Annotated in this window: 54 protein-coding genes and 1 pseudogene (1 of these 55 only partly in view); 21 read left to right on the forward strand and 34 right to left on the reverse strand. The window is 68.6% G+C overall.

Going from position 1 to position 50,327, the window contains the following annotated elements; translation table 11 throughout:
* The 4 genes in view from ABZZ22_RS07195 to ABZZ22_RS07210 are tightly spaced (at most 2 nt apart) and all read left to right on the forward strand, a layout consistent with a single transcriptional unit that may run on beyond the window.
* Positions 1–647, forward strand: the 3' portion of a protein-coding gene (locus ABZZ22_RS07195) for a metal ABC transporter substrate-binding protein (protein ID WP_354928519.1). The gene continues 361 nt to the left of window position 1, outside the view; 647 of the gene's 1,008 nt are visible here — the last part of the coding sequence; its start codon lies beyond the left edge, outside the window; it ends in the stop codon at positions 645–647.
* A complete protein-coding gene (locus tag ABZZ22_RS07200; RefSeq protein ID WP_354928522.1) occupies positions 644–1,453 on the forward strand; it encodes a metal ABC transporter ATP-binding protein in 810 nt (269 codons plus the stop codon). Before ABZZ22_RS07195 ends, ABZZ22_RS07200 begins: the two co-directional genes overlap by 4 nt.
* A gap of 2 nt (positions 1,454–1,455) precedes the next feature.
* Complete coding sequence (locus tag ABZZ22_RS07205) at positions 1,456–2,475, forward strand: metal ABC transporter permease (protein WP_354928525.1); 1,020 nt, start codon at positions 1,456–1,458, stop codon at positions 2,473–2,475.
* Positions 2,462–2,881 carry a Fur family transcriptional regulator gene (locus tag ABZZ22_RS07210; RefSeq protein WP_354928528.1) on the forward strand — a complete coding sequence of 140 codons (420 nt, stop codon included), beginning with the start codon at positions 2,462–2,464 and terminating at the stop codon, positions 2,879–2,881. Before ABZZ22_RS07205 ends, ABZZ22_RS07210 begins: the two co-directional genes overlap by 14 nt.
* 118 nt (positions 2,882–2,999) lie before the next feature.
* On the opposite strand, the gene ABZZ22_RS07215 is transcribed toward ABZZ22_RS07210, so the two are convergent.
* The 3 genes and pseudogenes from ABZZ22_RS07215 to recO all read right to left on the reverse strand — a co-directional run bounded on the left by ABZZ22_RS07215 (position 3,000) and on the right by recO (position 5,823).
* A complete protein-coding gene (locus ABZZ22_RS07215) occupies positions 3,000–3,791 on the reverse strand; it encodes an isoprenyl transferase (RefSeq protein ID WP_354928531.1) in 792 nt (263 codons plus the stop codon).
* A gap of 139 nt (positions 3,792–3,930) precedes the next feature.
* Positions 3,931–5,088 (reverse strand): annotated as a pseudogene (locus ABZZ22_RS07220) (YibE/F family protein); the annotation flags it as partial.
* 6 nt (positions 5,089–5,094) lie between these two features.
* Entirely contained in the window at positions 5,095–5,823 is a 729-nt protein-coding gene (recO, locus tag ABZZ22_RS07225; protein WP_354928534.1) for a DNA repair protein RecO, read from the reverse strand.
* 80 nt (positions 5,824–5,903) lie between these two features.
* On the opposite strand from recO, the gene ABZZ22_RS07230 reads away from it, so the two are divergent.
* The 4 genes from ABZZ22_RS07230 (at position 5,904) to ABZZ22_RS07245 (ending at position 9,419) form a co-directional block, all read left to right on the forward strand.
* Positions 5,904–6,521: a hypothetical protein gene (locus ABZZ22_RS07230; RefSeq protein ID WP_354928537.1), complete on the forward strand. Its 618-nt coding sequence runs from the start codon at positions 5,904–5,906 to the stop codon at positions 6,519–6,521.
* A complete protein-coding gene (locus ABZZ22_RS07235; RefSeq protein WP_354928540.1) occupies positions 6,518–6,721 on the forward strand; it encodes a hypothetical protein in 204 nt (67 codons plus the stop codon). Before ABZZ22_RS07230 ends, ABZZ22_RS07235 begins: the two co-directional genes overlap by 4 nt.
* 91 nt (positions 6,722–6,812) lie before the next feature.
* Positions 6,813–7,604, forward strand: coding sequence for an ion transporter (locus tag ABZZ22_RS07240; RefSeq protein ID WP_354928543.1), 792 nt, complete (start codon positions 6,813–6,815; stop codon positions 7,602–7,604).
* A gap of 78 nt (positions 7,605–7,682) precedes the next feature.
* The gene (locus ABZZ22_RS07245; RefSeq protein WP_354928546.1) at positions 7,683–9,419 is read left to right on the forward strand and encodes a protein kinase; all 1,737 of its coding nucleotides are present in this window, start codon (positions 7,683–7,685) and stop codon (positions 9,417–9,419) included.
* Between the two features lie 7 nt (positions 9,420–9,426).
* On the opposite strand, the gene ABZZ22_RS07250 is transcribed toward ABZZ22_RS07245, so the two are convergent.
* Positions 9,427–10,803, reverse strand: coding sequence for a PLP-dependent aminotransferase family protein (locus ABZZ22_RS07250; RefSeq protein WP_354928549.1), 1,377 nt, complete (start codon positions 10,801–10,803; stop codon positions 9,427–9,429).
* Between the two features lie 67 nt (positions 10,804–10,870).
* Between ABZZ22_RS07250 and ABZZ22_RS07255 the strand changes: the two genes are divergently transcribed.
* Positions 10,871–11,854 carry a DMT family transporter gene (locus ABZZ22_RS07255; RefSeq protein ID WP_354928552.1) on the forward strand — a complete coding sequence of 328 codons (984 nt, stop codon included), beginning with the start codon at positions 10,871–10,873 and terminating at the stop codon, positions 11,852–11,854.
* Here the strand turns inward: ABZZ22_RS07255 and leuA are convergent.
* Entirely contained in the window at positions 11,835–13,595 is a 1,761-nt protein-coding gene (leuA, locus tag ABZZ22_RS07260) for a 2-isopropylmalate synthase (protein ID WP_354928555.1), read from the reverse strand. The two genes, ABZZ22_RS07255 and leuA, sit on opposite strands and share 20 nt — an antisense overlap.
* Before the next feature lie 229 nt (positions 13,596–13,824).
* Between leuA and ABZZ22_RS07265 the strand changes: the two genes are divergently transcribed.
* The 4 genes from ABZZ22_RS07265 to ABZZ22_RS07280 are packed head-to-tail and all read left to right on the forward strand — an operon-like array spanning position 13,825 to position 16,437.
* Positions 13,825–14,220: a pyridoxamine 5'-phosphate oxidase family protein gene (locus ABZZ22_RS07265; protein ID WP_354928558.1), complete on the forward strand. Its 396-nt coding sequence runs from the start codon at positions 13,825–13,827 to the stop codon at positions 14,218–14,220.
* Entirely contained in the window at positions 14,220–14,708 is a 489-nt protein-coding gene (locus tag ABZZ22_RS07270; RefSeq protein WP_354928561.1) for a flavodoxin family protein, read from the forward strand. The genes ABZZ22_RS07265 and ABZZ22_RS07270 overlap by 1 nt, the downstream gene beginning before the upstream one ends.
* A 47-nt stretch (positions 14,709–14,755) precedes the next feature.
* Positions 14,756–15,589: a septum formation family protein gene (locus ABZZ22_RS07275; RefSeq protein WP_354928563.1), complete on the forward strand. Its 834-nt coding sequence runs from the start codon at positions 14,756–14,758 to the stop codon at positions 15,587–15,589.
* A gap of 2 nt (positions 15,590–15,591) precedes the next feature.
* Positions 15,592–16,437, forward strand: coding sequence for a septum formation family protein (locus ABZZ22_RS07280; RefSeq protein ID WP_354928567.1), 846 nt, complete (start codon positions 15,592–15,594; stop codon positions 16,435–16,437).
* A 205-nt stretch (positions 16,438–16,642) separates the two neighbouring features.
* On the opposite strand, the gene era is transcribed toward ABZZ22_RS07280, so the two are convergent.
* From era to ABZZ22_RS07295, 3 genes are read right to left on the reverse strand one after another with little or no spacing between them, the layout of a single operon-like run.
* Positions 16,643–17,590 (reverse strand): GTPase Era, encoded by a 948-nt coding sequence (gene era / locus ABZZ22_RS07285; protein ID WP_354928569.1) that lies wholly within the window; start codon positions 17,588–17,590, stop codon positions 16,643–16,645.
* Positions 17,587–18,366, reverse strand: coding sequence for a siderophore-interacting protein (locus ABZZ22_RS07290; protein ID WP_354928572.1), 780 nt, complete (start codon positions 18,364–18,366; stop codon positions 17,587–17,589). The genes era and ABZZ22_RS07290 overlap by 4 nt, the downstream gene beginning before the upstream one ends.
* 50 nt (positions 18,367–18,416) lie before the next feature.
* On the reverse strand, positions 18,417–19,217 hold the full coding sequence (locus ABZZ22_RS07295) for a helix-turn-helix transcriptional regulator (RefSeq protein ID WP_354928575.1): 801 nt from the start codon (positions 19,215–19,217) through the stop codon (positions 18,417–18,419).
* Positions 19,218–19,303: 86 nt separating this feature from the next.
* On the opposite strand from ABZZ22_RS07295, the gene ABZZ22_RS07300 reads away from it, so the two are divergent.
* Entirely contained in the window at positions 19,304–19,711 is a 408-nt protein-coding gene (locus ABZZ22_RS07300; RefSeq protein ID WP_354928578.1) for an isomerase, read from the forward strand.
* Position 19,712: 1 nt separating this feature from the next.
* The gene (locus ABZZ22_RS07305) at positions 19,713–20,339 is read left to right on the forward strand and encodes a hypothetical protein (RefSeq protein WP_354928581.1); all 627 of its coding nucleotides are present in this window, start codon (positions 19,713–19,715) and stop codon (positions 20,337–20,339) included.
* On the opposite strand, the gene ABZZ22_RS07310 is transcribed toward ABZZ22_RS07305, so the two are convergent.
* The 4 genes from ABZZ22_RS07310 to ABZZ22_RS07325 form a co-directional block, all read right to left on the reverse strand.
* Entirely contained in the window at positions 20,340–20,678 is a 339-nt protein-coding gene (locus ABZZ22_RS07310; protein WP_354928583.1) for a VOC family protein, read from the reverse strand.
* The gene (locus ABZZ22_RS07315; protein ID WP_354928586.1) at positions 20,678–21,211 is read right to left on the reverse strand and encodes a pyridoxamine 5'-phosphate oxidase family protein; all 534 of its coding nucleotides are present in this window, start codon (positions 21,209–21,211) and stop codon (positions 20,678–20,680) included. Before ABZZ22_RS07315 ends, ABZZ22_RS07310 begins: the two co-directional genes overlap by 1 nt.
* Before the next feature lie 167 nt (positions 21,212–21,378).
* On the reverse strand, positions 21,379–22,683 hold the full coding sequence (locus tag ABZZ22_RS07320; RefSeq protein ID WP_354928589.1) for a class I SAM-dependent methyltransferase: 1,305 nt from the start codon (positions 22,681–22,683) through the stop codon (positions 21,379–21,381).
* The gene (locus tag ABZZ22_RS07325; RefSeq protein ID WP_354928592.1) at positions 22,680–24,071 is read right to left on the reverse strand and encodes an FAD-binding oxidoreductase; all 1,392 of its coding nucleotides are present in this window, start codon (positions 24,069–24,071) and stop codon (positions 22,680–22,682) included. Before ABZZ22_RS07325 ends, ABZZ22_RS07320 begins: the two co-directional genes overlap by 4 nt.
* Positions 24,072–24,219: 148 nt before the next feature.
* Here ABZZ22_RS07325 and ABZZ22_RS07330 point away from each other — a divergent pair, with 148 nt between their 5' ends.
* Positions 24,220–24,492, forward strand: coding sequence for a hypothetical protein (locus ABZZ22_RS07330; RefSeq protein WP_354928594.1), 273 nt, complete (start codon positions 24,220–24,222; stop codon positions 24,490–24,492).
* An 11-nt stretch (positions 24,493–24,503) separates the two neighbouring features.
* On the opposite strand, the gene ABZZ22_RS07335 is transcribed toward ABZZ22_RS07330, so the two are convergent.
* From ABZZ22_RS07335 to ABZZ22_RS07395, 13 genes are all read right to left on the reverse strand, one after another.
* Positions 24,504–24,839, reverse strand: a complete 336-nt coding sequence (locus ABZZ22_RS07335) for a cytidine deaminase (RefSeq protein WP_354928597.1) — start codon at positions 24,837–24,839, stop codon at positions 24,504–24,506.
* On the reverse strand, positions 24,832–26,253 hold the full coding sequence (locus tag ABZZ22_RS07340) for a hemolysin family protein (protein ID WP_354928599.1): 1,422 nt from the start codon (positions 26,251–26,253) through the stop codon (positions 24,832–24,834). The genes ABZZ22_RS07335 and ABZZ22_RS07340 overlap by 8 nt, the downstream gene beginning before the upstream one ends.
* Before the next feature lie 20 nt (positions 26,254–26,273).
* Positions 26,274–26,738, reverse strand: coding sequence for an rRNA maturation RNase YbeY (gene ybeY / locus ABZZ22_RS07345; protein WP_354928601.1), 465 nt, complete (start codon positions 26,736–26,738; stop codon positions 26,274–26,276).
* Between the two features lie 93 nt (positions 26,739–26,831).
* Entirely contained in the window at positions 26,832–27,776 is a 945-nt protein-coding gene (locus ABZZ22_RS07350; protein ID WP_354928675.1) for a PhoH family protein, read from the reverse strand.
* A 190-nt stretch (positions 27,777–27,966) separates the two neighbouring features.
* On the reverse strand, positions 27,967–29,019 hold the full coding sequence (locus ABZZ22_RS07355; RefSeq protein WP_354928604.1) for a winged helix DNA-binding domain-containing protein: 1,053 nt from the start codon (positions 29,017–29,019) through the stop codon (positions 27,967–27,969).
* Positions 29,020–29,034: 15 nt separating this feature from the next.
* The gene (locus tag ABZZ22_RS07360; protein WP_354928607.1) at positions 29,035–29,514 is read right to left on the reverse strand and encodes a Gmad2 immunoglobulin-like domain-containing protein; all 480 of its coding nucleotides are present in this window, start codon (positions 29,512–29,514) and stop codon (positions 29,035–29,037) included.
* A gap of 4 nt (positions 29,515–29,518) precedes the next feature.
* Positions 29,519–30,046, reverse strand: coding sequence for a hypothetical protein (locus ABZZ22_RS07365; protein WP_354928609.1), 528 nt, complete (start codon positions 30,044–30,046; stop codon positions 29,519–29,521).
* A 198-nt stretch (positions 30,047–30,244) separates the two neighbouring features.
* Entirely contained in the window at positions 30,245–30,994 is a 750-nt protein-coding gene (locus ABZZ22_RS07370; protein WP_354928612.1) for a hypothetical protein, read from the reverse strand.
* Positions 30,982–32,262, reverse strand: coding sequence for a hypothetical protein (locus ABZZ22_RS07375; RefSeq protein WP_354928614.1), 1,281 nt, complete (start codon positions 32,260–32,262; stop codon positions 30,982–30,984). The genes ABZZ22_RS07370 and ABZZ22_RS07375 overlap by 13 nt, the downstream gene beginning before the upstream one ends.
* Positions 32,259–32,549, reverse strand: a complete 291-nt coding sequence (locus tag ABZZ22_RS07380; RefSeq protein ID WP_354928617.1) for a hypothetical protein — start codon at positions 32,547–32,549, stop codon at positions 32,259–32,261. The genes ABZZ22_RS07375 and ABZZ22_RS07380 overlap by 4 nt, the downstream gene beginning before the upstream one ends.
* The gene (locus ABZZ22_RS07385) at positions 32,546–32,854 is read right to left on the reverse strand and encodes an SAV_915 family protein (RefSeq protein ID WP_354928620.1); all 309 of its coding nucleotides are present in this window, start codon (positions 32,852–32,854) and stop codon (positions 32,546–32,548) included. The genes ABZZ22_RS07380 and ABZZ22_RS07385 overlap by 4 nt, the downstream gene beginning before the upstream one ends.
* Positions 32,855–32,899: 45 nt before the next feature.
* A complete protein-coding gene (locus ABZZ22_RS07390; RefSeq protein ID WP_354928622.1) occupies positions 32,900–33,688 on the reverse strand; it encodes a hypothetical protein in 789 nt (262 codons plus the stop codon).
* 25 nt (positions 33,689–33,713) lie between these two features.
* Positions 33,714–35,033 carry a hypothetical protein gene (locus ABZZ22_RS07395; RefSeq protein ID WP_354928625.1) on the reverse strand — a complete coding sequence of 440 codons (1,320 nt, stop codon included), beginning with the start codon at positions 35,031–35,033 and terminating at the stop codon, positions 33,714–33,716.
* A gap of 136 nt (positions 35,034–35,169) precedes the next feature.
* On the opposite strand from ABZZ22_RS07395, the gene ABZZ22_RS07400 reads away from it, so the two are divergent.
* Positions 35,170–35,781 (forward strand): hypothetical protein, encoded by a 612-nt coding sequence (locus tag ABZZ22_RS07400; RefSeq protein WP_354928627.1) that lies wholly within the window; start codon positions 35,170–35,172, stop codon positions 35,779–35,781.
* 13 nt (positions 35,782–35,794) lie between these two features.
* Here ABZZ22_RS07400 and ABZZ22_RS07405 read toward each other — a convergent pair whose 3' ends face one another.
* The 4 genes from ABZZ22_RS07405 to hrcA form a co-directional block, all read right to left on the reverse strand.
* Entirely contained in the window at positions 35,795–36,181 is a 387-nt protein-coding gene (locus ABZZ22_RS07405; protein ID WP_354928630.1) for a hypothetical protein, read from the reverse strand.
* A 167-nt stretch (positions 36,182–36,348) separates the two neighbouring features.
* Positions 36,349–37,092, reverse strand: a complete 744-nt coding sequence (locus ABZZ22_RS07410) for a 16S rRNA (uracil(1498)-N(3))-methyltransferase (protein ID WP_354928633.1) — start codon at positions 37,090–37,092, stop codon at positions 36,349–36,351.
* Positions 37,093–37,181: 89 nt separating this feature from the next.
* Entirely contained in the window at positions 37,182–38,375 is a 1,194-nt protein-coding gene (dnaJ, locus tag ABZZ22_RS07415) for a molecular chaperone DnaJ (RefSeq protein WP_354928636.1), read from the reverse strand.
* A 37-nt stretch (positions 38,376–38,412) separates the two neighbouring features.
* Positions 38,413–39,456 carry a heat-inducible transcriptional repressor HrcA gene (gene hrcA / locus ABZZ22_RS07420; RefSeq protein ID WP_354928639.1) on the reverse strand — a complete coding sequence of 348 codons (1,044 nt, stop codon included), beginning with the start codon at positions 39,454–39,456 and terminating at the stop codon, positions 38,413–38,415.
* A 201-nt stretch (positions 39,457–39,657) separates the two neighbouring features.
* Between hrcA and ABZZ22_RS07425 the strand changes: the two genes are divergently transcribed.
* Together ABZZ22_RS07425 and ABZZ22_RS07430 are read left to right on the forward strand one after the other, a co-directional pair.
* Positions 39,658–39,930 carry a hypothetical protein gene (locus tag ABZZ22_RS07425; protein ID WP_354928642.1) on the forward strand — a complete coding sequence of 91 codons (273 nt, stop codon included), beginning with the start codon at positions 39,658–39,660 and terminating at the stop codon, positions 39,928–39,930.
* A 19-nt stretch (positions 39,931–39,949) separates the two neighbouring features.
* Positions 39,950–40,798 carry a DUF3097 domain-containing protein gene (locus ABZZ22_RS07430; RefSeq protein ID WP_354928645.1) on the forward strand — a complete coding sequence of 283 codons (849 nt, stop codon included), beginning with the start codon at positions 39,950–39,952 and terminating at the stop codon, positions 40,796–40,798.
* A 13-nt stretch (positions 40,799–40,811) separates the two neighbouring features.
* On the opposite strand, the gene ABZZ22_RS07435 is transcribed toward ABZZ22_RS07430, so the two are convergent.
* Positions 40,812–41,006 (reverse strand): PspC domain-containing protein, encoded by a 195-nt coding sequence (locus tag ABZZ22_RS07435; RefSeq protein WP_354928648.1) that lies wholly within the window; start codon positions 41,004–41,006, stop codon positions 40,812–40,814.
* An 89-nt stretch (positions 41,007–41,095) separates the two neighbouring features.
* Positions 41,096–42,307, reverse strand: a complete 1,212-nt coding sequence (hemW, locus tag ABZZ22_RS07440) for a radical SAM family heme chaperone HemW (protein ID WP_354928651.1) — start codon at positions 42,305–42,307, stop codon at positions 41,096–41,098.
* Positions 42,308–42,376: 69 nt separating this feature from the next.
* Between hemW and ABZZ22_RS07445 the strand changes: the two genes are divergently transcribed.
* On the forward strand, positions 42,377–43,084 hold the full coding sequence (locus ABZZ22_RS07445; RefSeq protein WP_354928654.1) for a GNAT family N-acetyltransferase: 708 nt from the start codon (positions 42,377–42,379) through the stop codon (positions 43,082–43,084).
* A gap of 240 nt (positions 43,085–43,324) precedes the next feature.
* Here ABZZ22_RS07445 and ABZZ22_RS07450 read toward each other — a convergent pair whose 3' ends face one another.
* The 3 genes from ABZZ22_RS07450 to ABZZ22_RS07460 all read right to left on the reverse strand — a co-directional run bounded on the left by ABZZ22_RS07450 (position 43,325) and on the right by ABZZ22_RS07460 (position 49,074).
* Positions 43,325–46,759 carry an error-prone DNA polymerase gene (locus ABZZ22_RS07450; protein WP_354928657.1) on the reverse strand — a complete coding sequence of 1,145 codons (3,435 nt, stop codon included), beginning with the start codon at positions 46,757–46,759 and terminating at the stop codon, positions 43,325–43,327.
* 114 nt (positions 46,760–46,873) lie between these two features.
* Positions 46,874–48,397, reverse strand: a complete 1,524-nt coding sequence (locus tag ABZZ22_RS07455; protein ID WP_354928660.1) for a DNA polymerase Y family protein — start codon at positions 48,395–48,397, stop codon at positions 46,874–46,876.
* Positions 48,394–49,074, reverse strand: a complete 681-nt coding sequence (locus ABZZ22_RS07460; protein WP_354928663.1) for a hypothetical protein — start codon at positions 49,072–49,074, stop codon at positions 48,394–48,396. The genes ABZZ22_RS07455 and ABZZ22_RS07460 overlap by 4 nt, the downstream gene beginning before the upstream one ends.
* Here ABZZ22_RS07460 and ABZZ22_RS07465 point away from each other — a divergent pair.
* Positions 49,045–49,548: a GrpB family protein gene (locus ABZZ22_RS07465; protein ID WP_354928666.1), complete on the forward strand. Its 504-nt coding sequence runs from the start codon at positions 49,045–49,047 to the stop codon at positions 49,546–49,548. The two genes, ABZZ22_RS07460 and ABZZ22_RS07465, sit on opposite strands and share 30 nt — an antisense overlap.
* Positions 49,549–50,327: the final 779 nt, after the last annotated feature.

Raw genomic sequence — 50,327 nt, forward strand, 5'->3', positions numbered from 1 at the left:
TCGTCGAGCTCCGCAAGGCCGACGAGGGCCACGCAGACGAGCACGCCGCCGAGGACGAGGCTCACGCCGAGGAAGAGAGCCACGCCGAAGAGGAGGAGGCTCACGCCGAGGAGGAGCACGACCACGGCGAGATCGACCCCCACTTCTGGCATGACCCCGCGCTGATGGCCGAGTACGCCGAGGGCGTACGCGACGCTCTCAGCAAGGCCGACCCGGACAACGCCGAGACCTACGCCGCCAACGCCAAGTCCCTCACCGACGACCTGACCGAGGTCGACGAGGAGTTCAAGACCGGCCTGGCGCAGTGCAAGATCAAGGAGGTCGTGGTCTCCCACGACGCCTTCGCCTACCTGGACAAGTACGGCCTGGAGTTCGAGTCGATCGCCGGCCTGACCCCCGACGCCGAGCCCAACCCGGCTCAGCTCGCCGAGATCGGCGAGCACGCCAAGGAGCACGGCGTGACCACGATCTTCTCCGAGCGTCTGGTCAGCACCGCGCTCGCCGACACCCTCGCCAGCGACCTCGGGCTGAAGACCGCAGTGCTCGACCCGATCGAGGGTCTCTCGAAGGACACCGAGGGAGAGGACTACCTTTCCCTCATGCGCCAGAACCTCGACGCCCTGAAGGCGGCCAACGGTTGTCAGTGAGCAAATCCGGGAGCACCGTTCCCGCCGATGTCCCCGTGCAGCTCCTGCACGGGGACGTCGCCCTGTCCGGACGCCCTGTCCTGCGCGAGGTGGACTTGACGGTCAGACGCGGTGAGTTCGTCGCGCTCATGGGTGCCAACGGCTCCGGGAAGTCGACGCTCGTACGCACCCTGGTCGGCCTCAACCCGCTCTCGGCCGGACGCCTGGAGCTGTTCGGTCGCACGCTGTCCAGCTTCCACGACTGGTCGCGGGTCGGCTACGTACCCCAGCGAAGCACCGCCACCGGCGGTGTGCCCGCCTCGGTGTGGGAGGTGGTCGCCTCGGGGCGGCTCACCCACCGCAAGCTGCTGCGCCCGCTGCGCAGCGCCGACCGGGCCGCGATCCGAGCGGCGCTCGAGGTGGTCGGGATGGGGGCGTACGCCCACCGCGGGGTCGCCCAGCTCTCCGGCGGCCAGCACCAACGCGTGCTGATCGCGCGGGCGCTCGCCGGGCGCCCCGAGCTGCTGCTGCTCGACGAGCCCACCGCCGGCGTCGACCTGCCCAACCAGCAGGCGCTGGCCCGCGCGCTCGGGCGCCTCAAGGAAGACGGCGCCACGATCGTGCTGGTCGCCCACGAGCTCGGACCGCTGGCGTCGCTGGTCGACCGTGCCGTCGTCATGCGTGACGGACGCAAGGCGTACGACGGTGCTCCTCTCGCCGACGCCGACGTCCATGCCCAGGGCTTCGACGCCGGCCACGTCCACTGCGACGACGCTTCGACCCCGAGGCCCAACGCCGCGGTCCCGACCCCGCTGAAGGAGCTCTAGGCATGACTCTCCTCGAGCTCTTCTCGGTGCCGTTCATGCAGCGGGCCCTGATCGCGGCGTTCCTCGTCGGGATCGCGGCTCCCGCGGTCGGCACCTACATCGTGCAGCGACGGCTCGCGCTGATGGGTGACGGCATCGGTCACGTCGCGGTCACCGGCGTCGCGATCGGTCTGTGGACCCAGACCTCGCCGACCTGGGCTGCGGTCGTCGTGGCCGTCGCCGGCGCCGTGGTCATCGAGGTCGTGCGCGAGCGCGGCCACGCTGAGGGTGACGTCGCCCTGGCGATGCTCTTCTACGGCGGGCTCGCCGGCGGCGTCTTCGTGACCGGGCTCGCCGGCACCGGCGCCTCCCGGCTCCAGGAGTTCCTCTTCGGCTCGATCCTGACGATCTCGGTCGACGACCTGCTCGTGACGATGGCGCTCTCCGTCGTGCTGATCGTGATCTGCGTCGGGCTCTCGCCGCAGCTGTTCGCCGTCTCCCAGGATCCTGACTACGCCAAGGTCGCCGGGCTTCCGGTGCGGTTCTACTCGATCCTGGTCGCCGTGCTCGCCGCCCTGAGCGTGGTGATCGCGATGCGCACCGTCGGGCTGCTGCTCGTCTCCGCTCTCATGGTCGTGCCGGTCGCGATCGTGCAGCAGCTGACCCGGTCGTTCCGGATGACGCTGCTCGGCGCGATGGGCGCCGGACTGGTCGCCTCGGTGGGCGGCCTCGCGTTGGCGGCCGCGCTCTCCCGCACCGGCGCCAACGTCCAGCCCGGCCCCAGCATCGTGCTGGTCGCACTCGCCGGGTTCTTCCTGGTCTGGCCGATCGGCGCCTGGCTGCGCCGCAGGCGAGCCCTCGTGACCCCGTTCCCGGAGACCTCGCCCGAGGAGAAGCCGGTCGACGAGGCACACCCGCACCTCCACGGCGAGAAGTGCGGTCACGTCGCGGTCGAGCACGGCGACCACGTCGACTACATCCACGACGGCCACCGGCACGCGGCGCACGTCGGCGCGGAGGGAGAGCACTATGACGAGCACTGATCCATTGGCGACTGATCCTCTGGCGACTGACCCCTCCGGCCTGCGCCCCACCAAGCAGCGGCTCGCCGTGGCCGAGGCGTTGAAGACGTACGACGGGTTCCACTCGGCCCAGGAGATCCATTCGCGCCTCGACGGCGCCGTCGGCCTGGCCACGGTCTATCGCACGCTGACCGCGCTGGCCGAGGCCGGCGCGGTCGACGCGATGCGCTCCGAGGACGGCGAGACCATCTACCGGCGCTGCTCGGACACCCACCACCATCACCTGGTCTGCCGTCGCTGCGGCCGCACCGTCGAGGTCGAAGGCCCCGCCGTCGAGCGCTGGACCAGGACCATGGCGGAGGACAACGGCTTCACCGAGGTCTCCCACACCCTGGAGATCTTCGGCACATGCACCGACTGCCGCTGACCCGCCGAGTCCTCACCTTTGGCGTGCCGAATCTGTAGCTCTGGGCGACGAATCGACACTTTCGTCGCCCACAACTACAGATTCGGCACGCCACTTCTGCAGACTCGGCGTTGGAGCCTCAGGCCACGGGGTTGGGGAGGGCGCCGCCGTAGCGGCGGTCCCGGGAGGCGTACGTCTCGATGGCATGCCACAGGTGGCGGCGGTCGACGTCGGGCCACAGCACGTCGGTGAAGACGAACTCGGAGTAGGCGGCCTGCCAGAGCATGTAGTTGGAGAGCCGCTGCTCGCCGGAGGTGCGCCAGACGAGGTCGGCGTCGGGGAGCTCAGGGACGTAGAGGTAACGCTGGAAGACCTTGTCGGTGATCTTGTCGGGGTTCAGACGACCCGCTGCGACATCCTTCGCGATCCGCGACGCGGCGTCGGTGAGCTCGGCGCGGCCGCCGTAGTTGACGCACATCGTCAGCGTGCAGACGGTGTTGTCCTTCGTCATCTCCTCGGCGATCTTGAGCTCGTTGATGACGGACTTCCACAGCCGCGGCGCACGGCCGGCCCAACGCACCCGGACGCCGAGCTCGTTCATCTCGTCGCGGCGGCGGCGGATGACGTCGCGGTTGAAGCCCATCAGGAACTTCACCTCGTCGGGCGAGCGCGACCAGTTCTCGGTCGAGAACGCGTAGGCCGAGATGGCCTTCACACCGATCTCGATGGCGCCTTCAACGACGTCGAAGAGCGAGGACTCACCCTCTTCGTGGCCCTTGGTCCGGGGGAGGCCACGCTCCTTGGCCCAGCGGCCGTTGCCGTCCATGATGATCGCCACGTGGTGCGGGACGAGGTCCTTGGGGACCGGGGGCGGGGTAGCCCCGGACGGGTGGGGTGTTGGGGTACGGACCGGCTTGCTCACGAGGCCCAACCCTAGTCGGCGGGTAGCCGGCGGGCGGCTGTTGGCCCTGATGCGGCGGCCGGGGCGGGACCATCGGTCGCCGGGGCGCGTCGTACTCCATCTCCTCGGGGCGACCGGTCGGGCCGGGGACGGTCAGCGCGCCGATGATCGTGGTGATCGGCATCGCCAGCACCACCCCGATGCCCGCAGCCATCGTGGCGACGATCTCGCCGGCCATCTGCTCGGTCGTCAGCAGCGAGAAGAACGTACGGTCGTAGAGCTGGATCACCAGCAGCAGCGTCAGCGCGGCACCGACGTAGGCGAACACGATCGTGTAGATCGTCGAGGCGACGTGGTCGCGGCCGATCCGCATCGCGCCCCGGAAGACGTCCCAGCGCGAGGTGGACGGACCGACGGAGCGCAGCTCCCACACCGCGGACGCCTGGGTGATGGTGACGTCGTTGAGCGCGCCGAGGCCGGCGATGATCACCGCGGCGACCAGGAGACTCTGCAGGTCGAGATCGCCGTCGAGCGAGGAGAGCGTCTGACCGCTCTCCGAGCCCAGCCCGCTGAGCCGGCTCCCGCCGATCGCGATGGTGCCGATCAGCGCGGTCACCGCGACCCCGGCCAGCGTGCCGGCGAGCGCCACCGACGTCCGCACGGACAGTCCGTGGGTCGTGTAGAGCACCACGTAGAGGATCAGCATCGAGGAGACCAGCGCGACCCCGGCCGCGGGCTCGCCGGAGAGCAGCCCGGGCAGCAGGAACAGCCACACCACCGCACCCGCGAACCCCAGGCCGAGCACAGCCATCAGTCCACGCAGCCGGGCGACCGCGACGACACAGACCACGAAGAGGCCGACCAGCAGCGCCAGCGGCGGACCGCGCTTGACGTCGAAGAAGGCGTACCTCGCCTCCCCCTCCCGCTCGGTGCGGGAGAGCTCGACCTCGTCGCCGGCCTCCAGGCCGGAGGTGGCCATCGGTGTCGAGATCTCCACCGCCACCTCGGTCCCGGTGTCAGGACCGCTGGTGAGCCTCGCCGAGGCGGTGTTGCAGCCCTTCGCCCGCCCCTCAGCCTGTCCCTCGCCGGTGCACGGCTCGGCGACCGAGGTCACCTCGGCGGTCTCGAAGATCACGCCGTCGGCGACGAACTCCTGCGACCCCTGGAGCTTCTCGACGGCGGCACGGTCCGGCCACCAGAGCACCAAGCCGACGACGGTGACGACGGCGACGAGCACCAGCGAGACGGTCAGCACCATCCGCGGCAGCGCCTCGACCTCCACCTCGGCGTCGTGCCCGCCATGGGAGTGGCCGTGGGAGTGGGCCATCGTTCCTCAGCTCTCGACGTATTCCAGCGAGCGCAGGTTGCGGTCCAGATGCCAGGAGAGGTACGCAGCGACCAACCCGCTCGCCTGCCTGCTGGTCCGGTCCTCGGCGCCGCCGACGGTATCCCAGTCGCCGGAGAGCAGCGCACCGAGGTGGGTCAGCGTCTCGGGCGAAGGCGTCGCCGAGCCCGGCACCCGGCAGGTCGTGCACAGCGCGCCGCCCATGGACACGTTGAACCACCGGTGCGGGCCCACCAGCCCGCACCGCGCACAGGCCTCGAAGCTCGGTGCGTAGCCGGCGACGGCCAGCGAGCGGAGGAGGTAGGAGTCGAGCACGTGCCGAGGAAGCCGGTCGCCCTGCGCGAGCACCCGCAGCCCGCCGACGAGCAGCAGATACTGCTGCGGCGCCGGCTCGCCCTCCTCGTGCACCAGCCGGTCGGCGGTCTCGAGCATCGCGGTGCCGGCGGTGTAGCGGTCGTAGTCCAGCCCGATCCCGGCATGGAACAGGGTCAGCGTCTCGGCCTGGGTGATCGTGTCCAGCGTCCGCCCCTCGGCGAACTGCAGATCGACGTGGGTGAACGGCTCCAGCCGCGAACCCCATCTCGAGGTCGTACGCCGCACCCCCTTCGCCACCGCACGCACCCGTCCGTGGTCGCGGGTGAGCATGGTGATGATCCGATCGGCCTCACCAAGCTTGTGGGTGCGAAGCACGATGGCTTCGTCGCGGTAGAGGGGCACGGTCCCATTCTGCAGCACTGGCCTGGCCGTCGGGTGCCGCCCGGTCCGCGTCGGCGAGAAACCAGATGATAATGCCGCCCATGACGAGGTTCAGCCCTCGGTCCACCTTCGCCGTGGCCGACGTACGGATGCGAACGCTGACCTTTGACCAGCTCAGCCTGTTCACCATGCTCTGGGCAGGACAGGGTCTGATCCAGCTCCTCACCTATGAGTACTTTCCCCACGACGCCCTGTTCGATCTGCTTCTGGTGGCAACGCTCGCGGCGATCGTCCTTCCCAACCGCACGCTGGCGCTCGCGACGATGCTCGTGCTCAACCTGGCCTATTCCTGGGCACACCTGCCCTATCAGGTCAATCATCATCTGCTCGAGGACTGCATCAATCTGATGCTGCTCGGCGCATTGGCCATCGCGTGGATGCGGCGCAGACGCGGTCGAGCCGACGTCAGCATCCGCTCGGCGACGTACGAAGCCTTCGCGGGTCCGGCCCGCGGGGCCTTGGTGATCGTTTACCTCTGGTCGGGGATCGCGAAGGCGAACACCGGCTTCTTCGACCCGATGACGGTTGCGCAGCCACGCTGCTCGGCACCGCCCTCCATGCCGAGCAGAACAGCGCGATCAATCAGGGCGGCCTGGTCAAGATCATCGAGACCGATGACCCCGAGCTTGCCGAGTTCGCTGACGCCGAGCACTCGTTGACCCGGTTCGAGTTCGAGCGGATTCTGACCGAGAAGGACGACATCTCCGTGGAGTGCGACTGTTACGGGCAGATCCGTCGCATCGACAAGGTCGATGGCGAGCTCATCGGAGATGAACCCCACTTCTCCTACACCCCGTTCCTGGGCAAGGTGATGTCGTTTCGCACGGTCCCGGACGGCAAGGTCACCTGCGACCAGTGACCACGCTGCCGACCTCTCGTCGCAGCCACATGATGGCAACGACGCGTGTGGGTGATCGCCCCTGCCGTACGCGTCTCCTAAAGTGCCCGGCATGAGCACAACCGACACCCGTAGGCCCGGTCGCCCGTCCGCACCGCCGGTGACGATCGTCGACTGGCTGATGCTGGTGCTGGCGATCGTCTCGGTCGCGGCGGTGGTGTGGGTGTCGTTCTGGGAGGTGTCGCAGGTCTGGTACGACCGGGTCGTCTTCGCCGACTACATCGTCTGCGGAATCTTCGCCGCCGAGTTCGTCTGGCGCTGGACCCGCTCGGGACTCGGCTGGAAGTTCCCGCTGCTCTATTGGTATGAGCTGCTCGGCATGATCCCGCTCGGAGTCGCCGCCAGCCCGGCCTTCCGTAGCCTGCGACTGCTCCGGATCTTCCTCATCGTGTTCCGACTGATGCGTGCAGCCGACCGTGCCTTCGGGGACCGGGTCTCGGCGTACGTCGTGGGGAGGTTCTCCGGGGCGATCGTCAACGCGATCCGCAAGCCGATCACAGTCGCGGTGCTCGACGAGGTGATCGCGGTGATCCAGACCGGCAACTACACCCGGCACATCTCCAGCGCGATCGAGGAGAACCGGGCTGAGATCGACACTCTCATCATCGACCTGATCCGTCAGGACCAGGCAGCCGGGAAGCTGAGGTATCTCCCCTTCCACGACGACGTCGTCCGGCTCGTGGCCGACACCGTGCTGCGTCTGGTCGACGAGGGCCTGGCCGACCCGCGGGTCCATGAGATCATCTCCGACGCCATCCGCGAGTCGGCCAAGGAGCTGCGGGAGAACATCGGCTCCGCCGAGCACGCCGCGGTCAGGCGCGATCAGGAGCGGTTCGGCAAGTAGGTCTCGATTTCTTTTCGAAACCGGCCGAAGTAGGTGTCATCGCAGTCCGCCGGGTCCGGTTCAGGGCATGATTCGGGCATGAGCGCGACCTTCCCGACCAATCTCGGGCGGCTGCAGCAGATCCGCCACATCGGCGCCGGCGCGTTCGCCTCCGTATGGCTCTACTACGACCCCGAGCTCGACTCCCACGTCGCGGTCAAGGCGCTCTCCCCCGGCTGGGTGTCGAACCCGGAGATCCACAAGCGCTTCCTCCAGGAGGCGCGGCTGCTCCGCTCGGTCGACTCGCCTCACGTCGTGCGTGTCTATGACATCGGCCAGACGAGCACCGGCATCCCCTTCTTCGTGATGTCGTACGCCGACGGCGGCTCGGTCGCCGACCTGCTCAAACGCTCGCCGGCCGGCCTGGACGTGCACGAGGTCGCCGACATCGTCGCGCAGGCCGCCGACGGGCTGATGGCGCTGAAGGCCCGCGGCGTGATCCACCGCGACATCAAGCCCGCCAACCTGCTGCTCGCCTCCGAGACCTCCAGCGGCACCGCGGGCGCTCGCCGGACGATGATCGCCGACCTCGGGGTGGCCCGCTCGCTCGACTCGCTCAACGAGGTCACCCGCGACATCGGCACCCCGTCCTACATGGCCCCCGAGCAGCTCGACCCGGAGCTGCCGATCGACCACCGCGCCGACGTGCGGGCTCTCGGCGCGGTCGCCTGGGCCCTGCTCGTCGGCCGCTCCCCCGCCCCCGCCCTCGGCCTCACCTCGCGGGTGCCCGAGGCCGGTTCCGTACGCCCCCTCCCGGCCTCGATCAGCCAGGCGATCGCCCGGGCGCTGGAGCCCCGTGCCGAAGACCGCTGGCCCGACGCACGCTCGTTCGCCGAGGCGCTCCGCGGCGCGGTCAAGGGCACCCGGGTCACCTCTGCCCCGCAGGCTCATCCCGCACCTCCGCCGCCGTCCTCGACCTCGCCGTGGCAGAGGGCGGCGGCCCCCGCTCCGCCCGTCGGCCCGCCCAGCGGGCCGCCACCGGTCGGGCCGCCCAGCGGTGCTCCGACCGGGTCGCCCTTCGAGCAGCCCACGATGGTGCCGCCCGGCATCGGCACGCCGCACCGAGCGAAGCGGAAGCGCATCAGACTCGTGGGCGGCGTAGCCGCCGCGGTGGTGGTCATCGGGCTCGTCGCCGGGCTGGCCTACGTCGTCGCCAACAGGGGCGGTGGCGGTCCCGAGGTCGGCGAGTGCCGCAACCTCGACTATGCCGCGGCCAACGAGTTCGTCGACGAGACGGAGCCGGTGGACTGCACCGAGCCCCACACCCTCTACACCTTCCACGTCGCCACCGACGTGAAGGCCTACAACGACAACGAGGCCGCCGGGGCCGCCTGCTTCACCCGCTTGGAGACCGGTCTCGGGCTGCACCCCGAGGCGCTCGCGCGCACCGCCTACATCGTGAGCTGGTACTGGCCCTCGGAGGCCACCTGGAACGACGGCGACCGCTACGTCAGGTGCGACGTCGGGGTCACGGTCCAGAAGGCTCCGCTGATCGAGCTGCCCGAGGATCCGGTCCCCAACCCGTTCCCGGCCGACCTGCGGGCCTGCATCGACAGCACCATCGACAAGGTCGTCCGGTGCGGGACCACTCACGACTACATCGTCGTCGACACCTTCGAGATGACAGGCGACGCCTACCCCGACCAGAGCGAGACCAACATCCAGGGGCTCGGCGGCTGCCCGTCCGAGGCGACGATGTTCAAGCCACCGTTCAGGACGGCCTGGATCGCCGGCAGCCGCCTGGGCCTGTGCGCGAAGTACGACGTCGACTCCTAGGTGACCTCTAACGGATCAGCGGCGCCAACCTCCTGACCGCCTCGCGGAGGCGGTCAGGGGTCGTCGCGGCGTACCCGATCACCAGGCCGGGCGGGCCGTCGTCCTGACGGTGCCGGGCCAGCGGATGGACGGCGATGCCGGCCTCGAGCGCCGCCGCGGCGACGGCGGTGTCGTCGATCCCGTCGGGAAGCGTCGCCAGCACGTGCAGCCCGGCCGCGACGCCATGGACCCGAGCGGCGGGGAGATGCTCGGCGAGCGCCTCGAGCAGAGCGTCCCGCCTCGCCCGGTGCCGGAGCCGGACCAGCCGCAGGTGACGCTCGAACGCACCCGAGGTCAGCATCCGCGCCAAGGTGACCTGGGGCAGTGCCGGGGTGGCGAGGTCGAGCCAGTAGCGCGCCTCGACGAGCTCCTCCTGCATGTCGGGCGGGGCGACCAGCCAGCCGATCCGCATCGCCGGCGCCAGGGTCTTGGACACGCTGCCGAGATGGACGACCCGGTCGGGCGCGAGCACCTTCACCGCTGAGACCGGCGGCCTGTCGTAGCGGTGCTCGGCGTCGTAGTCGTCCTCGATCACCAGCCGGTGCGGCACCGCCCTGGCCCACTCGACCAGCTCCCGTCGACGCTGCGGGGAGAGCACGACGCCGGTCGGGAACTGGTGGGCGGGTGTGGCCACGACGGCGTCGACCCCGCGGGCGTCGAGCGCCGCCACGTCCAGGCCGTCGGCGTCCACCGGCACCGGGACCGTGGTCATCCCCCACCGCTGCAGGTGCACCCGTACGCCGTAGGAGCCCGGCTCCTCGAAGCCGATCGTGGTCCTGCCGCGCTCCTCCAGCCAGCGGGCCAGGAGCACGAGGCCCTGGGCGACGCCGTTGACCACCAAGATCTCGTCGGGCGAGACCGTGATCCCGCGGGTGCGTCCCAGCCAGACCGCGAGCGCCTCTCGTAGCGCCGGCACACCCCGCGGGTCGCCGTAGCCGAGGTCGGCGCTGCCGATCTCGGCGAGCACCTCACGCGAAGCCCTGGCCCAGGCGGCCCGCGGGAACGCCGAGAGATCCGGCACTCCCGGGGAGAGGTCCAGGTCGGGAGTCGGCAGCCGGGTGGCAGCACCGGGGCGGCGTACGGCTTCGGGGGCCGCGCTCACCCGCGTGCCGCCACCGCTGCGGGCCGAGAGCAGCCCCTCGTCGGTGAGCCGCTGGTACGCCTCCACGACCACACCGCGGGAGACGCCGAGCTGGGTGGCGAGAGTGCGCGACGCCGGCAGACGGGCGCCGACCGGGAGGCGGCCGTCGGTAACCGCCTCCCGCAGGGAGCCGGTGAGCCAGGTCGCGAGACCGCCGGGCGGCACCCCGGCCGGGTCGAGCTGGAGGAAATCCGCGCCGGTCACTTGGTCCACTCTGGCATGCCTGATTTGGATCTGTCAGTCAGACCAAGATCCGGCGAACCTCGAAGGCATGAGCACCGAAGTCCTTCCCCGCCCCGCCACCGACGGTCCCGGCGAGCCCTCCCGCCGTGGCGGCACGTATCTCGGCATCGTGTTCGCCGCGGCGGGGATGGTCTGCGTCGGCAGCAGCGTCGCGGTCTCGACCGCGATCACCGACGCCCCGCTCTTCACCCTGCAGACAGTCCGGTACGCCCTCGCCGCGCTGCTCCTGCTCGGGGTCGCGCGCCTCACCGGCTGGCGGGTGCCGAGGCCGCGTGGGCGCGAGTGGCTGTGGCTGGCCGGCGTCGCGACCGCCGGTCTCGTGCTCTTCAACGTCGGCGTCGTCCGCGGCGTCGCCCATGCGGAGCCGGCGGTGATCGGCGTGGCCGTCGCCGCGGTCCCGATGCTGCTCGCGGTCGTCCCGGCCATCGCGACCCGCACCCTGCCGGCTCGCCCCGTGATCATCGGAGCCCTGATAGTGACGGCGGGAGCCGTCCTGGTCGAGGGCTTCGGGAGGACCGACGCGGCCGGGGTCGGCTACGCCCTCCTGGTGCTGGTCTGCGAGGCGGGCTTCACGCTCCTGGCGATGCCCGTCCTCCCCCGCCTCGGTGCCTTCGGCGTCTCGTTCCACTCGGTGTGGATGGCGACCGCCGGCATGGCCGTCGTGGGCGTCGCGACCGAGGGCCCGACCGCCGTGACCACGCTCGGCACCGTCGACCTGCTGGCCGCGCTCTATCTGGCCGTGGTCGTCACCACGATCGCGTTCCTGCTCTGGTTCACCGCGGTGCGGCGCCTCGGCTCCGGGCGCGCCGGCCTGCTGACCGGGGTCGTCCCGGTGTCCGCCGCAGCCCTAGGCATACCTCTCCACGGAGCCATGCCGAGCCCGATGGTGTGGCTAGGCACCGCGGTAGTAGGCGCAGGCCTATCAATCGGCCTTAGGCGGTGTGCTGCCAAGAGTGCGCCAGAGCGCACTCCTGGCAGCACACCGGGAACTCTCAGCCGCGCGGGATCGTGACCGCCTGGGCGCGGTTGGCTGCGCAGACCACTGCCCTCAGGCTTGCCGTGACGATGTTCTCGTGGATGCCGATGCCCCACACGATCTCACCGGCGATCTCGCACTCGACGTACGCAGCCGCGGCCGCGTCGCCGCCGGCCGAGAGAGCGTGCTCGGCGTAGTCGAGGACCCGGATCTCGGCGCCGGCCTCCTTGAGCGCGTCCACGAAGGCGGCCACCGGGCCGTTGCCGACACCCTTGTAGGTGCGCGCCTCGCCGCGGACCCGCAGGTCGACGATCTGCTCGTCGCCACCCTCTGCGTCGGTCACCGAGGACCAGCTCTCCAGGGCGTACGGCTCCTCGCGCTCCAGGTACTCCTTGGCGAAGATCGACCAGATCTCGGCCGGCGCGACCTCGCCGCCCTCGGAGTCGGTGTGCTGCTGGACGACTCGGCTGAACTCGATCTGCGCGCGACGCGGCAGGTCCAGCGAGTGCTCGGTCTTGAGCAGGTAGGCCACGCCGCCCTTGCCGGACTGGCTGTTGACCCGGATGACGGCCTCGTAGGTGCGGCCGACGTCCTTGGGGTCGATGGGCAGGTAGGGCGCCTCCCACGGGATCTCGCTGGTCGGCTTGCCGGCCGCGGCGGCGATCCGGTCGAGGTCCTCCAGGCCCTTCTTGATGGCGTCCTGGTGGGAGCCGGAGAAGGCGGTGTAGACCAGGTCGCCGGCGTAGGGGTGGCGCGGGTGGACGTTGATGTTGGTGACGTACTCGACGGTGCGGCGGATCTCGTCGATGCCCCCACCCACGGTGAAGTCGATCTGCGGGTCGATCCCCTGGGAGAAGAGGTTCATGCCCAGGGTGACCAGGTCGACGTTGCCGGTGCGCTCGCCGTGACCGAACAGGCAGCCCTCGACCCGGTCGGCGCCGGCCATCAGGCCGAGCTCGGTGGCCGCGATCGCGGTGCCGCGGTCGTTGTGGGGGTGCAGGCTGATCGCGGAGTGCTCGCGGCGGGTCAGGCCGCGGCCGAAGTATTCGATCTGGTCGGCGTAGGTGTTCGGCGTGGACATCTCCACGGTGGCGGGCAGGTTGAGGATGATCTCCCGGCCGGCCTCCGGCTGCCACACGTCCGAGACCCGCTCGCAGACCTCGAGCGCGTAGTCGGTGTCGGTCTGGGTGAAGATCTCGGGGCTGTACTGATAGCCGAAGTCCTCGGTGCCGATCAGCTCGGGGACGTGCTCCTCGGCGTACTTCATCACCATCTCGGTGCCGCGCACCGCGATCCCGATGCACTCGGCCGGGGTCACGTTGAAGACGACCCGGCGGAACAGCTCGGCGGTGGCGTTGTAGAGGTGGATCGTGGCGCGCGGGGCTCCGGCGATCGACTCGGCGGTGCGCGAGATGAGGTCCTCGCGCGCCTGGGTCAGGACCGAGATCTGTACGTCGTCGGGGATCCGATCGTCCTCGATCAGCTTGCGCACGAAGTCGAAGTCGGTCTGGCTCGCGCTCGGGAACCCGACCTCGATCTCCTTGTAGCCCATCGCGACCAGCAGCTCGAACATCCGCAGCTTGCGCGCCGGCGTCATCGGGTCGATCAGGGCCTGGTTGCCGTCACGCAGGTCGGTGGAGAGCCACCGCGGAGCCTTGGTGATCTTCTTGGCTGGCCAGGTGCGGTCGGGGACGTCGACGGGCACGAACGCGCGATAGCGCTGGTGCGGCATCCCCGACGGCTTCTGCTGATTGCTGGAGTTGCTCAGGTTGGTCATGCGGAATCCTCATCAGATGGGAGCGAGTGCCGGCGCACGTCGAACCTCCGCAGCGAGGGAGTCCCGGCCCAGAATCAAACTCTGTAGACCCCGCTGCGGCAGCTAAGGAGGAGGCTGCGCATCATGATGTCGGTAACAATAACAGAACAGAACTGGCAGACTGGCCGGGCAGACGATTGATCCTCAACACTGAGACACACAGAAGTGATGACGAAGGGTAGGAACGGGCGTGGCCCAACTGGAAGAGCTCACTGTCGAGGAGTCCTGGCGGCTCGCGGCGGACACCCAGATCTCCCGGATCGGCTGGAACGGGCCGCGCGGCCCGGTGGTGCTGCCGGTCAACCATGTCGTGCACGAGAGAGCCGTCTGGATCCGCACCTCGGCCCATTCCTCGATGGCGGAGCAGATCGACGAGAGCGCCGTCGCGCTGCTGGTCGACGACCTCGACCCCGACACCCACGTGGGCTGGTCGGTGCAGTTCAAGGGTCACGCGGAGATCCTCTACCACGAGGACCAGATCCCGGAGACCGTCAAGCACCTCCAAGCCTGGCCGGCCGGCCAGCGTCCGTTGTGGGTGCGACTGCGCCCCAAGGAGGTCACCGGCCGCCGCTTGGTCGCCGGCTGATGCCGCGCCTGCTCGTCGTCCACCACTCCCCCACTCGCTCGTTGCGGCGACTGACCGATGCGGTGGTCTCCGGCGCCGAGGACCCGGAGATCCAAGGCGTCGAGGTCGTCGTACGCCCCGCGCTGGAGGCGACGGCCGACGATGTCCTGGCCGCCGACGGCTACGTGCTCGGCACGAGCGCCAACTTCGGCTACATGTCCGGCGCCCTGAAGCACTTCTTCGACTCGACGTTCCTCGCGGTCGGTGGCGCGCTCGACCCGTCCGGCGGCGCAGGCGATTCTGCTGGCGCCACCACCAAACGCCCCTACGGCCTCTACGTCCACGGCCGCTACGACACCACGGGCGCGATCCGCTCGGTGCAGTCCATCGTCGGCGCGCTGGGATGGACCCAGGCCTACGACATCCTCGACGTCATGGGAGACGTCGAGGACGCGCATGTCGAGGCGGCGTACGAGCTGGGTGCGACGCTGGCCGCTCTCCTCGACTGATCTGTCCTTTCGGCCCGCTCATGGCTTCGCAAGTAGAGTCGATCTCCGTGATCGGCCATACCCCCAGACGTACGACGTCTCTGTCCCTCCTGATCGTGGTGCTCGCTGCCCTCGCGCTCAGCGGGTGCGGCGGCGACCGGGCGGCTGCCGAGGGCGAGGACCCGAAGCAGGTCGACTCGACGGCGGTGCCCGAGGTCGGCAAGTGCCGCAACCTCACTCACGAGGATGTCGCCGCGGCCTACAACTTCGACGAGTACGTGCCCTGCGACGAGCCGCACAACGCCGAGACGTTCGGGGCCGGACCGCTCCCGGACGAGTTCAAGGACGCCGCGTACGGCGACGAGAAGGTCAACGAGTGGGCCTTCAGCCAGTGCCGCAAGCTGCTGGAGAGGTACGTCGGCTCCGACCAGAGCCTGCTGATGCGCTCGATGCTCTCCCACGTCTACTTCGGCCCGTCGAAGAAGGCCTGGGACGAGGGGGCCCGCTGGATCCGCTGCGACGTGGTCGGCGGCGGGCAGCAGGGCGCCGAGTACGTCGACCTGCCGACCACCACTCGCAACCTCCTCAAGGTCAAGAACATCGAGGACATCGAGGACCGCTGGATGGTGTGTGCCGAGGGCAAGAGCGTCGCGTCCGCCAAGGTGCCCTGCTCCGAGCCGCACCAGATGCGGGCGGTGACGACCATCAAGCTGGGCGAGGCGAAGACCCCGTTCCCTGGTGTCGCGGAGTCCAAGAAGAAGGCCGCGCAGTACTGCAAGGGCTCGGTCAAGGCCTCGTTGGGTTACCCGGAAAGCTTCGACTACGGGTACACATGGTTTGGAGAGAAGGAGTGGAAAGCCGGCAACCGCTGGGCGATCTGCTGGGCAGTGACCGAGGAGTGAGCATGCGACACAACGAGCTGAGGCGGAGCCCGAAGCGGCCAGTTCTGTGGGGAGCTCTCGTCGTCGCCGGAGCGATGGCTCTTGCCGGTTGTGGTGGAGGTGAGCCGGAGGCGGCTCCCTCTCCCTCGTCGACTCCCCCCTCCGCCTCCGCCTCGCCGGCGCCAGCGCCCAAGGAGGGCGCCTGCTACAACCTCAGCTACGAGGAGGCGCTCGCCCCCACCGCCGGCGGCACCGCCGTGACCTGCAAGGGCAAGCACACCACCCAGACCTACGCCGTGGGCCGGCTGAGGAACGTCGTCGACGGCCACCTCGTCGCGGTCGACTCGGAGCAGGTCGCGGCCCAGGTCGCGGCCGCGTGCCCCAACAAGGTCACCAAGTATCTCGGCGGCAACGCCGACGACCTGCGGCTCTCGATGCTTCGCCCGGTCTGGTTCACCCCGACGATCAAGGAGTCCGAGGCCGGCGCCAACTGGTTCCGTTGCGACGTCATCGGCATCGCGGGCCCCGAGGCGCTGATGACGCTCAAGGGCAACATGAAGGGCGTCCTGGGCAGCTCGCGGACCGCCGAGCCGTTCCGGATGTGCGGCACGGCCTCGCCGAAGTCCGACGCCTTCAAGCGCGTGCCGTGCTCCCTCAAGCACTCCTGGCGGGCGCTGTCGGTCATCGACCTCGGCTCCGGGAAGTACCCCGGCGAGGCGAGGGTCAACAAGGCCGGCGCCGAGGACTGCAAGACCGCTGCCGCCGAGGTCGCCGACGACCCGCTCAAGTACGAGTGGTCCTGGGAGTTCCCCAGCGCCAAGCAGTGGCAGGGCGGGCAGTCGTACGGGATCTGCTGGGCCCCGGCCTGAGGACCCGGGGCGAAGCCCCGGGCCGAAGGCCGGTACGGCGCCGACTCGGCGCAAGTGCATCGGAGGAGCGAAGCGGGGGAGGTGCCTTTGCGCCGCGTCGGCGCAAGCCCGACGCAAGGCGCGATGACGTCTGAGACGGATGCGGAAGCGGCGTGGTTGTGATCAACGAGCCGAGTCTGCGCATCTTGACCGGCTCGGCATAGGTTCAGAACCCGAGCTTGCGCAGCTGGCGAGGATCCCGCTGCCAGTCCTTGGCGATCTTGACGTGCAGGTCGAGGTAGACCGGCATGCCGAGCAGCTCCTTGATCTGCAGGCGCGCACGCTGCCCGACGTCCTTGAGCCGTGAGCCCTTGTGGCCGATCACGATGCCCTTCTGGGAGTCGCGCTCGATGTAGAGGAAGGCGTGGATGTCCATCAGCGGCTTGTCCTCCGGGCGGTCCTCACGCAGGCGCATCTCCTCGACGACGACGGCGATGGAGTGCGGAAGCTCATCGCGTACGCCTTCGAGGGCTGCCTCGCGGATCAGCTCGGCGATGATCATCTCCTCCGGAGAGTCGGTGAGCTCGCCGTCGGGGTAGAGCGGCGGGCCCTCGGGGAGGAGCTTGATCAGCAGGTCGGCGAGGAGCTCGACCTGGTCGCCGTTGACGCTCGAGACCGGGACGATCTCGGCCCACTCGATGCCGAGATCGGCGCCGAGGGTCTGGATCGACATCAGGTGCTCGCCGATCTGCTCGGGCGTGGCGAGGTCGGTCTTGGTCGCGACCGCGACCCGCTTGATGCCCTTCTTGAGCTTGTTCGCGTTCTCGGCGATCCGGCGGTCCCCGGGACCGATCTTCTCGTTGCACGGGAAGCAGATCGCGACCACGTCGACCTCGGTCCAGGTCGCTTCGACCAGGTCGTTGAGCCGCTCGCCGAGCAGCGTACGAGGCCGGTGGATGCCGGGGGTGTCGACCAGGATCAGCTGGCCGTCCGACCGGTGGACGATGCCTTTGACCACGGTGCGGGTCGTCTGTGGCTTGTCGGAGGTGATCGCCACCTTGGTGCCGACCATCGCGTTGGTCAGGGTCGACTTGCCCGCGTTGGGACGGCCGACGAACGACACGAAGCCGCTCCGGAATTCTTGTGCTGGCGGCGCCGGGCTTGGCTCGGTCACTGTTGCTCCTGTTGCTCGTCGTATCGCTGCCAGATCTGCTCGTCGGTGAGCCCCTGGGCCTTGCCCTCACGCCACACCGGTCCTGGGTCGACCGCGCGTGGCTGCCGCATCAAGCCGCCACCGCGCCAGTAGCCCATCACGTCGTAAGCATGGGAATCGAGCTTCCGCTCGCGCATCAGATGCTTGCGGATCGCTCGCATCTGGCTCGACTCACCGGCCATCCAGAAGTAGCCCTCGCCCTCGGGCCACTCGATCTTCTCCACGGCCGCCGCCAGGTCGGAGGAGGTCTCCGACGGCGGTTTCGACCAGGTGACCTCGACGTGACCGGGGAGGTAGCCGGGCAGGTCATCGGCGGTCTCCGCCCAGATCCGCGTCGGCAGCGTGGTGGTCTCGGCGATGCGCGCCATCGCCGGCATCGCGGTCAGGTCACCGACCAAGAGCAGCCACTGCGCCCCGTCGGGCGCGGCGTAGGAGCCCTTGGGCTCGGTCAGCGTGACGGTCTGCCCCACCGGGTCGGTGCGGGTGGCCCACTCGGTCACCAGCCCGACGTCGTGGACGACGACGTCGACGGTGAGCTCGCCACCCTCCCACGACCGCACGGTGTAGTAGCGCATCTGGAACTGCCCCGGCACGATCAGCCCGACCCATTCGTCGGGGATGCCGGTGGAGGTGAACCCGGCCAGCCCGGGACCCCCGAGCACCAGACGTACGAGGTGGGGCGTGATCTGCTCACGCCGCAGCACCTCCGCGGCGTACTGCTGGGCCTTGACACTCATCGCCTCAAGGTTATCCGCGCACACGCGGCCCGCCCGCATCAGCGGCGCACTCAGTCGTGGCTGATGGCGAGCAGAGCCTCCCGGGTCGCGTCGTCTGCCGGGAACATCGCCTCCACCGCGATCTCGTCGACCGTCACGTCCTGAGGCGCGCCGATCACGGAGAGGACGTAGAGGAAGGACAGATCGCCGAGGCTCGTACGCAGCAGCAACGGCAACACCGGCAACGTGTGGTCCGTCGCCGCGACGACCTGCGCCTCCTCTTCGGAGCCGGCCGGAACCGGGTAGCCCTCCAGCTCAGCGAGAAGGTCTGTCAGCCCCGCGGCGGCGGTCCGGTCGAGCTGACGACGGACGCGGCGTACGACGTGGGCTCGCCACTGGGCGTAGTTGCGGATCTGTGAAGCGAGACCGTCGGGGTGCAACGTCGCTCTCAGCATGTTGAGCCGTGGCTGCCGCAACGCGGCGGGCAGCGGCGCCAAGAAGCGCTCCATGGACCGGTTGGTCGCGACCACGTCCCAGCGGACGTCGACAGCACAGGCCGGATAGGGCTCATGTCCGGTGAGGACTGCCTGGACGACGGACCTGGCGACACCGAGGTCGTCGAGCGGTCGCTCCTGGTAGACGGGCGCGAACCCCGCGGCGAGATAGAGCCGGTTGCGCTCGCGCAGCGGCACCTCGAGCTCTTCGCAGAGTCGCTCGATCATCGTCCGGCTCGGGCCCGAACGGCCCGTCTCGATGAAGCTGAGATGGCGAGCCGACACATCGGCCGCGATCGCCACCTCGAGCTGCGAGCGTCGGCGTCGTTCGCGCCAGTCGCGAAGCAGGTCTCCGACGCTCAGCTGGGCCGTTGTCATGCCCCCAGGCTGCCGGGCGGAGCGCGGCGCGGCAACTACCCGAGAGGTAATCGACAGGGCTCGTCCGGAGGCGGATCGTCGTAGCCATGACCACTGAAACCACACCCCGCTCACCTGCCGCCACCGCCGAGGCGTACGTCTCGTTCTGGAACCTCTCCGCCGAGGAGCAGCGCACCCTCGGTGCCACCCTGTTCACCGCCGACGTCGCTCGCTCCACCCCGATCGGCGAGTCCGCCGGCCTCGAGGCGCTGATCGACTTCACCCGCCAGTTCACCGAGGGCGTCGGTGCCTACACGTTCGTGGCCCGCGCCGAGCCTGATGCACACCACAAGCACGTCCGGGTGCGCTGGGAGATCCGCAAGGAGGAGGGTTCGTTCGCCGAGGGAACCGACGTCCTCGGTCTGGACCGCTCCGGGCGGATCGCCACGATCACCGCGTTCATCGATCGCGCCCCCGCCGGCTTCGATCCCGACGCCCACCACGAGGAGGCCTGACATGTTCCTGATCGAGATCGCCGCTCCCGCCGGTGCACTCACCGACGGCGACCGCGCGACCCTGACGAAAGCGGTGACGTCGCTCCTCAACGAGGGCGTGAGCGCGCCGGAGGAGACGATGGCTCGAGGCCGGGCGATCACCCACATCGCCTTCCGGGAGCTCGTCGGCTGGACCACCGGTGACGGGGCGTGGGCACCGCCCGCCTCACCGCCGCTGGTCATCACTGCCACCGTTCCCGAGGCGTGGCGCGAGGAGATGTCTCGCCCCTTGTCCGGCGCCATCCGCGCCGGCGTACGCAAGGTCGACCGCGACCACGGCTGGACCCGGCCGGGTGGGCACCTCTGGATCAACCTGGTGGGGATCACAGACGGCAGCATCGGGCTCAACGGCAAACCGACGACGGCAGACGAGCTGACCAGCTGGATGACGGAAGAGTTCCGCGCGAGACACAGCGCAGGCGAGGTCGTTCTCCCCGAGGGCGTCGTCATCGACCCGATGTGCGGCATGCGGGTCACGCTCGAGCGCGGAGCCATCACGTTGGAGCACGCCGGGGAGACCATGGGCTTCTGCGCGGCGGCCTGCCGGCGTGCCTACGCCAAGGAGCACGGTCTCCCGATCCCGACCTGATCAGGCGGGGGCACCTCCCAGCCCGATCTGGTTTCCATCGGGGTCACGGAAGTGGACCTTGCGGACCCCGTTGTCGTATGTCTCCTGCGACTCCGGCCGCAAGCCGCGGCCGGCGATCGCGGCGAGGCGGTCGTCCAGGTCGTCGACGAAGAGGGTGACGAAACCGCTCCCGGCGAGAGCGGGCCTCACCTCGATGTAGACGTACCCGTGCTCGACCACCTCGAAGACGGCCTCGATGTCGTTGGGGTAGAAGGCCGGCGGGCCGCCGAGCAACGCCTCGTACCAACGGGCCGCTCGCGCCAGGTCCGCGACCGGGAGCCCGGCGAACAGGTCGGTCATCAGAACCTCCAGCGGGTCGCACCGTAGGGCTCGACGGTCGCGACCGCGTGCGCGGAGGTCGCCTCGATACGGAAGACGTGCCAAGGCGCCGGGCCGGCGCTCTGCGCGTTGAACGGCGCGGTGACGGCCTCGCCCGACTCGTCGACCTCGGCCGGCCAGCCCTCGTCGTCGTGGTAGTGCTTGGCCACGCGCTCGAGCTCGTCGCCGAGGACCCGCGTCACGCGGCCCTCCACAACCAGGTCGAACTCACGGACCGAGAGCGACAGCGCGCAGCGGGGATCGCGGGCGAGGTTGCGGCCACGCCGCGTCCCCGGGCCGGTGACCAGGTAGAAGCTGCCGTCGAGCCAGACCGCGCCAAGGGCGTTCACGTGCGGACCGCCGTCGGCGTTGATCGTGCTCACCCAGGTCGTGCAGCGCCCGGGCTCGCCCTCCTGTGACCCCGGCCCCTGGTTGAACCCGCGGTCCAGGCGAGCCGTCACCTTCGCCCAGGACATCGGCGGGGCGTCGTGCTCGGCAAGGTTGTAGGTCTCCATGACTGTCTCCTTCGGCTGGGATCAGAACCCTTCACCTATGCCACGAACAGGACTCCGCCACTTCGACATCCCAGCCGAATCTGCAGCTGTGGGCGACGAAACTCTACTTTTCGTCGCCCACAACTGCATTCTCGATCTACAGAACTACATTCTCGGCGGGATGGGCCTCAGAAGGTGTGCCGCAGGGGGTAGTCCGAGTGCCCGTCGACGGTCTTGGTCGCGAGCACGTGGTGGAGCTGGATGTTGTTGCGCTCGAAGCCGATCCGGGAACCGGCCATGTAGATGCCCCAGACCTTCGCGGTGCCGAGGCCGACCTCGTTGACGCAGGCGTCCCAGTGGGTGCGGAGGTTGTCGTTCCACGCCGCCAGCGTCTTGGCGTAGTGGACCCGGATGTTCTCGTGGTGCTGCACCTCGAGGCCGGTGTTCTCGATCGCGGAGACGATCGTGCCGGAGCCGATCAGCTCGCCGTCGGGGAAGACGTAGCGGTCGATGAACGCCCCCGCGTTCGCCCGCGAGATGTTGTCGGGACGGGTGATGCAGTGGTTGAGCAGGCGGCCGCCGTCGCGCAGCTTGCTCGAGATCTTGCCGAAGTACGCCGGGTAGTTGGCCACGCCGATGTGCTCGGTGAGCCCGATGGAGCTGACCGCGTCGAAGTCCCCCTCGACCACATCGCGGTAGTCGGAGTAGCGCACCTCGGCGACGTCGTCGAGGCCGTCGGCCTTGATCGCCCGCTGGGCCCAGTTGGCCTGCTCCCGCGACAAGGTCACGCCGAGCGCCTTCACGCCGTAGTGCTGGGCAGCGTGGCGCACCATCCCGCCCCAGCCGCAACCGATGTCGAGCAGCCGCATCCCGGGCTCCAGCCCGAGCTTGCGGCAGATCAGGTCGTACTTGGCCGCCTGCGCCTCCTCGAGGGTGGACTGCTCGGTCGGGTAGAGCGCACAGGTGTAGGTCATCGACGGGCCGAGGACGTACTCGTAGAAGGTGTTGGAGACGTCGTAGTGGTGGTGGATCGCGTCGGCGTCGCGCTCGGGAGAGTGTCGCGTCCACGGCAGCGCGCTGAGCGCGCGGCCGGAGATGTTGCGTACGTTCTCGGCCCGCTGCCGCCACGCGGGCAGGTGCTCCTGCGGCGGTGGCTTGGGCGGGACGAAGTTCGTCGCCCCGAGGGCTCGGACCAGCTCGACCGTCTCGCGCGGGCTGGGCCGCTTGAAGTCGGTCTTGTCCAGGATCAGGTCCAGGAGCGGGTAGGGGTCGCCCGGATGGATCCCACGGAGCTCCATGTCGCCGCTGACATAGGCGCGGGCCAGGCCGAGATCGCCCGGCGCGGTCAGCAGGAACGCGAGCCCGCGCGGGTTCAGGATCTCCATCCCGAAGGGAGAGTCCCGGTCGCCGGCGACACTGCCGTCGTACGCGGTGAGCTTGATCGGCAGCCCACCGTCGAAGAGCTCGTTGATGGTCTCTGCAATGTGATTCACAGTCTCTTCACCGCCTTGCTGTACAGATCGGTCAACCGATTGCCTGGGTCATACCTCGCCTTCACAGCAGCGAGGTTGTCCCCGTCATAGAGAGCGTCGAAGACATCCTTGTCGTAGAACGCCTCGGAGTAGAGCGATTTATGTCCTCCGAGCTCGTGGACCTGCTCTTCGATCGCGCGGTTCTTCGGAGCATTCACCGCGCTGGGGCCGACGTGGACCGTGCCCCAGAACCCGACGTTGACGTACGTCCGGCCCGCCTCGAGCGGGTAGGTCGGCCACTTCGTCCCTTCGGTGGTCGAACCTGTCGAGACCCCTTGGGAGACCAGCGGGCAGAGCCAGACCGGCCGCATCCCGATCTCGGCATCGAACCACTCCAGAAAGGCCGGGAGGTTCTCGACCGGGACCTCGATGTCCTGGATCACCCGCTCCCGCAGCAGCCTCCCGGCGCGCGCGTCGAGCTTGTCGGCGATGCCGAGTTTCCGGTCCAGGCCGACCAGCTTCATGTAGACGTCGGAGCGCCGCAGCCGGCGCGGCCAGAGGCGGCGTACGTACTTGTTCTGGGCGCCGAAGGCACCCGAGCACCAGAACCAGTCGGTGTCCCAGCGCCACAGGTAGTCGTAGGTCGTCAGCAGATCAGTCTCACGCTCCTGGATCGAGCGGTAGTAGATCTGCTGGCCGCCGTAGTCGCTCGGGGTCTGCGCCAACTTCTCGGTCCAGGTCGCCAGGGTGAGGTAGTACTCCCCCGGCTCGAACGCGACCCCGTCGAGCCCGTCGACCTGGACGCCTTCGTACGTCCTGGTCTCGGTGATCTGCGCGATCGTCTTGGTGAGCAGGCCGAGATCGTCGAAGCGTACGTGGCGCAGCGCGACGTATCCCGGCACCTTCTCCAGCTTGATCTTGAGCCTGGTGGCGTAGCCGAGCGACCCATAGGAGTTGGGGAAGGTGTCGAACAGATCCTCCCCAGGCTTCGTGGTGACGATCTCACCGGCGCCGGTGAGGATGTCCATCTCGAGGACCGACTCGTGCGGAAGACCGTTGCGGAACGAGGTGGCCTCGATGCCCATGCCGGTCACCGCCCCACCGAGCGTGATCGTGCGCAGCTGCGGGACCACGTAGGGGATCATCCCGTGCGCCAAGGTGGCGTCGACGAGGTCCTCGTAGGTGCACATGCCCTGGACGTCGGCGGTGCCCGCGGCGGCATCGACCTCGATCACGCCGCCGAGCCCGGAGACGTCGAGGCCCGGCGCACTGGTCGCGGCCCGGGCTCTGAAGAGGTTGGTGGTGCGCTTGGCGAGCCTGACGGGAGCGCCGTCAGGGATCTTCGCGTAAGAGTCGGTCAGCCGTTCGACGGCTTCGTTGTGTCGTACCCAGCCAGTCTCACCCGTCACTCGACCCACTTTACGCTCACGATGGATCTTCGGTTTCGATTTTTTGGTTAGTTCGCTTACAGTCGCAAGCACCGACTGCACCCGTCGAGCTCCCCCATCTCGTGCACCCTGGAGGGTCCCCATGTCCAGTGCTGCCCATCGTGACGCTGTGGCAACGCTCGCCGAGAAGGCAACCCCCTACTTCACCGAGAACCAGGTCAAGTGGCGCAACAAGTCCGTCTCCCAGGCGCGGCTCGCACTGGCGATCGACCAGATCGTCGTGCACATGCGCGAGAAGGGCGTCGACATGGCCACGATGAACGGCCTCACCGCCTACCGTGACGAGGACGGCATCCACGTCACGATCGAGCTCGGCACCCTCCCGCTCGTCCCCGAGACGGGCACGGCGGGCGGCACCGGCGGCCACCGAGCCGCTCGCTGATCGAGCAGACGCTAGCGGAGGTCGCCGCGGGGATCGCCGACGAGGACCGGGACATCCTCGCCCGCGAACTCCTTGACGACCGCGAGGTCGTTCGCGGAGGCCTCCGCCGCCTCGCCGAGCACGACGACGGCCTCGAGACCCTTCGAACCGGAGGCCACCGCCATCGCCACGCACACACCGATCGCGGAGACCTGGAGCGAGGGAAGATCCACGGTGGCCGCGGCGTAGGTGCGGCCGTCCAGATCGCGTACGGCTGCCCCTTCGGATGCACCGGTGCGGGCCCGCGTCGCGCGGGCCAGGGTCACCAGCTTGCGGTCTTCGGCCGACAGCTCACTCTGCTCAGGCATGGGCCTCTTTCGTCCTGTCCGTCTTCGCTCGGTCGCTCTTCGTCCGGTCGGCCCGCTCGCTCTTCGTCCGTTCGGCCTTCGCCGCCCGGTCGTTCTTCACCCGATCCGACCTGTCGCTGTGCTGGTCCTCGTCGTCGGCCTCGGTCTCGGCCGGGACGATGGCACTGATGCGTACGGTACCGATCTTGTTCCTTCGGCCCGCAGCCTCCTCGGCCACGAAGCAGAGCCCGTGGGCCTCGACCTCGGTCCCGGGGATCGGCACGAGGCCGAGATGCTTGGCCATGAGACCGCGTACGGAGTCGACGTCGTCCTCCTCGACCGCGACGCCGATGAGCTCCTCGAGGTCGCTGACCAGGAAGCGGGACGGCACCCGCCAGGAACCGTCGCCGAGGTGGAGGGGCTCGCGGTCCTCGACGTCGTACTCGTCGGTGATCTCGCCGACGATCTCCTCGAGGATGTCCTCGATGGTGATCAGGCCGGCGGTTCCGCCGTACTCGTCGACGACGACCGCGATGTGCTGGCGGTGCTGCTGCATCTCGGCGAGCAGCTCGTCGACCGGTTTGGAATCGGGGACCCAGGTCGGCTGCCGCATCAGCGACTCGACCCGCTGGGTGGTCTCGACCTCGGGCGCCTCGAAGTCGCGCGCGACGACGTCCTTGAGGTAGACCATCCCGACGATGTCGTCGAGGCTGTCGTCGATCACGGGCATCCGGGAGTAGCCGGATCGCAGGAACAGCGACAGCGCCTGGCGCAGCGTCTTGCGGCGCTCCAGGAAGACGATGTCGCCGCGGGGCACCATCACCTCCCGCGCACGGGTGTCGCCGAGCTCGAAGACCGAGTGGATCATCCGGCGCTCGTCGGCCTCGATCAGGTCGCTGGCCTCGGCGATGTCGACCAGCTCGCGCAGCTCGGTCTCCGTCGAGAACGGACCCTTGCGGAAGCCCTTGCCGGGGGTGAGCGCGTTACCGAGCATGATCAGCAGGCTCGGGAACGGGCCGAGGATCGCGGTGATCGCCCCGATCGGTCCGGCGACCGCGAGGGCGATGCGCTCGTGGTGCTGGCGCCCGAGCGTTCGAGGACCGACGCCGATGACGACGAAGGAGACCACGGTCATCGTGCCGGTCGCAGTGAGCACCGTCGGCCACCAGCGCCCCTGATAGAGGTCGTAGGCCCACAGCGCGACCAGCACCGTCGCACCGATCTCGCACAGCATCCGGAGCAGCAGCACCGTGTTGACGTAGCGGGCGGGGTCGCCGACCACCGCCACCAGGCGCTTGGCACCGGCGCGGCCCTCGGAGACCAGCTCCGCGGCCCGGGCACGGGAGAAGGCGCTCAGCGCCGCGTCGGCGGCCGAGAAGATGCCGGCGATCAGGACCAGAACTGCGGCTGCGATCAGCAGCCTCGCATCGTCCATGGTTGGTGGTGGTGCTCCTATTACTCGGGTGGTCTGGCCGAGGAGCCCCAGGCCTCGAGCAGCTTGGCCTGCAGGGCGAACATCTCGGCGTGCTCGTTGGGGTCCACGTGGTCGTAGCCGAGCAGGTGGAGGATTCCGTGGGTGGTCAACAGCTCGATCTCCGCCACGGTGCCGTGGCCGGCTGCCTCGCCCTGCTTGGCCGCGATCGTCGGGGCGATGATGATATCGCCCAGGTCGCCCTCCTCCGGCTCCTCGTCGAGGCGGCCGGGAAGGAGCTCGTCACCGGGGAAGGAGAGCACGTCGGTCGGGCCCTCGGTGTCGAAGTAGCGCTCGTTGAGCTCGGTGATCGTGGCCTCGTCGCCGAACTTGATCCGCAGTTCGGCCTGCGGGTGCACCCGCAGCTCCTCGAGCAGGAAGCGAGCGAGCTTGGCGACGCGCTCGACGTCGATCTCCTGCTCGGACTCGTTGATGATCTCGGTGCTCATGCCGCCACCTCCGTAGCGCAAGCGCAATCATACGGACGCGGCGGCCTGAGGCTTATGGTCGCTCGCTGTCGCTCACTCATGCTGGTCGCTCGCTCATGCCCGACTGTCCCCGGAGGCCCGTCCCTGGCCCTGCACGTCGTGCTCCTCGTAGGCCGCGACGATCTTGGCGACAAGTCGGTGGCGGACGACGTCGTGGCTGGTCAGGTTGTTGAAGCTGATGTCCTTGACGTCCTCGAGGATGCCCTCGACGACCCGCAGCCCCGACTTCTGCCCGGAGGGCAGGTCGGTCTGGGTGACGTCGCCGGTGACCACGATCTTGGAGCCGAACCCGAGCCGGGTCAGGAACATCTTCATCTGCTCGGGCGTGGTGTTCTGCGCCTCGTCGAGGATGATGAAGGAGTCGTTGAGGCTGCGGCCGCGGAGGAAGGCGAGCGGGGCGACCTCGATCGTCCCCGACGCCATCAGCTTGGGGATCATCTCCGGGTCCATCATGTCGTGCAGCGCGTCGTAGAGCGGGCGCAGGTAGGGGTCGATCTTCTCCGTCAGGGTGCCGGGCAGGAAGCCGAGCTTCTCCCCTGCCTCGACCGCGGGCCGGCTCAGGATGATCCGGTTGACCTGCTTGGACTGCAGCGCCTGGACCGCCTTGGCGACCGCCAGATAGGTCTTGCCGGTGCCGGCCGGGCCGATGCCGAAGGTGATCGTGTGCTTGTCGATCGCGTCGACGTAGCGCTTCTGGTTGAGCGTCTTGGGGCGGATGCTGCGGCCGCGGTTGGAGAGGATGTTGAGGCTCAGCACGTCGGCCGGCTTCTCGGTGGTGTCGGCGCGGAGCATGCTGATCACGCGCTCGACGGTCTCGCCGCTGACGCCCTGGCCGGTGCGGATGATCTGGACCAGCTCCTCCAGCGCCCGCTCGATCATCGCGATCTCGCTGGGGGCGCCGTGGAGGGTGATCCGGTTGCCGCGCACGTGCACGTCGGCGTCGAAGTGGGCCTCGATGATCCCGAGGTGCTCATCGGCCGGGCCGAGGACGGTCACCATGTCGACGCTGTTCGGGACGACCACGGTGTGTTTGGTGGTCGCGTTGACCCCCGGTTCGGAGGCGTCGATCGGTTGCGGACTTGGGTGTCGGTCGGTCATGGATGCCCGGAGCGGGCCCTTTCTCGTCACGAGGCTGGTGCCTCCATGCTACGCGGGCAGTCCGCCCGACTCCTACTGGATAGTTCCTGCGTCAGCTCGCGAGCAACGACTCGACGCGTACGGTCTCCTCCGCGAGCTCGTCGCGCTCGTCGGGCGTGAGGTCGCGGAGCAGCTTGACGACCTCGACCTTGCCGTCGACCGGCTTCCACAGACCGACGAGATGACCGCCCGCGATCATGACCGCGCCACCGCCTCCGATCCCCCACTCCTTGCGGGTCTCCTTGGCCGTGATCCGCTCCCGGTTGGCGTGGGAGAGCCAGAGGTTGTCGAACCTCCCCAGCAGCCGCACCGGAGCATGCTCCTCGCCGGTGGCGAGCGGCGCGTCCGGGACGTCGTAGAGGGTCTTGCCGGCCTCGTCGCGGTAGGTCACCAGCCCGTCGATCCGCTTGACCACCGGGCCGAGCCGCGTCAACGACGACCAGGTGGTGATGTCGGCGGCGCTCGCCGGCCCGTAGGCGAGCAGGTAGCGGCGTACGATCTGCGGCGCCAGGTCCGGGACGACGTCGTCGGCGACGACCGGCGACACCCCCGTCCAGCGCGGCAGCAGGTCGTAGACGAGCCCGCCCGAGCCCTTCCACAGACCTCGCGGCGGCAGCTGGACCAGTGGCAGCTCGTTGCGCGCGCGCAGGCCCAGCGCCTTGGCCGGGATGTCGGGGAAGTGCTCGACCAGACCGGCCTCGAGGGCCGCGTTGGGCAGCGCACCGAGGGCGAGTACGTCCTCGACCGCCTCCACGAATCCCTCGACCTGCACCGCGGGACGGACGATCTCGACCCGCTGGGTGTAGAAGTCGTGGACCGGCTGGGTCCAGGCCCTGATCAGCGCCGCATCGGCGGCGGTGTGCATGTGGATCGTCGAGCGCAGCGAGGAGAGCCGGACCAGCGCGCTCGACTCGAGCTGGGCACTGAGCGCGTAGGGGTCGAACGACTCCAGCCGCGCGGCCAGCGCGAGGAACGGCGGCAGCGATTCCTGCGCCTGCAGGCCGACCACGTGCTCGATCATCTCGGCCGGGGTGATCGAGGCGCGCGACAGCAGGTGCTGGCGCAGCAGGAGAGTCCGATTGAGCTGCCGTTCGGTGAGGATCACGGTAGCGATGATGTCCTACTCGACGGTGATCCTCGCGCCGACCTCCTCCGCAGGCTTCCCCTCGCCGTCGGAGGTGTCGTCGGTGCGGGCGATGAAGAGGTAGGTCCCGGGCTCGAGCTCGGAGACGTCGACCGTCGTCTTCCACGGATAGAGCTTGTCCATCCAGCCCTCGGCGGTCACGAACCCTTCGAGGACGGTCTCCCCGGAGCTGTCCCGGACCTCCCACGGCACGTTCGCCTCAGGAGAGTTGGCCTTGCCGGAGGCCTGGAAGCTCTCCGAGACAGTCGCACCCTCGGCCGGAGCCGACAGCGTGATCAGCGCGGAGGTACGCGGCAGCGCCGACGGCTCCTCCGACGGCTGAGGCGAGACCTCCGGGTCCTCGGCGACGGCATCGCCGCCTGCGCACCCACCGGCCAGCACCCCCACCCCGACCAGCACTCCGGAGAGCGCGGTGGCAGCGACGCGTCGACCCAGGAACGTACGTGTGCTCCTCATGTCTCTATCGTCGCTCCCCAGCCACGATCGAAGCGCAGCACACGCCGAGGCACTCGGCATCCGCGCATCCTGCCACCCGCACCATCCGTCGTCTGGACGAGGTGCTCACTCTGATCGTCAGGGGACCTGCGCCGCGGAGAACCGGGGCGATCCGATGATCCATCACGAGCAGAGCAACCACTGCCGGAATCCACCCGTACGTCATCCCCCACTCACCCCCGACTCGCGGCGCTGCGCCCAGCAGATCGAAGGCGTATCCCATGCTCGGATTCGGACTCAGCACGCTACGTACCACGACGTTCACGGCGAGTCCCGTGGCGCAGGCGAGGCAAATGGCGAACCAGGCGAGAACGAAGATCGCGAAACCTCCGCTCTCGATCACGTACCGCCCGCCGAGCCACACCACCCCGGTCACCACAGCGACCATGGCGACCGTGGCCGTGAACGCCCCGATCGCGTACGACGGATGCGACGTCAACACGCGCAGATCAGGGCCGAAGAAGCCGAGGTTGTAGCCGAGCAGGTTCTGCATGAAGCTCGGGACGCCATCGCGTTCGAGCATGTCCCGAGCAGCACCCGAGCTCGCCAGGGCTTGGAGTATCCAGATCCCACCGACGAGAACCAGCCCTGCCGCTATCCCCGGCACAAGCGTCGGCCGCGACTGCGCGGCTGTGGATTCACGTGTCATTTCTATCCCCTACAGCTAACCGACGAGTCGACGACGAGCCGGTCACCGGCGTCGCCTGGGTTGGTTCTGCACGACGAGAGCGCGCTCTCGCAGGTCTGATGCGAACCGCTCGGGGCTACTTGCGAGACCCTTCGCCTGGATGAGCATCTCCCCCCGAACCAGCCGCGCACACCATGGTCGCGGCGACAGTCTCTTGTAGCGAATTCCCGACGGATCCTCCGGCTCGACCTTGACTGCATCGAGCACGTCGAACGCCGTCTTCACGTTACCCAGGTCGATCTCCCGCCGTAGACCAAGATTCTCGTCCACGATCCGGCTCTTCGTAACCCACACCCCGCCACTTCGAAAGCGGCCAAAGGCACGGGAGACAGGAAAACCGAGGAAGTATGCCGCCGGTATCGCCACCAGCACCGGCCAGACCCAGTTCCCGTCAAGGAGCCCTACGATCCCCAGTGCGAGGAACCAGCCACCGAGCAGTACGAAGATGCAGTTGCTCATGAAGGTGCCCGGGTTGGCGCTGCGAGGAAAGAACCGTGCCGATTCTCCGTCGAACGTAACGTCACGAGCAGGGCTTGGTGATGGCTGAACACGCTTCACCAGCAGAAGAGAGGTGTATGAGATCGAGACAACCAAGCCCAGTACAAGCATGAGCGAGGACCAGACCGTGGTGAACGGATCGTCGTGGTACAGAACCACCGAGCTTACCCCAATGCCAGTCACTACCAACCCCAGGAGAAGGCCGAGGACGCTGACGACGGGGCCAGGCGTTTGCTGCGTGCTCAGTCGAACCATCCCCCTACGGTGTCCTTGACCGACGAGGCGGCGTCGCCGATGGCATCGCCCGTGTCCTTGAGCGACTTCACACCCTCCCCGAGCGCCTTGCTCACGTCCGGACCATTCTCAAACAGCGAATCGATTGCACCGTCAGCGAATATCGCAACTCCAGCACCGACCGCCACGCCGACGACAGCTCCAACAGCAGTGCCGACACCCGGCACGACCGACCCGAACGCGGCGCCCATCACCGCCCCAGTTGCCATGGACGCGCCGGCGCTGGCAAGCCCGCCAGCAACGACTCCCGCTCCCGCGGAGACACCCTGCGAGACGGCGATCTGGGTCCCAGTCTCGCCCTCCTTGTAGTCGTTGTAGATGCCCAGTCCGATCCCGAGGGGTCCGAGAACCTTGCCCGCCCGCCCAAGGAACTTCGGGACCTTCCCATCCTCAAGCTTGGCCGCGTCGTCCAGAAGCTTCTCGGCCTGGCTGAGCTTTCCCTCCAGGACCAGCTGATCCGCCCTGAGCTTCGTCTCATCGAGTGTCTCGAAGAAGAGCCACTTGCGCTTCATGTACCGCTCTGGGTGCGCCTGCAGCTCGTCGATCGCCCGCTTCGCCTCATCGACGAGCTCTTGGGCGCGCGTGTGAAGCTTCGACTGCTTCAGCGCAATGTCGACGCCGATCGCGCCGGCTGCCGCATCTCCGAGAATCTCCGTGGCGCTCAGGATCCAGGCGGCATGCTGGTTGACCGAGTACTTCTTCTGCAATGACTGACACGCAGCGGCGTACTGCCGGTCGATACGTTCCGCCTCGGACTTGGCGTTGTTGTACGCAACCACCTTACCCATGTGGTCGTTGTACACCTCAACATCCTTCTCGTACTGCTTCACCTCTTCAGGCGTGCCCGAGAATGATGCGGGTGGCGTCGCTGGCGGAGGACCTGGGTCCTCGATCTTGAACCCGGAAACAACGAGTTTCGCGGCCCGGGCGTCGCCGCGTAAGTCTTCCATCTGGTCCTGACACCGCCGCAGCTTCTCGGCGAAGTCGTCGAGGTCCTCCGTCATCGACTTGGCAGCGTCGTGCAGGTCCTCGGTCTTGTTGCGTGCCCTGGTCATCATGTCGACAAACTCATCGCCAGCTTCGGAATTCCACGACCCGTCCGCGTTTCGGCGGGAGTCGTTGAGCTTGTCCACCGCGTCGTCGAGCTTCTTTGCGAGCGAGTCGCGCACCCAGTCTGCGGCACCCTCGACCTGAGCAGGCTTGCCCTCGATCTCGGTATCGATGCTCACTTGTCCATCGCCTTCTTGATGTCATTGAGGCCTGCCTCAGCATCCGCGTCCGCGCGTGCGTAGTAACGTCGGCAGACCTCGACCGCGTCGGCGCTGCTCGACATCGAGGTCGACACGTTGCCTGTGCTATCGACGATCTGGCTCAACATGCTCGCAATGACACCCGTCATCGGGCCCGCGTCGATCCCCTTCGGCACGCCACCGGCCAGGCCCTCAAGTCCCTCGGCGCCATTGTTGAGGTCCCCTGCGATCGACGTGAGCACTCCAAGGTCAACATCGACCGTCATGGTGCGACTCCATCCTCATCTTGGAGTCCAGGATCGACGTCGAGGAACAATAGGTCGTACGGAGATTCGTCATGCACCTTCTGAAGGGCGGGGACATCGCACACCACCCAGGAAGCATCAGGGAGGTAGAAACGATGCAGCCGGTCCATCGCCGAGTACACGTACAGGGCAGTCCGCCCGTCCTCCACCTTGTGCATCACGACCCTGCGCACGGCAGGGTCGTCCTCTCCCGTGGTCGGCACGTATACCACTGGGGGAAACTCTCGGTGCGCCTTTGTGTCTGCGAACGGTTCGTCATCAACCATGGACAGATCCTCGCGATAGAAACGTCGAAATTCTCGCTTCACTGACTAACTCTGGCTCGTCAACTCCAGCTCACTACGAAGCCACTGAGCAAGGCCGTTGGCAGTGTGCCCCATCATGGAGCACTTGATAACGATGATGTCCGTAGGTATTTGCCTGCTTCCACGCCAAAGACCTGGACACTCATACACGGCAGCTGGCGACCGCAGGGTCACGAACACCGCGTTTCCGCGTGCGCGGACATCTTGAACGGCGCTGCGCAATGACCGGGACCGACCCAACGCCGAACTGTGGACGATGTACTCGTCCAACAGCACGATCCTCTCATTCCTACGTCGTCCGAAAGCCGCCAGGAGCACCCTGCCAAGGAACCAGATCCCACCGAGCCCGATCCCCAGGGAGGCGAGGGCCCAATCGCTCCCGGTTTGAAGGCCGAACACCGCAACGATCAGGCCCCCACATGCAAGAGCCGTATCCAGGGCTATCGCATGCCACCGGTCGCCGCTCCACGCATGGACTTCGAGCCGTCGAACTCCATCCACGTTCCGTTCGCGGATCGTCGGCAGGTGCTTCGTCAACACCAACGCCACAATCAAGACGAGCGTGATGCCGACCGCGAAAGCCGTGAACCACGCAGCCACGCGTACAGGAACGACTCGCGCTGGCACCTGGGTGAACGCAACCCATGTGAGCACCGCTCCCAGCGCCGCAAGTATCGAGTTACCGACGACCTCGCCCCACTTCTCGCGACCTCTGAACGGGGTCACCTCCGGCAACGTCACAGGAGTCGATGGCACGCCGTTCAGCCTAACCTGACGATACGCCAGCCTCCTCATGGTTCGATGAAACTGAGCCGATCGGCTAGTCGTCCCCGTCGCCTCGGTAGCGCTTGCGTTGCTCTTGCTCAAGGCGCTGCTGCTCGATGAGTTTCTCGTACTCGTCGTCGCTGTAGTCCTTGGAGTAGTCGGCCTGGTAGTCGATGACCTCCCCGGTGTCATCGTCCTTGCCGCGGCCTCCCCGGGCGCCGGCGGCGCCAGCACCGGTCCTCCCAGCGTTCTTCAAGCTCTGGCGGCTGCCGGCGCTGGCCATCCCCGCCTTGCCGCCCCGACCAGCCTGTGCACCTGTCCCGCCAGCACGTCCCGCCGAACCGAGTGCACCGGCACGCGCACCCGACGCGCCGGCCTTCGACGCTGTGGCGGCAGAGCGAGCGCCACTCGCCGCGGTCTTGCCCGCTGCGCTCGCCTTCGCCTGCGCACCCGAAGCACGGGCGCCTCCGAGCTTGCTGGCAACTGCCTTGGCGATCCCGGCCCCCAGGGCCATCCCGCCGCCGATGGCGAGCGCGCTGGCCCCCGGCCCGCCGGCCATCGGGGCCAGTCCTTCGGCGGTCTCGACCATCGCGTACGACGTCGCGGGCGCTGGACTGCCATGGGCATCGATCCACTGGGTCCCGTTCCACTCGGGCTCGTTGGCGGCCTCGTACGCCTTGATGTTCTCGCGTTCCCGCTCGTGGATCTCGTAGCCCATGCCGTCGGGATACAGCGTGCCGGAGTTGGTCGCCGCGATCCGTGCTTTAGAGGCCTGGATCTGACTGTAGGACCCTGGCTGCGACGTCGGGGTCCCTGCCGGCAGCGGCTGCGAGTTCGTGCCGTCATCGAACAGCGCCCGAACCTTCGGCTCGTCCTCACGCACCGCGTCGTCGACATAGCCGACCTGCGCGGCGGCCTCTGTCTCGGCGTGCGCGATCTTGGCCTCGTCCGCGGCATGCTTGCTCTGCGCCGCCTTCAACAGCTTCGTGTTCGCCTCGCCGTCCACCCCAACGCCCTTCGTCGGAAAGTCCGCGGGGTCGGGCGCCGGGCCATGGGAGTCAGGCAGGTCTGCTGCCAGCTTGGCGTACTGCGACCGGGCCGTGGACAGCGTGCCCCGGAAGTGCCGCATCGCCGCGACGGCTTCCTTCAGTACGTCGCTCTTGTCGCTCGTCTTCTCGCCTGCCTGCTGCATACCCCTGCGCGCGGCCGGCCCGGTCTTTGACGCCGAGGAGAACCCGTCCTCGACCTTCTTGCCATTGTCATGCAGAGCCTGACCCGCGCTCCTGAACCTGCGCTCGCCCCGATCCCATCGCCGGATGAGGTCATCAAGGACCGCTTCGTCGGCGCCCTCCACATATGTTCTGAGTCGTTCCATCCAAGGTCCGCGTACGGTCACGGTTGATTCCTCCCGAGGAAATGACGAGGAGCCCGGCGCCCCGCACGTGCCTGATTCTTTAACACGTTCCCCGAGTCGTCCAGCGATCAGGCGGCCTGCCTTACAGTTTCGACCCATGAGAACCTCTCGGAGCATCGCCATCGCCACTCTGGCCACAGCAATCAGTGTCGTCCTGGCTGCGTGCGGAACCGATGAGGAACCGGAAGCGAAGCCCACCTCCGAGACCAGCGCCGCCGAGGCCTCACCCGGTGCCGCTGGGCCGTCCGTGCCCGCCGGTTGGAGGGCCGCCTCGGTCGAGATCGCCCAGTTCCATGTACCTGCCGATTGGGCTATCGAGCCTGGCGGCAAGCAGATTCTCAGCCTTGTCGCGCCAGAGAACGAGATCGGGCTCTCGCCTGGCGCTGGACATGTCTCTGCTGACGTCTACACCACCGACGACGAGATTCAGGCCGAACTCGATGGACTCGCGAAACTCGCTCACGAGCAGTTCAAGGCCGACTCCAGCCTCACCAAGCTCGAACGGCTACCGAACGAGACGATCAACGGGTCGCTCTTCTACCACTTCCGCGCGGAGAGCGAGTTCACCTGGGAGGACCACTACGCCACCCTCGTGCCCGACGCGGGGATGCAGGTGGCGGTGACGTGGAAGTTCAACAAGTCCGACATCGACCACAAGGGCGCCGATGCTTTGATCGAACCGATCATGGCGACGTACGAGGTCCTCTGACCCTGCGTACGGCTCAGATCGGCATGGTCTTGCCGTGCGCGGTGCCCTGCTTGTTGAACATCACCAGCGGGTTGCTCATCAGCTGCAGGGCCTCGGCCATGGTCTGCGCGATCGCGGCCTGACCCTCATCGGTGTTCATGATGTCGGTCTGAGCCTTCTCGGTCGCATCGGCGTACTTCCCCAGACCCTGCGCCGTCTCCCGCTTCGCATTGAGCAGGTTCTCCTGTGCCAGCGCGACCGTCTGCGCCAACGACTGACCCAACGCCGACCCGCCGAACACTGCGGCAGGCGGAGCGTCCCCCAGATCGAGGCTCTGCACCAGCTCCTGCTCCGCCAGAAGGTTCTGGTTGGCCTCTCTCAATTTGTCGAAATCAGCCCTGATCTCGTCAGTGTCACCCATGTTGATCCTCCTGAGGAACACGTACGCACCCCCGCCGGGCGCTCCGCCTCAGTAAATCACGTTTGTCAGCCCGCCGAGAGGTCGAAAAATGGCCGTGACACGTCAGTTTCTGGAGACACGTCTTCAGAAACTGACGTGTCGGCGTCAAGAAGTGACGTCTCGGCGGGTTAGGCCCAGCGGCGGGTTCTCGCCAAGAGGGCTGCCGCGGCGGCTACTCCCGCCGTTGAGGTGCGGAGGACCTCATCGCCTAGGCGGATCGTGGTGGCGCCCGCCTTCTCGAAGAGGGCGATCTCCTCCTCCGTCAGGCCGCCTTCGGGTCCGACCACGACGAGGATGGTGCCTTCGTCGACGATGGGCACGGCGCCGAGCGGGAGGGTGCCCTCCTCGTGGAGCACGACGGCGGCGTCGGCCTCCTCGATCATGGTCACGACGGCGTCGGTGCTGGCCATCGGCTCGACCTCGGGATGCCACAGGCGCCGCGACTGCTTGGCCGCCTCGCGGGCGGTGGCACGCCAGCGGGCCAGCGACTTGACCGCGCGCTCGCCCTTCCAGACCGCGACCGAGCGGGTCGCCGCCCACGGGACGATGCGGGCCGCACCGATCTCGGTGAGCATCTCGACGGCCAGCTCGCCGCGATCACCCTTGGGCAGCGCCTGGACCACCGTCAGCGCAGGCTCGGGCGGGGCGTCGCCGAGGACGACCTCGTCGACGCGTACGGTCATCGACTTCTTGGTGGTCGCCGTGATCGTGCCTGTGACGCCCTCGCCGGCGCCGTCGGTGAGCACGACCTCCTCACCGACCCGGAGACGGCGTACGACGACGGCGTGATGACCCTCGTCGCCGCCCACCTCGACGGCGTCGCCGACACGGGTGCCGGCGAGCGACTCGACGAGGTGAACAGGAAGCGTCATGTCGCTACCTCCGTCGCGCGAGCGCAAGAATACGGAAGTAGCGACATGATGCGTTGATCGTTCACTCGCTGGCGCTCGCTCATGTCGTCTCAGTGCCCGTTGAGGGTGTCCTTGAACCAGGAGAAGACGCCGCCCTTGTGGGACGCCTTGAGCTGGCCCTGGACGGACTCCTCACCGCGCATCTCGGCGAGCTGGCGCAGCAGCGCCTCCTGCTCGAGGTCGAGCTTGGTGGGGGTCTCCACGTTGACGGTCACGATCAGGTCGCCGCGACCGCCGCGCAGGCCGGGGACACCACGGCCACGCAGGACGTGGTCGGTGCCGGACTGGGTGCCGGGCTTGAGGTCGATCTGGATCGAGAGGTCGTCGGGGTCCATCTGGTCGGCGACCTCGCCGACGAGGTCGGCCTCCAGCGTCGGCAGGTTGAGCGTGGTGCCGAGCGCGGCCGCGGTCATCGGGACCTTCGCGGTGCAGTGCAGGTCGTTGCCTCGCCGGGTGAAGGTGGCGTGCTTGGCGACGTGGATCTCGACGTAGAGGTCGCCGGCGGGGCCGCCGCCGGGGCCGACCTCGCCCTGCTCGGCGAGCTGGACCCGGGTGCCGTCGTCGACGCCCGGCGGGATCTTGACGGTCAGGGTGCGGTGGGAGCGGACCCGGCCCTCGCCGCTGCAGTCGCGGCACGGGTCGGGGATGACGGTGCCGAAACCGTTGCAGGCCGAGCACGGGCGGAGCGTGCGGATCTCGCCCAGGAAGGAGCGCTGCACGACCGCGACCTCGCCCTGGCCGTGACAGGTCTCGCACGGGACCGGGTGGGAGCCTTCCGCGGCTCCCTCGCCACCACAGGTGTCACAGACGACCGCGGTGTCGACCTTGAGGTCGCGGGTGACACCGAACGCCGCCTCGGCCAGGTCGATGTCGAGACGGATGAGAGCGTCCTGGCCGCGGCGTACGCGCGGACGGGGGCCGCGCCCGGCACCCGCGCCACCGGCTCCGGCGCCGCCGAAGAACGCGTCCATGATGTCGGTGAACGAGAAGCCCGCGCCCTGCGCGCCGAAACCGCCCGCGAAGGGGTCGCCGCCCCGGTCGAACGCAGCCCGCTTCTGCGGGTCGCTCAGCACCTCGTACGCGTGGGAGATCTCCTTGAACTTCTCCTGCGACTCGGCGTCGGGGTTGACGTCCGGGTGGTACTGGCGCGCCAGCTTCCGGTACGCCTTCTTGATCGTTGCGTCGTCGGCGTCCTTGTCGACACCGAGGAGCTCATAGGGGTCCAACGTCGGTCTTCCTGCCATCGAAGTTCGCTGATCTTCCTTGTATCGAGTCTGCTGCTCAAGCCTCGTCGAGGATCCGGGAGAGGTAGCGCGCCACCGCGCGCACCGCCGCCATGGATCCGGGGTAGTCCATCCGGGTCGGGCCGACCACGCCGAGCGTGGCCAGCGCCTCGTCGCCCGGTCCGTAGCCGGTCGCGACCACGCTGGTCTGCGACAGCTCCTGATAGGGGCCCTCGGCGCCGATCCGCACCGTGACCAGTCCGCCCGCGGTCGCCTCGCCCATCAGCTTGAGCAGCACGACGTGCTCCTCGAGGGCCTCCAGGAGCGGGCGCACCGCGGTGTCGAAGCTGTCGCCGAAGCGGGCCAGGTTGCTGGTGCCGCCGATGGAGATCCGCTCGTCGGAGCGGTGGTCGTTCATCGCCTCGATCAGGGTCTCCGCCACGGCGGCAGCGAGCGTGTCGTGCGCGGCGGCGGGCTGGTCTGCGGGCTGGTCTGCGGGGCGGGCGATGCTGCGCAACGCCTCCCCCGCCTCGGCGATGACGACGCCGGCGACCGCGGTGTTGATCTGCGTACGCAGGCTCGCCAGGGTCTCCTCGGAGACCTCCTCGGTCACCTCGAGCAGGCGCTGCTCGACGCGACCGGTGCTGAGGATGAGCACGAGGAGGAGCCGGGTCGGAGCCAGCGCGACCAGCTCGACGTGGCGTACGGTCGAGCGGCTCAGGGTCGGGTATTGCACCACCGCGACCTGGCGGGTCAGCTGGGAGAGCAGCCGGGTCGAGCGGCTGACGACGTCGTCGAGGTCGACCGCGCCTTCGAGGAAGCCGGCGATCGCCCGCTTCTCGGCCGCCGTCATCGGCTTGACCGTGGTCAGCCGGTCGACGAAGAGCCGGTAGCCCTTGTCGGTGGGCACCCGGCCGGCGCTGGTGTGGGGGGCGGTGATGTAGCCCTCCTCCTCCAGCGCGGCCATGTCGTTGCGTACCGTCGCCGGGGAGACGCCGAGACCATGACGCTCCACGAGCGCCTTGGAGCCGACCGGCTCCTCGGTCTTCACATAGTCCTCGACGATCGCCCTGAGGACGGAGAGCCTGCGTTCGTTCTGCATCTGCCCTCCTATCGTCTCGTCCTGGCTGCCTGGCACTCATTCCGTGCGAGTGCCAATCCTACCGGTTCACGTCACAGGCACCAGTTCCGGCGGCCGCTCCGCCCTGTGGCACATCGCACTTCTCTCGCTATCGAGATAGTCTTAGGTTAGGCTGACCTTAGAGCCCTTCGCCGCACTGCTTCCGCCCCACTGGAGAGTCCTATGATCGCCGACGATCTGCTGGTCCGCATCACGGCCCACGCCAACGACGACCACCAGGCGGACCTGTGCCGCTCGCTCTCGGCACGGCTCGGGCTGCGGCCGCGCCACATCGTGGGCGTACGCCTCTCCAACCTCACCGCCGAGAGCGTCGACGTCTCCTGGATCACCCTCGACGGCGGCCACCACGTGACCTTCCGGTTCCCCGAGACCGCGGCCACGCCGGATGAGGTTCTCGAGCAGCTCGGGCGAGTGCTCACCGGTTCTCGCTGCTGACTCCACTAACGTTCTCCGGATGAGCGATCGCTACGGCTCCGACGTACTGGCCGGCGACTGGCGCAAGCCCAAGCACGGGCGTGCCGTCGAGACTCCCGCAGAGCTGGGCGCGGTCGTCGAGGAGGTCGAGACCGACTTCGTCGGTGAGATCGTGCGGATCGACCGCGATCTGCACACGTTGACCCTGGAGGACCGGAAGGGCAAGCGGCGTACGTTCCCCCTCGGGCCGGGCTTCTGGCTCGAGGGCAAGCCGGTCATCCTCACTCCCCCGGTGACCCGCACGGCACCCGCGAAGCCGACCCGCACCGCGTCGGGCTCGGTGGCCGTGGACAACGTCAAGGCCCGGGTCGCGCGCGAGTCGCGGATCTTCGTCGAGGGACGTCACGACGCCGAGCTGGTCGAGAAGATCTGGGGCGACGACCTGCGGATCGAGGGCGTCGTCGTGGAGTTCCTCGGCGGCGTCGACGACCTCGCCGACCACTTGGTCGACTTCCGTCCCGGGCCGTCGCGTCGGGTGGGGGTCCTGGTGGACCACCTGGTCAAAGGCTCGAAGGAGGACCGGATCGCGGAGTCGATCCGGCGCTCCGCGGTCGGTCAGCACGTGCTGATCGTCGGTCACCCGTTCATCGACGTGTGGCAGGCGGTCAAGCCGGATCGGGTCGGGCTGGAGGCCTGGCCGAACGTGCCGCGCTCGATCGAGTGGAAGAAGGGCATCTGCCAGCATCTGGGCTGGCCCCACCGCGACCAGGCCGACATCGCCCGGGCGTGGAAGCACATCCTGGGGCGGGTGAACACGTTCGGCGACCTCGAGCCCGACCTGCTCGGTCGGGTCGAGGAGCTTATCGACTTCGTGACGGCCGAGCAGTGATGCGGAGCAGCGATCAGTAGGACGACTTCTTCGGCATGATGATCCACAGCACGAGGTAGACGACGACCTGCGGTCCGGGCAGCAGGCAGGAGAGGACGAAGGCCAGCCGGATCAGGTTGGAGTTGATGCCGAACCGCTCGCCGAGACCGCCGCAGACGCCGGCGATCCATTTGTCGTTGGAGGGGCGGGAAAGAGTTGTGGTTGCCATAGTTCCACCATGCCCTGTCCGGCGGTGTTTACCAATCAGGAACTCCCCTGATCCTCTGATCAGGACCGACGTCCCGGGCTCAGGGCCGGTCAGGGGAGCAGGTCTCGGACCACCGCGTCGGCGAGGAGTCTGCCGGTCTCGGTGAGGACGATCGTGTCGTCGGAGACGTTGACCAGGCCGCGGCGCACCTGATCGGGCAGGGCCGCACGCCCCTCGTCGTCGAGGGTGTGAGTGGGCAGCCCGTCGGCCAGGCGGAGCTCGAGGAGGACGCGCTCGACGCGCCGGTCCTCCTCTGCCAGGATCTCGCGGGCGTGGGCCGGGCTCTGCCCGCTGATGATGCGATCGGCGTACGCCTTGGGGTGCTTGACGTTCCACCACCTGGTGCCGCCGACGTGGCTGTGGGCGCCCGGGCCGACCCCCCACCAGTCGCCGCCCTGCCAGTAGAGCATGTTGTGGCGGCAGCGCTGGGTCTCGTCGGTGGCCCAGTTGGAGACCTCGTACCAGGTCAGGCCGTGCTCTCGGAGGGCGGCGTCGGTCAGCTCGTACTTGTCGGCGAGGTCGTCCTCGTCGGGCATCTCGATCTCGCCTCTCCGGACCCTTCGGGCCAGAGCCGTGCCGTCCTCGACGATGAGGGAGTAGGCCGAGATGTGGTCGGGGTTGCTGGCCAGCGCGGAGTCGAGGCTCGTCTTCCAGTCGGTGACCGACTCGCCGGGCGTGCCGTAGATGAGGTCGAGGGAGACCTGCTCGAAGCCGGCTTCGCGGGCCCATTCCACGACCAGCGGGACCCGCTCGGGGTCGTGGGTGCGGTCGAGGGTCTTCAGGACGTGGGGGACGGCCGACTGCATGCCGAAGCTGAGCCGGGTGAAGCCGCCCGCGAGCAGGGCCCGCAGGTAGTCCGGGTCGACGGAGTCGGGGTTGGCCTCCGTCGTCACCTCGACGTCGTCGGCGAGCCCGAACTCGTCCTTGATCGCTGTCAGGATGCTGGTCAGGTCGCTCGCCGGCAGGAGCGTCGGAGTGCCGCCGCCGAAGAAGACGGTGTCGACCTGTCTGTCACTGGCGCCCAGCACCCGGCGCGCCAGCCTGACCTCTTCGATGGCCTGCTCGGCGTACGTCTGCCGGCTCACCCCGGGGCCGAGCTCCGTCGCGGTGTAGGTGTTGAAGTCGCAGTAGCCGCACCGGACCGTGCAGAACGGGACGTGGACGTAGAAGCCCAGCCCCTTCGCCCCCAGCGTGCTCAGCGAGTCGGTCGGCAGCGACCCGTCGGCGGGGGCGGGGTCGCCGGGAGGCAGAGCGGAAGGCACCGGTCCATTATCGAGCCACCCGTCGAAAAGGGTTAACCGTGCCTGGTGCGGTGATGGGAAAATCCCAGGGTGTCCGTCTCTCAGCCCGATCTTCTTCTCGACGATGTCCTCGACAACCCGGTGTGGTCGTCATTGACCGGGGCACATGCCTGGCTCTCCGAGGGGGCGGGACTCGCTCGCCGCTACCGGCCCGACATCTCGCCCTTCGCCGCGGTCTCCGACCCGAGCTCGCCGGAGGCGTGGCGTGACCTGGCCGCGGCCGTCGGCCCCGGCGGCACGGCGCTGATCACCGGCGCCGAGGGTGTCTGCGGGGACGGATGGTCGGTCCTCGGAGGTGGCGAGGGGGTCCAGCTCGTCGAGACGCCACGGGTCGCCGCGGCGCCCGATCCCGAGGCGGTCGTGCTCGGGGCCACCGACGTACCCGAGATGCTCGACCTCGTCGCTCGCACCGAGCCCGGACCGTTCGAGAAGTCGACCTACACGATGGGTACGTATCTGGGGCTGCGCGACGAGGGTCGACTCGTCGCGATGGCCGGCCAGCGGATGCACCCGGACGGGTGGGTCGAGATCAGCGCCGTCTGCACCGCTCCCGAGGCCCGCGGCCGCGGCCTCGCCCGCCGCCTGGTCAACGCCGTCACCGCCGACATCCACACCCGCGGCTGTCGGGCGCTGATGCACGCCTCGGTCACCAACACCAGCGCCATCTCGGTCTACCTCGGTCTCGGCTTCGAGCAGCGCCGGCGTACGACCTTCGAGATGTTCCGCGCTCCCCTCTGACTCCCTGCCGAATCGGTAGTTCTGGACGGCGAATCGGTAGTTCTGGACGGCGAGTCTGTAGTTGTGGAGGCCGAGTCTGTAGTTGTGGCGATCGGGCTGACGCGCCTTCGCCATAAGTACGGATTCGGCCTCCACTTCTGCAATTTCGATCCCCAGAACTACCGATTCGGCGCGCCATTGCTACCGATTCGGTACGCCACTTCTACGGTCTCGGCGGGGCGGGGCGGGGCGGGGCAGCGGTCAGCGGAAGTCGCGGGAGCGGTGGCGGGAGGCGATGGCCTTGGCGGCCTCGGGGTGGATCTCCTCGAGCGGGGCGAGACGGTCGGCGACCAGGTTGGTGACTCCGTCGTTGCGCTCGAGGATGCCGCGGATGAGCATCACCGAGGTAGAGACCGCGATCTTGCGGTGCTTCTTCCACAGACCGGCGGAGCAGACGACGTTGAGCATCCCGGTCTCGTCCTCGAGGTTGATGAAGGTGACCCCGCCCGCGGTCCCGGGACGCTGGCGGTGGGTGACCAGGCCGGCGACGGTGATGCGTCGGCCGGGCTCTGCGGTGGGCAGATCGCTGATCTTCGGGAGCCCGGCCGCGGTCAGGCCGGGCCGGAGATGGGCGAAGGGGTGGCTGCCGGGGGTCACGCCGGTCGCCCAGAGGTCGGCGAGGGTCTCCTCGACCGGGTCGAGGACGGGCAGCGCGGGGGTCTCGGCGGTGAACCGCACCCCCTCGAGCTGGCCCTCGGTCTCGGTCCAGCCCGCCTGCCACAACGCCTGACGACGGCTCGATGTGAACACCTCCAAACATCCCGCGGTCGCCAGCGCCTCGAGCTGGGCACGCTCCAGCCCGGCGCGACGGGAGAGATCGAGGGAGTCCTTGAACGGCGCCTCCTCGCGGGCCTTCACGATCCGCTCGGCGACCTCCTTGCCGATGCCGCGTACGGAGTCCAGACCCAGCCGCACCGCGAAGCCGCCATCACGCCGGTGCTCCGGGGTGGGGTCGGGGGTGCCGGGCACCCACTCGGTCTGCTCCCCGTCGACCAGGCACTCCGCCCGCCCGGTGGCCTCGACGACCTCGGTCTCCGGATCGAGAGGCTCCAGATCGGCCGTCGCTTGGCTCAGGACCAGATCGGGGCGGCGTACGTCCACACCGTGGCGGCGGGCGTCCTGGGTCAGCGACTGCGGTGAGTAGAAGCCCATCGGCTGGGCCCGGAGCAGGCCGGCCAGGAACGCGGCCGGGTAGTGGAGCTTGAACCACGACGAGGCGTAGACGAGCTTGGCGAAGCTCAGCGCATGGGACTCGGCGAAGCCGAAGTTCGCGAAGGAGAGGATCTGGGTGTAGACCGCCTTGGCGGTCTGCTCGGTCATGCCCTTGGCGCGCATGCCGCGGTAGAGCTTCTCCTTGAGCGAGTCGATGCGCTCGACGCCGCGCTTGGAGCCCATCGCCCGACGCAGCAGGTCGGCATCGTCGTGCGAGAAGTCGCCGAGCACCCGACCCATCTCCATGAGCTGCTCCTGGAACAGCGGCACCCCGCGGGTACGCTCCAGCACCGGGATCAGCAGCTCGTGGGCATAGCTGGCCTCCTCCTGTCCGGTGGCCCGGCGTACGTAGGGGTGGACCGCCCCACCCTGCACCGGCCCCGGCCGGATGAGAGCGATCTCGATGGCCAGGTCGTAGAAGCACCGCGGCTGCAGCCGCGGCAGGGTGCCGATCTGCGCGCGCGACTCGACCTGGAAGACCCCGATCGAGTCGGCCCGGCAGAGCATGTCGTAGACCGCCGACTCCTCCTTCGGGATGGTCGCCAGGGTCCACTGCTCGTCCAGGTGCGAGGCCGCCAACCCCATCATGTGATCGAGCGCCGCCAGCATCCCGAGCCCGAGCAGGTCGAACTTCACCAGCCCCATGTATTCGGCGGCGTCCTTGTCCCATTGGATCACGGTGCGCTTCTCCATGCGGGCGCGCTCGATGGGCACCACCTCGCCGATCGGCTCCTCGGTCAGCACCATCCCGCCGGAGTGGATGCCGAGATGGCGCGGAGCTCCGTGGATCTCCTCGGCCAGCGCGAGGACCGGAGCAGGGATGCCCACGTCGTCCGGCGCCTCGACGCGGGAGTAGCCGAGATGCTTGGACCAGGCGTCCTGCTGGCCGGGGCTGTGTCCGAGCGCCTTGGCCGCGTCCCGGACCGCCATCTTCGGCCGGTAGCCGACGATGTTCGCGACCTGCGCGGCATTGCGCCGGCCGTAGGTGTCGTAGACCCACTGGATCACCTTCTCCCGCTTGTCGGAGTCGAAGTCGACGTCGATGTCGGGCTCCTCCTCCCGATGCTCGGAGATGAACCGCTCGAACGGCAGCCGGTAGAAGACGGGGTCGATCGCGGTGATCCCGAGCGCGTAGCAGACCGCGGACGCGGCCGCCGATCCTCGCCCCTGGCAGAGGATCTTCTCCTTCCGCGCGAACGCCACGATGTCGTGCACGATCACGAAGTAGCCCGCGAAGTCCTTGCGCTCGATGACGTCGAGCTCATGCTCCACGCGCTCGCGGGCCTCCTCGACGAACTCCGGGTCAGTGGCGTACGCCTCCGCATAGCGCTCCGCGAAACCCTCCTCGGTCAGGTGGCGCAGCCAGCTCGCCGCGGTCTCGCCCTCGGGGATCCCGCGCTTGGGCAGCTTCGGGGTGGCCTTGCGCAGGTCGAAGGCGCACTCCTCGGCGATCTCGACGCTGCGTGCCACCGCGCCCGGGTAGCGCCGGAAGAGGTGTTGCATCTCCTCCCCCGACCTGACGTACGCCGCAGGCCCGGCCGGGAGCCAGCCGGCGATGTCGCTCAGGGTGCGCCGCGCGCGGACCGCCGCGAGCGCGTCTGCCACCCGGTGCCGGTCGGGCGTGGCGTAGTGGACGTTGTTGGTGGCGACCGTGGGCAGTCCGACCTCCCGGGCGATGCCGGCGAGCAGGTCGTTGTCGTAGGAGTCGGTCGGGTGCCCGCGGTCGGTGAGCTCGACGACGACGTTGGCTGTTCCGAACCGGTCGGTGAGCTCGCGCAGCGCCCGGGTCGCGGCGATCGGCCCGCTGCTGGTGAGCGCCTGACGTACGGTGCCCTTGCGGCACCCGGTCAGGATCAGCCAGCTTCCGGCGCGGGCCCGGTCGGCGAGCTCGTCGAGGTCATAGGTCGGCCGCCCCTTCTCGTCCCCGCGCAGCTGCGCCTCGGTGATCGCACCGGCCAGCTGCCGGTAGCCCTCGACGCCCCTGACGAGCACCAGCAGATGGCTGCCCTCGGGGTCGGCGACCCCGTTCTGCGGCTTGCTCAGGTCCAACGACAGCTCGGCGCCGTAGACGGTCCGCAACCGGTCGCCCTCGCCGGGAGGGGCCAGCTTCTGTGCCGCCTCGGCGAAAGCCGGCGCCCCGTAGAAACCGTCATGATCGGTGATCGCGATCCCATGCAGCCCCTGCCGGATCGCCTCGGCGACCAGAGCCGAGGGTGAGCTGGCGCCGTCGAGGAAGGAGAAGTCGGAGTGGGCGTGGAGCTCGGCGTACGGCACCACCGGGCCCTCCGGCCCGCGCACCTCCCCCTCAGGAAGCCGCTTCTTGCGCCGGGAGATCGGCGCGTCTCCGTAGGGATCAGCAGGCGGGCGGCCCGAGAGCCGTCGCTCCAGCTCCTTCCAGGGGATCTCGGGGTTGTTCCAGCCCATCAGGCACCTCGGACCTCCATCAAGGTATGCAGCCGAAAGCTCACATCCCCGGCGGAGTTCCGCGCGGGATGTGATCGTTCATCTGCATACCTTGATGAAGGAACACACAGCCGCTCAGTCATAGGACGCCTCCGTGAGCCAGTGGTCGGTGTCGAAGGTGGCCAGCCAGGCGCGGCCGTCGACCCCGACGAGCTGGAAACGGGCGACCCGCCGCCCGCCGCCGGGCTCCCACCACGCCTCGGTGACCGGCCAGGGACCGGCCCAGGAGGCGATCCGCTGCCACGGTTGGCCGGCTGCGGGCCGGTAGCGGGCGGGGTCGGCGGAGACGCCGCCGCGCGGGAGCACCAGCACCTGCCGACCGGCCTGGTCGCAGACCTCCGCCGGCCACGGGTCGGCCAGGACCCGAGCCGGAGCCGGCGGCGGGATCGACCCCGGCCATGGCAGCCCGCGGTCGCGGAGGGTGCTGGGGCGGTCACCCCAGGGGACGTACGCCTGCCGGTCGCTCGGGCTCCGGCCACCCTGGAGCACCGGGGCGACGACGGCCTCATGACCGAGCAGCCCCTGCACCCGGGCGATACCACGATCGACGCGCTCGTTCGTGCCACCCCAGAGGCCGTCGGCGTGGACCGCCTCGGAGACGGCGACCTCGGGGACGAACCGGGCCTCGGTCACCGCTCCCCCGCCCCTGCGCGCGACCCCGGCCAGCTGCCAATGCAGCCGGTCGATGAGATCGACCGAGGAGAACCATCGCGGATGCGCCCAGGTGCGTACGGAGTCCGAGACGTCCTCCATCCCGACCTCGATCCGCACCTCGGTGCAGACCTCCTGTCGAGCCGCCAGGCCCTTCACGAAACCCTCCGCCGCCTGCCGGGCCGAGAAGCAGACCGCCTCGGCGGAGTCGAGCGGCGGCTCGAAGACCACCTCGGTGGTGAGCTCCGGCGGTGGCGTACGCCCGGTCACCGGCCGCGCTCCCTCGCCGTGGATCACCCGACGGACCCAAGCCGCCTGCGCACCGAAGCGCGCCTTGACGTCGGCGCCGGGCAGGTCGGCGAGGCCGCCGAGCGTGGTCAGGCCGAGTCGCTGCAGCAGGCTGACCGCGTCCGCGTCCTCGAGGACGTGGACCGGCAGCGCACGCAGGAACTCGGTGGAGCCGCCATCTGCCGGGACGGCGTACGTCTCCTGCACCCCGGCGCTGCGCGCGGCCTGCTCGGCGGTGAAGAGCTCGTCGGCGATGCCGATCCGTACGTCCCAGATCCCGAACCCGACCACGCACTCGGCGATCGCCGCGCCGGCCTCGACCTCGCCGCCGTAGAAGCGTGCCGGTGAGCGCAGCGCGACCAGCCCGGGACGCAGCGGCATGACACCGGGACGCAGCTCCTCCAGGCGCACCAACACCTCCTCGAACACCCGCGCGTCGCGGGCGTCGTCGGCGGCGAGCACCTGCACCTCCGGGCAGCGCGACTGCGCGTCGCGGCGGCGCATCCCCCGCTTGATCCCGAACTCCCGCGCCGCCTGGTTGTAGGCCTGAACCCGGTTCTGCGCGAAGACGGCAGCCGGAAGGTGCCGCGGCAAGCCGGCCTCACTCAGCGCCGCGGCGACCGGCCAGTCGGCGCACCAGACCACCAGCGTACGGCTCATGCGGTCACCTGTTTTCGCAGTTCAGAGACGGGTTCGAGGACCCGCCGCATGCCGCCGTCCTCGGCCGGGAACCAGAGCGCCGTACGCCGCGGCGGAGCCGTCCCGCGCACCGCCTCGACCACCATCCTTCTCGCCCGGAGATGGCCGTCGCCGTTGCCCAGCCCGACCCAGCGCGGCTCGGTCGCCCGGAGGCGTACGTCTGCTCTCGGCCACTCCCCCAGCGCGACCAGCGCGGCGCCGCGGGTGCGCAGCCTGGCGCCGATCTTCTCGGCGACGCCCGGGGTCACCCGGCCGGTCGGCCGGACCAACACCAGCGTGACCACGTCGATCAGCGCCGCGGTCGCCTCCAGCCAGGAGTCCTTGGGCCGCGGCACCAGGATGGTGCGCTCCAGGTCGACCCCGGCCTCTGCAGCCGCCTCGGCACCGAAGTCCTCCACCCCGACGACGGCGGTCCACTCCCCCGCCCCCGACGGCCCGGCCAGCAGCAGCATCGCCAGCGAGAGCGAGTCGGCCGCATACGTCCCACCGGCCCGAAGCTGCACGACCCCACCGAGCGCCTCGTGCGTGGCCAGCTCCGCGCCGATGCCCGGCTTCTGCTCCAGCCGTCGCACCTTCGACCGAAGCTGCTCGATCTGAGCCAGCTTCTGGTGTCGTTCGATCCCCGCTACCACTCCCACTCAACGAGTATCGAACATTTGTTCGAACAGAGCAACCTGCCCGCCAGTCTTACACCCTGCCGAGGGCTCCCAGGTCTCACTAGACTTCGCGCCGCGGCAACCCATCCCCTGTGGCGTCCGTACATCGCCTCAGCCAATGCCCAACGCCAAGGTCAGCGAGTCGCCTTTCGCCAGACCGGCCCAGGCCCGCTCAGCGAGCACAGTTCGGAGTGGGCATCGGACTTCGAGAAGCTTCACAACGTCATTGAGCCCGCCCTCGGCAACCTCATGATCGACCTGCAGCACATCGGTTCGACCGCGATCCCTGAGATGCCAGCCAAACCGGTGATCGACATCGACCTCACCGTGCCCGACGTGACGGACGAGCCGACTTGGCTACCGCCGTTAGAGGCGGCTGGCTTCCGACTCATCTTCCGCGACGCCATCGCGGGCGACAAGCACCGACAACTGACGTACGCCGCCCTCTCCCGGTAGAGTTGTTCCCGAAGACCCCGGAACGATCACTGGCTACGGCCACATCGCCGGGGTTTCGCCTTTGCTGAGGCTATGTATGCGAGGCCGCATCATCACGAGACACACCGCGGGTCACCGTAAGTAAACTCCGCCCATGGTCATCGTCAGCGCGATCGAACGCAACGTGTACGCCTCACATATGTCGATCTTTCTGGCTGACATGGATGAGTCGGACGGACAACGACTACGACTGGGGCGACGACGCCATCGATCTCCAGCGAGTCTGCCCAGGCGAAGCACCGTACGAACTCCAGATCGCTGTCGCACGTTACGACGTCGTTCCCGTGCGACTGCAGGTCGTCAGTCTGCGTCCAGAGCCCGATCTCGCGGCGAGCCACATCGTCGAGAGCGACCTGCTGATTCCACCAGGCAACCTCACGCTCCACGGCGTGGATGACACTCCCGTGAGCGAACCCACGTTCCGAGTGAGCCCGGGAAGATATCGCGTTCGGATCACCTACCTACCCCGACCCGACCCCCTACCCCAGTCGAACCCAGAAGAGCCTGGCGATCACTACGACTATGTGATCGATCTGTGGCCATCCGGCCAACCTGCAGCCGCCGAAACCCTTGTCCAAGGGCCACGGGTATGGGCAGGCTGACGAGAATTTGTCCCCAACAACGGAGCAAGGTCGAGGCGTCACTCCCGTTGGCCGAGACGTCACTTACGTCGGCCGAGCCTGGACGGCGGTTGCGGGACACCGGCAGACGCGTACGTTCAAGCCGCCGTCCAACGAGTG

Source organism: Nocardioides sp. NPDC006273, from assembly GCF_040613495.1.
Classification (GTDB): Bacteria; Actinomycetota; Actinomycetes; order Propionibacteriales; family Nocardioidaceae; genus Nocardioides.

Coding starts and splice junctions, on each gene's coding strand:
- ABZZ22_RS07255 (WP_354928552.1), top strand. CDS start 10,871: ATGAGCACCGAAGTCCTTCCCCGCCCCGCCACCGACGGTCCCGGCGAG.
- ABZZ22_RS07315 (WP_354928586.1), bottom strand. CDS start 21,211: ATGGAGACCTACAACCTTGCCGAGCACGACGCCCCGCCGATGTCCTGG.
- ABZZ22_RS07385 (WP_354928620.1), bottom strand. CDS start 32,854: ATGGTTGATGACGAACCGTTCGCAGACACAAAGGCGCACCGAGAGTTT.
- ABZZ22_RS07455 (WP_354928660.1), bottom strand. CDS start 48,397: ATGAGCCGTACGCTGGTGGTCTGGTGCGCCGACTGGCCGGTCGCCGCG.
- ABZZ22_RS07365 (WP_354928609.1), bottom strand. CDS start 30,046: ATGCAGAACCTGCTCGGCTACAACCTCGGCTTCTTCGGCCCTGATCTG.
- ABZZ22_RS07400 (WP_354928627.1), top strand. CDS start 35,170: ATGAGAACCTCTCGGAGCATCGCCATCGCCACTCTGGCCACAGCAATC.
- hrcA (WP_354928639.1), bottom strand. CDS start 39,456: ATGCAGAACGAACGCAGGCTCTCCGTCCTCAGGGCGATCGTCGAGGAC.
- ABZZ22_RS07360 (WP_354928607.1), bottom strand. CDS start 29,514: ATGAGGAGCACACGTACGTTCCTGGGTCGACGCGTCGCTGCCACCGCG.
- ABZZ22_RS07310 (WP_354928583.1), bottom strand. CDS start 20,678: ATGACCGACCTGTTCGCCGGGCTCCCGGTCGCGGACCTGGCGCGAGCG.
- ybeY (WP_354928601.1), bottom strand. CDS start 26,738: ATGAGCACCGAGATCATCAACGAGTCCGAGCAGGAGATCGACGTCGAG.
- ABZZ22_RS07390 (WP_354928622.1), bottom strand. CDS start 33,688: ATGAGGAGGCTGGCGTATCGTCAGGTTAGGCTGAACGGCGTGCCATCG.
- leuA (WP_354928555.1), bottom strand. CDS start 13,595: ATGACCAACCTGAGCAACTCCAGCAATCAGCAGAAGCCGTCGGGGATG.
- ABZZ22_RS07450 (WP_354928657.1), bottom strand. CDS start 46,759: ATGGGCTGGAACAACCCCGAGATCCCCTGGAAGGAGCTGGAGCGACGG.
- ABZZ22_RS07410 (WP_354928633.1), bottom strand. CDS start 37,092: ATGACGCTTCCTGTTCACCTCGTCGAGTCGCTCGCCGGCACCCGTGTC.
- ABZZ22_RS07240 (WP_354928543.1), top strand. CDS start 6,813: ATGAGCACAACCGACACCCGTAGGCCCGGTCGCCCGTCCGCACCGCCG.
- ABZZ22_RS07395 (WP_354928625.1), bottom strand. CDS start 35,033: ATGGAACGACTCAGAACATATGTGGAGGGCGCCGACGAAGCGGTCCTT.
- ABZZ22_RS07405 (WP_354928630.1), bottom strand. CDS start 36,181: ATGGGTGACACTGACGAGATCAGGGCTGATTTCGACAAATTGAGAGAG.
- ABZZ22_RS07295 (WP_354928575.1), bottom strand. CDS start 19,217: ATGACAACGGCCCAGCTGAGCGTCGGAGACCTGCTTCGCGACTGGCGC.
- ABZZ22_RS07280 (WP_354928567.1), top strand. CDS start 15,592: ATGCGACACAACGAGCTGAGGCGGAGCCCGAAGCGGCCAGTTCTGTGG.
- ABZZ22_RS07430 (WP_354928645.1), top strand. CDS start 39,950: ATGAGCGATCGCTACGGCTCCGACGTACTGGCCGGCGACTGGCGCAAG.
- ABZZ22_RS07270 (WP_354928561.1), top strand. CDS start 14,220: ATGCCGCGCCTGCTCGTCGTCCACCACTCCCCCACTCGCTCGTTGCGG.
- ABZZ22_RS07350 (WP_354928675.1), bottom strand. CDS start 27,776: ATGGTGACCGTCCTCGGCCCGGCCGATGAGCACCTCGGGATCATCGAG.
- ABZZ22_RS07290 (WP_354928572.1), bottom strand. CDS start 18,366: ATGAGTGTCAAGGCCCAGCAGTACGCCGCGGAGGTGCTGCGGCGTGAG.
- ABZZ22_RS07305 (WP_354928581.1), top strand. CDS start 19,713: ATGTTCCTGATCGAGATCGCCGCTCCCGCCGGTGCACTCACCGACGGC.
- ABZZ22_RS07245 (WP_354928546.1), top strand. CDS start 7,683: ATGAGCGCGACCTTCCCGACCAATCTCGGGCGGCTGCAGCAGATCCGC.
- ABZZ22_RS07210 (WP_354928528.1), top strand. CDS start 2,462: ATGACGAGCACTGATCCATTGGCGACTGATCCTCTGGCGACTGACCCC.
- ABZZ22_RS07335 (WP_354928597.1), bottom strand. CDS start 24,839: ATGCCTGAGCAGAGTGAGCTGTCGGCCGAAGACCGCAAGCTGGTGACC.
- ABZZ22_RS07380 (WP_354928617.1), bottom strand. CDS start 32,549: ATGACGGTCGATGTTGACCTTGGAGTGCTCACGTCGATCGCAGGGGAC.
- ABZZ22_RS07230 (WP_354928537.1), top strand. CDS start 5,904: ATGACGAGGTTCAGCCCTCGGTCCACCTTCGCCGTGGCCGACGTACGG.
- ABZZ22_RS07300 (WP_354928578.1), top strand. CDS start 19,304: ATGACCACTGAAACCACACCCCGCTCACCTGCCGCCACCGCCGAGGCG.
- dnaJ (WP_354928636.1), bottom strand. CDS start 38,375: ATGGCAGGAAGACCGACGTTGGACCCCTATGAGCTCCTCGGTGTCGAC.
- ABZZ22_RS07205 (WP_354928525.1), top strand. CDS start 1,456: ATGACTCTCCTCGAGCTCTTCTCGGTGCCGTTCATGCAGCGGGCCCTG.
- ABZZ22_RS07370 (WP_354928612.1), bottom strand. CDS start 30,994: ATGGTTCGACTGAGCACGCAGCAAACGCCTGGCCCCGTCGTCAGCGTC.
- ABZZ22_RS07425 (WP_354928642.1), top strand. CDS start 39,658: ATGATCGCCGACGATCTGCTGGTCCGCATCACGGCCCACGCCAACGAC.
- ABZZ22_RS07435 (WP_354928648.1), bottom strand. CDS start 41,006: ATGGCAACCACAACTCTTTCCCGCCCCTCCAACGACAAATGGATCGCC.
- ABZZ22_RS07340 (WP_354928599.1), bottom strand. CDS start 26,253: ATGGACGATGCGAGGCTGCTGATCGCAGCCGCAGTTCTGGTCCTGATC.